Annotated in this window: 53 protein-coding genes, 1 tRNA gene and 1 other RNA gene (2 of these 55 cut by a window edge); 25 read left to right on the top strand and 30 right to left on the bottom strand. The window is 59.3% G+C overall.

All coding sequences use genetic code 11. The features are described from left to right. The 3 genes in view from nqrC to GTF44_RS09015 are tightly spaced (each overlapping or abutting the next) and all read right to left on the bottom strand, a layout consistent with a single transcriptional unit that may run on beyond the window. Positions 1 to 288, bottom strand: the 5' portion of a protein-coding gene (gene nqrC / locus GTF44_RS09025) for an NADH:ubiquinone reductase (Na(+)-transporting) subunit C (RefSeq protein WP_171560851.1). It extends 513 nt beyond the left edge of the window; the window shows 288 of its 801 coding nt (coding positions 1-288); the start codon lies at positions 286 to 288; its stop codon lies beyond the left edge, outside the window. After that, positions 281 to 1078, bottom strand: coding sequence for an RnfABCDGE type electron transport complex subunit D (locus GTF44_RS09020; RefSeq protein WP_171560854.1), 798 nt, complete (start codon positions 1076 to 1078; stop codon positions 281 to 283). The genes nqrC and GTF44_RS09020 overlap by 8 nt, the downstream gene beginning before the upstream one ends. Continuing rightward, positions 1075 to 2244, bottom strand: coding sequence for a hypothetical protein (locus GTF44_RS09015; protein ID WP_171560857.1), 1170 nt, complete (start codon positions 2242 to 2244; stop codon positions 1075 to 1077). Before GTF44_RS09015 ends, GTF44_RS09020 begins: the two co-directional genes overlap by 4 nt. 164 nt (positions 2245 to 2408) lie before the next feature. On the opposite strand from GTF44_RS09015, the gene GTF44_RS09010 reads away from it, so the two are divergent. After that, positions 2409 to 3497, top strand: coding sequence for a polyheme membrane-associated cytochrome C (locus GTF44_RS09010; protein ID WP_216365013.1), 1089 nt, complete (start codon positions 2409 to 2411; stop codon positions 3495 to 3497). Positions 3498 to 3571: 74 nt separating this feature from the next. Here GTF44_RS09010 and GTF44_RS09005 read toward each other — a convergent pair whose 3' ends face one another. From GTF44_RS09005 to GTF44_RS08965, 9 genes are all read right to left on the bottom strand, one after another. After that, positions 3572 to 3772: an acyl carrier protein gene (locus GTF44_RS09005; RefSeq protein WP_171560859.1), complete on the bottom strand. Its 201-nt coding sequence runs from the start codon at positions 3770 to 3772 to the stop codon at positions 3572 to 3574. After that, on the bottom strand, positions 3769 to 5004 hold the full coding sequence (locus GTF44_RS09000) for a dihydrolipoamide acetyltransferase family protein (protein ID WP_171560862.1): 1236 nt from the start codon (positions 5002 to 5004) through the stop codon (positions 3769 to 3771). Before GTF44_RS09000 ends, GTF44_RS09005 begins: the two co-directional genes overlap by 4 nt. A 1-nt stretch (position 5005) precedes the next feature. Further along, the gene (gene pdhA / locus GTF44_RS08995) at positions 5006 to 7000 is read right to left on the bottom strand and encodes a pyruvate dehydrogenase (acetyl-transferring) E1 component subunit alpha (protein ID WP_171560865.1); all 1995 of its coding nucleotides are present in this window, start codon (positions 6998 to 7000) and stop codon (positions 5006 to 5008) included. Beyond that, positions 6997 to 8688, bottom strand: a complete 1692-nt coding sequence (acsA, locus tag GTF44_RS08990; protein WP_171560867.1) for an acetate--CoA ligase — start codon at positions 8686 to 8688, stop codon at positions 6997 to 6999. The genes pdhA and acsA overlap by 4 nt, the downstream gene beginning before the upstream one ends. Positions 8689 to 8830: 142 nt before the next feature. After that, entirely contained in the window at positions 8831 to 9268 is a 438-nt protein-coding gene (locus GTF44_RS08985) for a host attachment protein (RefSeq protein ID WP_171560870.1), read from the bottom strand. A gap of 294 nt (positions 9269 to 9562) precedes the next feature. Then, positions 9563 to 10570 carry a GTP 3',8-cyclase MoaA gene (gene moaA / locus GTF44_RS08980; protein ID WP_171560873.1) on the bottom strand — a complete coding sequence of 336 codons (1008 nt, stop codon included), beginning with the start codon at positions 10568 to 10570 and terminating at the stop codon, positions 9563 to 9565. Beyond that, positions 10560 to 11087: a DUF2478 domain-containing protein gene (locus tag GTF44_RS08975; protein WP_171560875.1), complete on the bottom strand. Its 528-nt coding sequence runs from the start codon at positions 11085 to 11087 to the stop codon at positions 10560 to 10562. The genes moaA and GTF44_RS08975 overlap by 11 nt, the downstream gene beginning before the upstream one ends. Next, a complete protein-coding gene (gene glp, locus GTF44_RS08970; RefSeq protein ID WP_253261265.1) occupies positions 11084 to 12289 on the bottom strand; it encodes a gephyrin-like molybdotransferase Glp in 1206 nt (401 codons plus the stop codon). The genes GTF44_RS08975 and glp overlap by 4 nt, the downstream gene beginning before the upstream one ends. Before the next feature lie 157 nt (positions 12290 to 12446). Beyond that, positions 12447 to 15128, bottom strand: coding sequence for a molybdopterin-dependent oxidoreductase (locus tag GTF44_RS08965; RefSeq protein WP_171560877.1), 2682 nt, complete (start codon positions 15126 to 15128; stop codon positions 12447 to 12449). Positions 15129 to 15248: 120 nt separating this feature from the next. On the opposite strand from GTF44_RS08965, the gene GTF44_RS08960 reads away from it, so the two are divergent. Then, positions 15249 to 15959: a response regulator gene (locus tag GTF44_RS08960; protein WP_171560878.1), complete on the top strand. Its 711-nt coding sequence runs from the start codon at positions 15249 to 15251 to the stop codon at positions 15957 to 15959. On the opposite strand, the gene GTF44_RS08955 is transcribed toward GTF44_RS08960, so the two are convergent. After that, positions 15929 to 18727, bottom strand: coding sequence for an ATP-binding protein (locus tag GTF44_RS08955; protein ID WP_171560879.1), 2799 nt, complete (start codon positions 18725 to 18727; stop codon positions 15929 to 15931). The two genes, GTF44_RS08960 and GTF44_RS08955, sit on opposite strands and share 31 nt — an antisense overlap. A 4-nt stretch (positions 18728 to 18731) precedes the next feature. Here GTF44_RS08955 and torT point away from each other — a divergent pair, with 4 nt between their 5' ends. Continuing rightward, complete coding sequence (gene torT / locus GTF44_RS08950) at positions 18732 to 19727, top strand: TMAO reductase system periplasmic protein TorT (RefSeq protein ID WP_367383393.1); 996 nt, start codon at positions 18732 to 18734, stop codon at positions 19725 to 19727. A gap of 198 nt (positions 19728 to 19925) precedes the next feature. On the opposite strand, the gene GTF44_RS08945 is transcribed toward torT, so the two are convergent. Beyond that, positions 19926 to 21359, bottom strand: coding sequence for a carnitine 3-dehydrogenase (locus tag GTF44_RS08945; RefSeq protein ID WP_171560880.1), 1434 nt, complete (start codon positions 21357 to 21359; stop codon positions 19926 to 19928). A 73-nt stretch (positions 21360 to 21432) separates the two neighbouring features. Between GTF44_RS08945 and GTF44_RS08940 the strand changes: the two genes are divergently transcribed. Then, a complete protein-coding gene (locus GTF44_RS08940) occupies positions 21433 to 21903 on the top strand; it encodes a DUF1203 domain-containing protein (protein ID WP_171560881.1) in 471 nt (156 codons plus the stop codon). Here GTF44_RS08940 and GTF44_RS08935 read toward each other — a convergent pair. Together GTF44_RS08935 and GTF44_RS08930 are read right to left on the bottom strand one after the other, a co-directional pair. Further along, a complete protein-coding gene (locus GTF44_RS08935; protein WP_171560882.1) occupies positions 21898 to 22812 on the bottom strand; it encodes a 3-keto-5-aminohexanoate cleavage protein in 915 nt (304 codons plus the stop codon). The two genes, GTF44_RS08940 and GTF44_RS08935, sit on opposite strands and share 6 nt — an antisense overlap. A gap of 402 nt (positions 22813 to 23214) precedes the next feature. Further along, entirely contained in the window at positions 23215 to 23727 is a 513-nt protein-coding gene (locus tag GTF44_RS08930; RefSeq protein WP_171560884.1) for a transcription termination/antitermination protein NusG, read from the bottom strand. 675 nt (positions 23728 to 24402) lie between these two features. On the opposite strand from GTF44_RS08930, the gene GTF44_RS08925 reads away from it, so the two are divergent. The 12 genes from GTF44_RS08925 (at position 24403) to GTF44_RS08870 (ending at position 37160) form a co-directional block, all read left to right on the top strand. Then, positions 24403 to 24771, top strand: coding sequence for a MarR family EPS-associated transcriptional regulator (locus GTF44_RS08925; protein ID WP_171560886.1), 369 nt, complete (start codon positions 24403 to 24405; stop codon positions 24769 to 24771). An 80-nt stretch (positions 24772 to 24851) separates the two neighbouring features. Next, positions 24852 to 25706 (top strand): methyltransferase domain-containing protein, encoded by an 855-nt coding sequence (locus GTF44_RS08920; protein ID WP_171560887.1) that lies wholly within the window; start codon positions 24852 to 24854, stop codon positions 25704 to 25706. A 2-nt stretch (positions 25707 to 25708) separates the two neighbouring features. After that, the gene (locus tag GTF44_RS08915) at positions 25709 to 26461 is read left to right on the top strand and encodes a class I SAM-dependent methyltransferase (RefSeq protein WP_171560889.1); all 753 of its coding nucleotides are present in this window, start codon (positions 25709 to 25711) and stop codon (positions 26459 to 26461) included. Position 26462: 1 nt separating this feature from the next. Then, on the top strand, positions 26463 to 27404 hold the full coding sequence (locus tag GTF44_RS08910) for a glycosyltransferase (RefSeq protein ID WP_171560891.1): 942 nt from the start codon (positions 26463 to 26465) through the stop codon (positions 27402 to 27404). Next, entirely contained in the window at positions 27401 to 28006 is a 606-nt protein-coding gene (locus GTF44_RS08905; protein ID WP_171560893.1) for a hypothetical protein, read from the top strand. Before GTF44_RS08910 ends, GTF44_RS08905 begins: the two co-directional genes overlap by 4 nt. A gap of 10 nt (positions 28007 to 28016) precedes the next feature. Continuing rightward, complete coding sequence (locus GTF44_RS08900; RefSeq protein WP_171560895.1) at positions 28017 to 28901, top strand: hypothetical protein; 885 nt, start codon at positions 28017 to 28019, stop codon at positions 28899 to 28901. A 93-nt stretch (positions 28902 to 28994) separates the two neighbouring features. Then, positions 28995 to 30155, top strand: a complete 1161-nt coding sequence (locus tag GTF44_RS08895; protein ID WP_171560896.1) for a hypothetical protein — start codon at positions 28995 to 28997, stop codon at positions 30153 to 30155. A gap of 100 nt (positions 30156 to 30255) precedes the next feature. Next, positions 30256 to 31524: a hypothetical protein gene (locus GTF44_RS08890; protein ID WP_171560898.1), complete on the top strand. Its 1269-nt coding sequence runs from the start codon at positions 30256 to 30258 to the stop codon at positions 31522 to 31524. Between the two features lie 125 nt (positions 31525 to 31649). Next, on the top strand, positions 31650 to 32666 hold the full coding sequence (locus tag GTF44_RS08885) for a glycosyltransferase (RefSeq protein WP_171560900.1): 1017 nt from the start codon (positions 31650 to 31652) through the stop codon (positions 32664 to 32666). A gap of 429 nt (positions 32667 to 33095) precedes the next feature. Continuing rightward, entirely contained in the window at positions 33096 to 34073 is a 978-nt protein-coding gene (locus GTF44_RS08880; RefSeq protein ID WP_171560903.1) for an NAD-dependent epimerase/dehydratase family protein, read from the top strand. A gap of 19 nt (positions 34074 to 34092) precedes the next feature. Next, a complete protein-coding gene (locus GTF44_RS08875; protein WP_171583801.1) occupies positions 34093 to 35358 on the top strand; it encodes a glycosyltransferase family 4 protein in 1266 nt (421 codons plus the stop codon). A gap of 353 nt (positions 35359 to 35711) precedes the next feature. Continuing rightward, complete coding sequence (locus GTF44_RS08870) at positions 35712 to 37160, top strand: mannose-1-phosphate guanylyltransferase/mannose-6-phosphate isomerase (protein WP_171560909.1); 1449 nt, start codon at positions 35712 to 35714, stop codon at positions 37158 to 37160. Positions 37161 to 37957: 797 nt separating this feature from the next. Here GTF44_RS08870 and GTF44_RS08865 read toward each other — a convergent pair. After that, positions 37958 to 38047, bottom strand: a tRNA-Ser gene (locus GTF44_RS08865). A gap of 353 nt (positions 38048 to 38400) precedes the next feature. On the opposite strand from GTF44_RS08865, the gene GTF44_RS08860 reads away from it, so the two are divergent. Further along, positions 38401 to 39540 carry a winged helix-turn-helix domain-containing protein gene (locus GTF44_RS08860; protein ID WP_171560912.1) on the top strand — a complete coding sequence of 380 codons (1140 nt, stop codon included), beginning with the start codon at positions 38401 to 38403 and terminating at the stop codon, positions 39538 to 39540. Here GTF44_RS08860 and GTF44_RS08855 read toward each other — a convergent pair. The 12 genes from GTF44_RS08855 to GTF44_RS08800 form a co-directional block, all read right to left on the bottom strand. Next, positions 39537 to 40256: an alanyl-tRNA editing protein gene (locus GTF44_RS08855; protein ID WP_171560915.1), complete on the bottom strand. Its 720-nt coding sequence runs from the start codon at positions 40254 to 40256 to the stop codon at positions 39537 to 39539. The genes GTF44_RS08860 and GTF44_RS08855 overlap by 4 nt on opposite strands. Then, entirely contained in the window at positions 40253 to 42655 is a 2403-nt protein-coding gene (locus GTF44_RS08850) for a DUF3772 domain-containing protein (protein WP_171560917.1), read from the bottom strand. Before GTF44_RS08850 ends, GTF44_RS08855 begins: the two co-directional genes overlap by 4 nt. Beyond that, positions 42652 to 43680 carry a cysteine synthase A gene (locus GTF44_RS08845; RefSeq protein ID WP_171560920.1) on the bottom strand — a complete coding sequence of 343 codons (1029 nt, stop codon included), beginning with the start codon at positions 43678 to 43680 and terminating at the stop codon, positions 42652 to 42654. The genes GTF44_RS08850 and GTF44_RS08845 overlap by 4 nt, the downstream gene beginning before the upstream one ends. 62 nt (positions 43681 to 43742) lie before the next feature. Next, positions 43743 to 44873 carry a gamma-glutamylcyclotransferase gene (locus GTF44_RS08840; protein WP_171560923.1) on the bottom strand — a complete coding sequence of 377 codons (1131 nt, stop codon included), beginning with the start codon at positions 44871 to 44873 and terminating at the stop codon, positions 43743 to 43745. A gap of 10 nt (positions 44874 to 44883) precedes the next feature. Then, positions 44884 to 45324 carry a TrgA family protein gene (locus GTF44_RS08835; RefSeq protein WP_171560925.1) on the bottom strand — a complete coding sequence of 147 codons (441 nt, stop codon included), beginning with the start codon at positions 45322 to 45324 and terminating at the stop codon, positions 44884 to 44886. Between the two features lies 1 nt (position 45325). After that, positions 45326 to 46537: a cyclopropane-fatty-acyl-phospholipid synthase family protein gene (locus tag GTF44_RS08830; protein WP_171560927.1), complete on the bottom strand. Its 1212-nt coding sequence runs from the start codon at positions 46535 to 46537 to the stop codon at positions 45326 to 45328. A gap of 85 nt (positions 46538 to 46622) precedes the next feature. Next, complete coding sequence (locus GTF44_RS08825) at positions 46623 to 48029, bottom strand: deoxyribodipyrimidine photo-lyase (protein WP_171560930.1); 1407 nt, start codon at positions 48027 to 48029, stop codon at positions 46623 to 46625. A 93-nt stretch (positions 48030 to 48122) separates the two neighbouring features. Next, the gene (gene acuI, locus GTF44_RS08820; protein WP_171560933.1) at positions 48123 to 49112 is read right to left on the bottom strand and encodes an acryloyl-CoA reductase; all 990 of its coding nucleotides are present in this window, start codon (positions 49110 to 49112) and stop codon (positions 48123 to 48125) included. 15 nt (positions 49113 to 49127) lie between these two features. Next, the gene (locus tag GTF44_RS08815; protein ID WP_171560936.1) at positions 49128 to 50231 is read right to left on the bottom strand and encodes a dimethylsulfoniopropionate demethylase; all 1104 of its coding nucleotides are present in this window, start codon (positions 50229 to 50231) and stop codon (positions 49128 to 49130) included. Continuing rightward, the gene (locus GTF44_RS08810) at positions 50222 to 50755 is read right to left on the bottom strand and encodes a DinB family protein (protein ID WP_171560939.1); all 534 of its coding nucleotides are present in this window, start codon (positions 50753 to 50755) and stop codon (positions 50222 to 50224) included. The genes GTF44_RS08815 and GTF44_RS08810 overlap by 10 nt, the downstream gene beginning before the upstream one ends. Then, positions 50752 to 51399 (bottom strand): DUF1326 domain-containing protein, encoded by a 648-nt coding sequence (locus tag GTF44_RS08805; RefSeq protein ID WP_171560941.1) that lies wholly within the window; start codon positions 51397 to 51399, stop codon positions 50752 to 50754. Before GTF44_RS08805 ends, GTF44_RS08810 begins: the two co-directional genes overlap by 4 nt. An 18-nt stretch (positions 51400 to 51417) precedes the next feature. Beyond that, on the bottom strand, positions 51418 to 52176 hold the full coding sequence (locus GTF44_RS08800) for a DUF2182 domain-containing protein (protein WP_367383392.1): 759 nt from the start codon (positions 52174 to 52176) through the stop codon (positions 51418 to 51420). A 59-nt stretch (positions 52177 to 52235) separates the two neighbouring features. Between GTF44_RS08800 and GTF44_RS08795 the strand changes: the two genes are divergently transcribed. After that, positions 52236 to 52991: a FadR/GntR family transcriptional regulator gene (locus GTF44_RS08795; protein WP_171560944.1), complete on the top strand. Its 756-nt coding sequence runs from the start codon at positions 52236 to 52238 to the stop codon at positions 52989 to 52991. Between the two features lie 81 nt (positions 52992 to 53072). Next, positions 53073 to 54116: an ABC transporter substrate-binding protein gene (locus GTF44_RS08790; protein WP_171560947.1), complete on the top strand. Its 1044-nt coding sequence runs from the start codon at positions 53073 to 53075 to the stop codon at positions 54114 to 54116. 56 nt (positions 54117 to 54172) lie between these two features. On the opposite strand, the gene GTF44_RS08785 is transcribed toward GTF44_RS08790, so the two are convergent. Beyond that, a complete protein-coding gene (locus GTF44_RS08785) occupies positions 54173 to 55075 on the bottom strand; it encodes a LysR substrate-binding domain-containing protein (RefSeq protein ID WP_367383462.1) in 903 nt (300 codons plus the stop codon). 148 nt (positions 55076 to 55223) lie between these two features. On the opposite strand from GTF44_RS08785, the gene GTF44_RS08780 reads away from it, so the two are divergent. The 6 genes from GTF44_RS08780 to fumC all read left to right on the top strand — a co-directional run. Further along, positions 55224 to 55385, top strand: coding sequence for a hypothetical protein (locus GTF44_RS08780; RefSeq protein WP_171560949.1), 162 nt, complete (start codon positions 55224 to 55226; stop codon positions 55383 to 55385). A gap of 99 nt (positions 55386 to 55484) precedes the next feature. Further along, positions 55485 to 55839: a transfer-messenger RNA gene (ssrA, locus tag GTF44_RS08775) on the top strand. A 128-nt stretch (positions 55840 to 55967) separates the two neighbouring features. Beyond that, positions 55968 to 56336: a DUF4345 family protein gene (locus GTF44_RS08770; protein ID WP_171560952.1), complete on the top strand. Its 369-nt coding sequence runs from the start codon at positions 55968 to 55970 to the stop codon at positions 56334 to 56336. A gap of 76 nt (positions 56337 to 56412) precedes the next feature. Further along, positions 56413 to 56907, top strand: coding sequence for an SspB family protein (locus GTF44_RS08765; protein WP_145209178.1), 495 nt, complete (start codon positions 56413 to 56415; stop codon positions 56905 to 56907). A gap of 94 nt (positions 56908 to 57001) precedes the next feature. After that, positions 57002 to 57580 carry a class I SAM-dependent methyltransferase gene (locus tag GTF44_RS08760; protein WP_171560955.1) on the top strand — a complete coding sequence of 193 codons (579 nt, stop codon included), beginning with the start codon at positions 57002 to 57004 and terminating at the stop codon, positions 57578 to 57580. Between the two features lie 82 nt (positions 57581 to 57662). Next, positions 57663 to 57671: the beginning of a class II fumarate hydratase gene (gene fumC, locus GTF44_RS08755; RefSeq protein WP_171560958.1), read on the top strand. 1383 nt of this gene lie beyond the right edge of the window; the window shows 9 of its 1392 coding nt (coding positions 1-9); its start codon is at positions 57663 to 57665; its stop codon lies beyond the right edge, outside the window.

Here is a 57671-nt window from a genome sequence, read left to right as displayed (position 1 = left end):
GGGCACAATCTGACCACTGGCCAGATCGACCAGATAGGTCGTCAGGCCATCCGCCCCGGTCTCGGTCAAAAGCTCCCCCATGCCGGGCAGCGTGTCCAACATGGCCGCCATTCGGGCGGCGCGTTCGGCCTCAAGATGAGCTTGCTGTCGCGGTTCCAGCAGGGTCGCGGCACTGGCAACCAAAACCGCACAGATCACGGCCGTGAGGCTCGCAACCCCTACGATCTTGACCGGATCGTCATTGTCACGCGCCAGAAAGCGCCAGCGGGAGAGGGTTGGATCAGCCATGGTGCCTTTGCCTTCTCCAAGCACTGAAACTCAGCACGATATGGTCGATCAGCGGTGCCATGAGGCTCGCCATCAGCGCCGCAAAGACCAAGGCGCCGGCCCCGGGCGGTCCGTCGCCGAGGCCCGCGAAGACCCAGGCGAGACCACCGGCCAAGGCACCATGCAGCACACGGCCCCAGGATGTGACAGCGGCGGAGGTCGGATCGCAGATCAGAAACACCAGCGCGACGCTGCTAGTGGTCAGCAGGATGATGGCCGTCTCGAAACTGCTCACCCCGAGGACCAGGATCATCACGACCAAAAAAGACAGAGCAATGCGCAAGCTCAACAGCCCCGTCGCCAAAAGCAACGCTGCCCCCGGCAGGCAGGCCAGGGCCAGCGCCGAGCTTGGTGGGACAAGGGTCAGATCGGGGAGCGACAAGAGCGCGAGTGCCAGGGCGACCGTCGCCGGCGACAGAAAGGCAAAGCCGCGCCCACCAAAGATTCGCTCCCCGATGACGCAACCAAGCGACAGAACGACGACCAGATGCCACAGCGGCATGTCGGCGGGCACGAAAAGCGTGAAGATCGCGGCGGTGGTGAGACCATGAGGCTCAAAGCGGCGATGGCGCAAAGCGGCAAAAGCATAATCCCAGATCAGGACAACCAGAAGCGCGGCGAGCAGAATGCCAAGGGTCGCGGCGCCACCGTGCCAGAGGCTCACCCCAAGGGGCGGCAAGAGCGCGAGGCTTTGAATCGCGACGAGCCCGCCAGCCCCCCGACCGTGCATGAGCAACGCAAACCGGGTCATGCGGCGTCCTTCTGCAACTGATCCAACACGTCGCGCAGGCAGCGTTCGTAATTGGTGCCGCTGGCGCAGAGCGCCGTCAGCGGCACTACATCCTCTTCCAGCAAATCGAGGCAGCCGAGGCGTGCGCAGGCCTCCAAATCACCAATGCTAAGGGCGCGCATCAAGGGCACGGCTTGTACATGGGCCGGAAGAGCGCGGTCGAGCCCGGTCAGCGGGATCAAGGGCTGCGGCCCCGTTGGTCTCCGCGATGTGCTCACATCGGCAAGCGCCGCATCAAGATGGTGTCGCCCCAGATAGGCCGCAGGATGGCTATAGCCGTGCGGGCCAGACCTCGGTTCCAAATCAGGAGAAAGGGCACCATCCGCCGCGAACAGCGTCCGCAAATCCGCCCCAAGCGGCGCTTGCATTATCTGTGCCCGCGCGCGTCCTTCGGGTTGCAAAGAAATCGTTCGGATCGGGTCATAAATACCGGTGCGCCGTATCGATCCAATCGCGACGACGTCCTGATAGCCAATGGTCCAAACCTGCCCCAATGGGCCGACGGGATTGAGCCGTGCGACCTGCCCACCCGGCCGATGCCAGTCGCGCGCGAACCGCTTGCGATGCGCTTTGATACGCGGATTTGCCGGGATCGGGACCGTCGATTGAGCCGCCAGGCAGAGGTGAACTGGCCCTTCCGTTAGTTCGGTCAAGGCGTTCATGCCGTCGGCGAAGTCGCTCTGCCGGTCAGACAAGATGGCTTGCGGGTCAAGCGCGCTGCCACATGCCGGAACGGCGGAGACGATGATGGCGTCCGGGCCGGCCTCCGGGTCGGGCGGACCGCCATAGGGGCGCGTCACAAAAGCGGGCCAGAGACCGCGAGACAACAGATATCTGCGCAGATCGCCCCCCTCAGGTAACATGTTGGCGGGGCCGGCCGGGCCGCCCTTTGCCGGTTCGATAACAATCGCCGAAAGGGTGCGCCGTGGCCCAAAACCTATGCTCGCCACACGGCCCCGAATCGGAGAGACAAACTCAATCTCCGGTCGCTTCACATCGTGAAAGAGCACCTGCCCCGGGGCTACAACCTCGCCCTCTGCCACAACCGCACGCGGCCGCAAACCCGGGTAATCCCGGCCCAGAAGGGCAACGGGTACAGGGGAAGGCGGCAAAGGGTCGGACATCATCGATACGCCTGTTCTTGGCCCTGATGGGCAGCAAACTCCGCCCACCTTCTCGGAGCTTGGTCCGGCGCACATTGATCTTGGTCAATTACCCGGTTCGCAATTTGTGGCCGGATAGGCGCAGACCCATAGCCCGCCCCGCCGCCAGCCCATTTGGAGGACATCCCATGTTCATTCGCCCCCTCGCCACATTCGCGTTGGCCGTCGCGCTGCTCTTGCCAGCGGCCGTATTGGCCCAAGATCGCGGCCCCACTCTGACGGAGATCACCGAAGCCTGGCTGGCGTCGCCCCATGCGGACCGCTCTGCCGGGGCCTTTACCCATTGGGACGAAGACGGCGAAATTCCGGGCCGCTGCGCCGTCTGCCACTCCTCAACCGGCCTGTTGGATTATCTGCAAGGACCGATGGAAACGGTAGGCGCCATAGACCATCCCGTCGGGATCGGCACCGTGGTGAGCTGCGCGACCTGCCACAGTTCTGCGGCGGTGAATCTCGACAGCGTGCCCTTTCCCTCGGGCGTTCATGTGACGCTTGAGCGTGGCTCTGCCGTCTGCGCGGTCTGCCATCAGGGTCGGGCCGCAACCGGCACCGTGAATACCGCGATCGGGTCTGGCGAACCCGACACCGTGTCGGCCGATCTGGGCTTCATCAACTCGCATTACGCGCTGTCGAGTGCCGCCCAACAAGGCAGCGCGGTGCATGGCGGTTACGAGTATCCAGGCCGCCGATATGCCGGGCCATACGCCCATGTTCCCGAGTTCAACACCTGCGTCTCGTGCCATAGGCCGCACAGCCTTGAGGTCAACTTGGCCAGTTGCACAAGCTGTCACGAAAACGCCGATAGCTTCGCCGCAATCCGCACGTCACCGCTGGATTATGACGGCGACGGTGACACGAGCGAAGGCATCACCGCGCCAATCGCGACGCTGCATGCGCAACTTGGTGAGGCCATCGCGCTTTATGCCGCCGAAGTCGCGGGTACACCGATTGTCTATAGCACAGGGTCTTTCCCGTATTTCTTCATCGATACCGATGGGGATGGGGCGGTGTCCGAAGGCGAAGACGCCTATCCAAACCGGTATCAGAGCTGGACGCCGCGCTTGCTGCGCGCCGCGTATAACTACCAGTTCGTCGCGCAAGATGGCGGCGCATCTTACTCGCACAACCCGCATTACGCGCTGCAACTGCTCTATGATTCCCTTGCCGATCTGAGCGAAAGCGTCGCGGTTGACCTTTCGATGCTGACCCGACCTTGAGCGATCGTACGACCAACAAAGCGCCCCGATCACCACCATCGGGGCGTTCTTCCTTTCTGGTTGGATGAAGAAAGCTACCCCATCCGCGCAGCAAGGAACGGCACTGCAGAGGCCAGCGTCGCGATTTTGGGATAGTCCGGTTCCGCCACATCGATACCGAAACGGACATGAAGCGCCGTGACGAGGTTCAAGATATCCATCGAATCCAGGTCCAGATCGGGAGCGACGCTGGTCAGTTCTTTCAGAAAAGCAACGCGGATTTCGTCTTCGGTCATAAGGCCTCCGGAGATGTCAGATGGGAGTCGAATGCAGTCAGGAAACGAGACGCTTGGCGCCCGTCATTGACCCTGTGATCGACGGAGAGGGTCAGGTGAATCACCTGGCGCGGCTGAAGCGCCCCATCGACCACCCACGGTCGAAGCTGCGGCGCGCCCAGCCCGACCAGCGCCACCTGCGGCGGGAAGATGACGCCGCCCATCGTTTCCGCCCCGCTGTCGCCAAGGCTCGACAAGGTCAGTGTGCCAGCGGTCATCTCGGTTCCGCGCAAACGCCCGGCTCGGGCACGGGCGACTAAATCGCGCATCGCCATCATGGTCTCATCAAGCGTCAGCGTGTCAGCCTGCATCACCGCAGGTGCAACCAACCCGCCCCCGCGAAGCGCAATTGCAAGACCCACATTAACATCGGACGCGGGCTGGAAATCGCTGCCCTCGTAGTGGCCGTTCATCGTTGGGCAGGCCCGCGCGGCCAGGGCCGTCGCCCGTACCAAGAGCGCGCCGAGCAACAGCCGCTCCGCCGGCGGGCGGTTGGTATTTAGCGTTGCCAGGTGGTCCAACGCCGGTTGCACATCAATGGTTTGCGATAGGTAGAAATGCGGAATGGTTTGTTTGGACCGTGCCATGGCCGCAGCAATGGCTTTACGCATTTCGGCTTTCGGGTCTTTCTTTGTCGGCGCGGTGGCTTGCGGTGGGGGCACGGCACCCTGGCCGCGCGCGACATCGCCCAGAACAATCACCCCATCTGGTCCGGTGCCCGAGATCCCACTCAGGTCGACGCCGATTTCCTGCGCTCGCAATCGGGCCGCAGGCGTGGCGCGTGGCTGATCCGAGGTGGACGGAATAGTGGAACCGGCCGCGCCATCAGCACGTGGCGGCCTTGCCGGTGGAGCCGCGGCGGGCGGAACTGGCCGCTCTGGGCTTGGTGCTGGCGGCGCGTCCGGTTGGGCCTGCGGCGCGGCGGCAGGCATGGGTTCCGGCGCCGGTTCTGGCACGTCTCCCTCGCCGATCACAGCCAAGGGTGCACCAACCGGCACCACCTGGCCCACCGGGACGAGCAGTTTCGAGACTGGTCCGACCTCGAAACACTCGATCTCGATTGCGCCTTTTTGGGTTTCGACAACAGCCACCACATCGCCGCGCGCGACGGTGTCGCCCTCGGCAATCATCCATTCGACAAGAGTACCATCTTCCATATCCGCCCCGAGTGAGGGCATCGCAAACACACCCATCTTAGCGCCCGAACAGCGATTTGGCCGCGGTGACAATGCTGTCGATCTGAGGGATCGCTGCCTCTTCCAGATGTTTGGGATAGGGGATCGGCACCTCAACCGAGCAAACCCGGCCCACCGGCGCATCAAGCGACCAAAGCGCCTGCTCCATAATTCGGGCGGAGATTTCGGCGGCGAGCGACCCGCTGCGCCAACCTTCATCGACGATCACGGCACGGCGGGTTTTGCCCACCGAAGCCAGGATGGTGGCATCATCCAACGGTCTTAGGCTGCGCAGGTCGATCACCTCGGCCTCGATCCCGTCTTTGGCCAGTGCCTCCGCCGCATCAAGCGTTTTGAACAGCGATCCACCATAGGTGATCAGGCTCAGATCGGCGCCCTCGCGGCGTATAGCGGCCTTGGAGATATCGACCGCGCCTGCGGCTTCATCAATCCGGCCCGAACGGTTATAAAGCATCACATTTTCGAAGATCAGCACCGGATCAGGGTCTTCGAGCGCCGTCCAGAGCATCCCGCGCGCATCCTCGAGCGTGGCTGGCACCAAGACTTTCAGTCCGGGGATGTGGGCATACCAGCCTTCCAAACTATGCGAATGCTGCGCAGCGAGCTGCTTGCCTGCGCCGGTCGCCATGCGGATCACCAGCGGCACGCCGAATTGCCCGCCCGACATATGCCGCAGCGTCGCCGCCGTGTTCAGAATCTGATCCAGCGCCAACATCGAGAAGTTTACCGTCATCAGTTCCACGATAGGCCGCATACCTGCGACGGCGGCCCCGATCCCGGCCCCGGTGAAGCCAGACTCTGACAGCGGCGTATCGCGGATGCGCGCCTCACCAAACTCGTCCATCAAGCCTTTCGAGACCGCGTAGCAGCCGCCATAGGCCCCCACATCCTCGCCCATCAGAAACACCCGATCATCACGCAGCATCGCATCAAGGATGCCTTGCTTGACGGCCTCGCGATAGGTGGTCTCCACGGTTGTGCCAGAAGGTGTCGCCGCCGCTCGTGGTGCCGGTTGCGGCCCAAGAACATGCTCGGTGAGTGCCGCCACGGGCTCCCATGTTCCAGCTTCGGCGAAGGCGACGGCCTCAGCAATCTCGGCATCGGCGGCGTCTTCGATCGCCTGCACGTCCTCTTTGTGGACCAAATTGTTGTCGAGCAGCCAGGATCGGAAGCGGACAATCGGGCCTTTTTGTCGCCAGGCGGCGACCTCATCCTTGTCGCGGTAAAGCTGCGGGTCGAACATCGAATGGGCCCGGAACCGATAGGTCTGACATTCCAGAAGCATCGGTGCGCTGGTCTCGCGGATCTGCGCGATGGCGCGCCGCGCGGCGGCCTCCACCGCGACGACATCCATGCCGTCGACCTGCTCCGCCGCCATGCCGTAACCTGCGGCCTTCTTTGCCACCTCAACCTGCGCCTCGGTCCGCTCGATGGCCGACCCCATGGCGTAGCCGTTGTTTTCGCAGACAAACAGCACCGGCAGGCCCCAAAGCTGTGCCAGGTTCATCGCCTCGTGAAACTCGCCCTCGGCCACCGCCCCTTCGCCAAAGAAACAGGCAGTCACATTTTGGGTGCCGTTCATCCGGTCGGCCAGGGCCCGACCCGTGGCCAGCGGCAAACCGCCGCCGACAATTGCGTTCCCGCCCAAGAAATTCGTCTCGGCATCGAACAGATGCATGGAGCCGCCGCGCCCACCGGAGCAGCCCTCGGCCTTGCCATACATCTCGGCCATGATCGTGGTCATTGGCACGCCGCGCACCAGCGCGTGGCCATGTTCTCGGTAGGTCGCGACAACCGCGTCGTCGGGACCAAGAACAGGAATGATCCCCGCGGCCACGGCCTCCTCGCCGTCATAGAGATGCAGGAACCCCCGGATCTTCTGCTGCGTATAAAGCTCGGCGCATTTGTCTTCGAACCGGCGGATGCGGATCATTTCGCGCAGAAGCGCCAGCACATGTGCCCGGTCGAGGCGCGGTTTGTCGATCACAGTCATGTCTCGTCAATCTCCAATGTGGAAATATCGCCCTCGGGCAGGCCCAGTTCGCGCGCCTTCAGAAGCCGTCGCATGATTTTGCCGGAGCGGGTCTTGGGCAGGGTTTGGCGGAACACGACCTCGCGCGGGGCGACGGCGGGGCCGAGTTTCTTGCGGGCATGGCCCCGGATATCGCGTTCCAACTCGGCAGAAGGCTCAACGCCGGGGTTCAAGGTGACATAGGCTTTCACCACTTCGCCCGCCGTCTCATCCGGCAAGCCGATGACACCGGCCTCGGCCACGGCTTCATGTTCGATCAAGGCGCTTTCCACCTCGAACGGTCCGATCAGATGGCCAGAGGTTTTGATCAGATCGTCGGCCCGGCCCACGAACCAGAAATACCCCTCCGCATCGCGGAGTGCGAGATCACCGGACAGGTACCAGCCATCGACGAAACACTTATCGTAACGCGCCTGTTCGTGCAGATAGGTGCGCATCATTGACGGCCAGCCGGGCCGCAGCGCCAACTCGCCAATCTCCCCAACCGGCATCTCGGTCAGGCCGGTGTCGCCACGCTCGACAATCCCGGCGGTGATCCCCGGCAAGGGGCGCCCCATGGAGCCGGGCTTGACGGTCTCGCCTGGGCAATTGGCGATCATGATGCCGCCGGTCTCGGTCTGCCACCAATTGTCGTGGAACGGCTGGCCGAACACCTCTTCGCTCCAGACCACCGCCTCGGGGTTCAGCGGTTCACCGACACTGGCCAGAAACCGTAGCTTGGAGAAATCATAAGGTTTCGCCGCCTCAGCCCCGGCACGCATCATCATACGGATCGCCGTGGGCGCCGAATACCAAACCTCGACGCGTTCCCGCTCGACGATGCCGTACCAGCGGTCAAGATCGAACTCCGCCTCATCCACGATCATCGTGACCCGGTTCACCAGGGGGGCAATGATCCCGTAAGACGTGCCGGTGACCCAGCCAGGATCGGCGGTGCACCAATAGATCGTACCAGGCTTCAAATCGAGCGCGACGCGCCCGGAATAGGCATGATAGACGACAGCGCCATGGACATGGACCGCCCCCTTGGGCTTGCCGGTGGTGCCAGAGGTGAAATGGATCAACGCGGGGTCTTCAGGTGCGGTACGCACCGTCTCGAACACTGGGCCAGCCGCCGCCAGCGCCGGGCGAAGGGCGATACACCCGTCTGGCGCGTCATCGCCCAGGATCATCACCAGTTTCAGCGAGGGGAGCTCATCCCGCCATTTCGCGATCTTGCGTTGATAGATCTTCGCCGTCGTGACCAGGACTTTGGCCGATCCGATTTCCATCCGCGTTTGAATCGGCTCCGGCCCGAAGGCCGAGAAAAGCGGCGTGAACACCAACCCAGCCTTCAGCGTGCCGATTGCCGTGGCATAAAGCTCGGGCACCCGGCCCATCAACGCAAAGAGGCTATCCCCTGGCACGCAGCCATGGGCGTGCAGCACATTGGCAAATCGCGCCGACATCGCCGCCAACTCGGTATAGGAAATCTCGCGCCGCTCATCCGCTTTGCCCAGCCAAAGGATGGCGGTGTCATCGCCGTGGCCTTGCTGCACATGCCGGTCCACCGCCTCATGGGCGATGTTCATCCCCCCATTGAGCCCACTGACATCGGCTGTTTCGGTGAAAATGGACGCGGCGGCAGTCTTCGAACCTGTTTCGATCATGGTCTCCTCCTCATCGGAAAGAGTGGCAGACCATCCGCAGGCGTCATTAATCTCGGTCAATCGGACAGTGCGGGACCGGTCAAGATGTTTGCCGAGCAATGACCGATCCCAAAGGCACTTAAGCGCCAGCCCTCATGCGGGTTCAACTGGCAAGTATATCGGCGAGATGCTCGGGCAGATCGGCAAGCGCGACCTCGGTCAAGGTCTTGTCCAACTCGCCCAAAAGTGCCGCTCGCACGGGCGGGCTCAACGCCTCTCTCAAATCGCCCAACATCTGCGGCCCGGCCACAAGCACCAGGCGCGCGAAATGTCCGGCGCGTTGAGCCTCGGCGAGATCATCGGCAAGCCTCTTGGCAAAGGCCTTGGCTGCTGCCGCTTTCGGATCGCGCCGTGTCATCGCCGCGCGGCCCGGCCCATGGCTGCTTTGCCCCTGCCCCGGCGTGTCGGCGTACTCTGTCGGCGGCGCAGCTTTGAACTGCTTGCCGGGCACGTCAGAAAACCCTTTCCCCGGCCCCGCATTCATCACGATCCGCGCGGATTGCGCATCCGCGAGAAGGACCCAAGTGATTGTCGGTTTCATGCTCCGTCTCCTCTTCTCCAACAATGATGGCTCCGCGATTTTTGAGACATCTCGCAAGGCCGCATGATCTCACGCAAGCGCATGGCGCTATCCCACGCAGCCGGGATGAACGGCGGCCTCCGACGACGCACTCGCAGCGGATTCCGAAAGCTCGTAGATACCCGAGAAACGGCCCATGGCCGCAGGTTAACCTGGCGATCCGATCGAGGGATTGACGCGCATCAATACGCGTCTTTGAAACAACCGCCCTCATCCAGACGATGGCGCGACCCGTCCCAAATCGATACCAATAGACTAACCCCCAAGCGCCGACATATGACGCGCCAAGGTCGGGCTGTTCATAGCCGTAGCATCGAACCGATGGCGTTGCGGCTTGTGCTCCAACGCCTCTCGGATCGCGGCAAACACAGCTTGGTCCGAGATGCGGAGCGGTGCGCGCAAATCGACCGCACCTTCGTCGCCCATGCAAGGATAAAGCTGTCCCGTGCAACTGACCCGCACCCGATTACACAGCGCACAGAAGCTACACGACATTGGAGATATGAACCCAAGCCGTCCGCCGGTTTCGCGGAGACGCACAAACCGGGCCGGCCCGCCTGTTGTGGCACGCAGCGGCTCCAGCGTCCAACGCTGCGCCAGATCGCGCTGCACATCTGCCAGAGACAGCGCCCGATCCGCCCGATCCGACCCTGTGTCGCCTGCCGGCATCTCTTCGATCAGCGTCAAATCCATGCCACGGCCATGGGCGAACAGGATCAGATCATCAAGCTCCGCTTGGAAGGCGCCGCGGCTGGCAACCGCGTTAAGTTTCACGGAAAGACCCGCCGCCAAGGCCGCATCGATGCCGGCCAACACCGTCGCAAGCGTGCCAAGCCGGGTCACAGCGCGAAACCGCGCCGGGTCGAGCGTATCAAGCGAGACATTCACCCGCCGCACGCCCGCCGCCGCCAGCGCGTCGGCATGGCGGACGAGTTGCGTCCCGTTCGTGGTCAGCGTCACCTCATCCAGATCGCCCCGCCGCACGTCCCGCCCGAGATCGCGAAACAGATCGAGCACATCGCGACGCACCAGCGGCTCACCGCCCGTAATCCGCAGTTTGCGGACGCCGTGGCGGACAAAAACACGCGATAGACGTGCCAGTTCCTCCAGGCTCAAGAGATCGCGTTTGGGCAAGAACACCATCTTCTCCGCCATGCAATAGGTACAGCGGAGATCGCACCGGTCGGTCACCGACAGCCGAAGATAGGTCACACGACGCCCAAACCGGTCGATCAGCGGCATTGGTGTACTATCAAGCGGCATGACGTACCGCCATGGCGCGATGCGCCCAGTCACAAACGGCCCCAAGATGGACCGGTAAGTCTGTCGTCGCCCCTCCGCCGAAGGCGGCCCAAGCATCGGCATAGGTTGGGCGCACCGCGGTCAAAACTGGCACGCCACGCGCCAAAGCCGTAAAGATCAAGTCGCGGAAGCCGCGCCCTTCGCTTTCGCCACGGCCAAAGCGATTGAGGATCAACAGATCGGCACCTGCAGCCAGTTCGGCTTCAAGATGGGCCGAACATTCAGCCAAAGCCCCGGGGTCGAGGCGGCAGCCGCGCGAGCCGTTGCCAAGCGGTTGGGAAATCCGAAACACCTGCCCGGTGCCGATGCTGGTCAAATCCATATCGGCGCAATGGCAGTCGCCGCTGACCTCACCCCGGCTCTGCAAGACCCCGCGCACCGCAAGACGCTCGGCGGTCAACGCGGCGGCCACATCGCTGAGCAGCGCGTCGACATCATCGGTTTCGAACCGGATCGCGGCCAGTTGAATATCGGTCATTGGATATCTCCTTGGGAAAACGGCTGCCAGCGCAGCGCGTCGCCTGAGCGCAGATCGCATGTCTCTGCCGGAACCATCGCCAAACCATCTGCGCCGCTCAGCGGCAGAAGCGTGCCCGAGACGCTGCGGCCAAGCCGCTCCAACACGGGCAGGCCAGTTTCATCATAACGCAGGAGGCGTACGGGGAAGACCTCGGCCCGGCTCGCTTTGCGGGTCCAATCGAAACCTGCGCGCGCCGGGACGGTTGCGAAAGCCCGAGGCGCGGTGCCGGATAAGCGGGCGATCTGCGGCGCGACGAAAAGGTGAAAGCCCACATGCACCGCGAATGGGTTGCCCGGCAGACCGGTATAAGCCGCCTCCCCGATGCGTCCGAAAAGCACCGGCTTGCCGGGCTTTATGGCGACGCGCCATCCACGAACCGCACCCCCTGCCGCATCCAAGGCGGCGCGCAGATGGTCTTTGCCGCCCATCGAGACCGCGCCCGACGTCACGATCAGGTCCACATTCGGCGCGACACGGGCCAAGGCCTCGGCGCTCGCCGCAAGATCATCGGGGATGACACCGGCATCCACCGCCTCGGCCCCGGCGGCGCGGATCAAGGCCAGAAGCATGGGCCGATTGGCGTCGTTGATCTGGCCCCCTGCACAAGCGCCTTCGGTCAGTTCATCGCCGGTCGAGAAGACCGCGATCCGTGGTTTCCGCCGGAGAGCGACCTCAGTCACGCCATTGGCGGCCAACAGACCGATATGATGCGGCGTGAGCCGGGTTCCGGCCTCGATAAGGGATTGGCCCGGCGCTTGATCGCTGCCCATGGGCCGGATGTTGTCCCCCGGCGCGGGCGGGTGATCGATATGCACATGGTCGTCGGAAATCCGGCAGCGCTCAATCATCACCACCGCATCGGCACCGTGCGGCACCGGTGCGCCGGTGAAAATCTGCATCGCCCGCCCGGCGGGCAAATCCGACGGGCCATCTCCGGCGGCAATGGTGCCTGCCAATGGCAGGTCGGAGGCTTGCGCGAGATCAGCCGTGCGGAGCGCGACGCCGTCCATCGCCGCGCTGTCAAAACGGGGCAACGGCCCCGGCGCGTCGATCCGGTCGACCGTCACGCGCCCGAGGGCGTCGCCCAGAGATCGAAGCGCGCGGCCCGCCACCGGGGCAATGTCGCAAAGCGCCAATGCAACGGCGTCCGCCACTGACATGAGGCTTGCTCTTGTCTTCGCCGGGGCATCGTCACAGCACCCGCAAGAAACAAACGTGCCATCCATGAAAAAACTCCGAAAACCAAAGGTGGATGGGAAGAGAAGATGGGCCGGGCAACCCAAGAAGAGGATCGCCCGGCCCGGAGATGTCGCCGCCTTAGTTCGGCGCGTCGGAGGCGTGGCGCATCAGATAGTCGGTGACCATTGCGGCCTCTTCCTCATCCAGACCCGCCCGTGGGAACATCGAGGGCGTGATACCGCGCCATTGGAGCTGCGTGAAGTGGTGGGGCTCACGCGGCCCGTGGCAGACCGTACACCGCTCGTAGAACAGACGTTCCGCAGGCTCCATATCGGCATAGAGCGCGTCGGTCAGATCATAGAGGCGGTCGAGACCCAGATCATCGTAGTCCGGCGCGGCGAAGGCCACTTCATCCATCTCGATGATATCGGGCTTCTCATAGGCCATGTTCGGCCCCTCGGGATCCTCGCAACGCCGCAGCGAGGCGAGCACCGTGTTGGCCGAGTTGGCTTGGCTGAGACCCGAGGCGCGTTGCGTCGAGGTGATGAAGTTCACCAGCCCCGAGTTACACCGGCCTTGACCATCGAGCTGCGGCCAGCAACCCTCGTAGATCGACACAACCCCCGGCATGATCTCATCACTGAGGACTGCCCCGGCGATGACCGTGCCACGGTCGTTATAGAGCTCGACCAAGTCACCGTCGGCAATGCCGCGTTCTTCGGCATCCTGCCGGTTGATCCGCACCGGTTCCCGGCCTTGGACCTTATAAAGGTCGCGCAAGCTCTCGGATTGGTCCATCTGGCTGTGCAGCCGGAACCATGGGTGTGGCGACACGACGTGGAGTTGCCCAGGCTCGGCATTGCCGAGATATTCGTGCTTCTCCATCCACATCGGCATGCCCGGGCAATCGCCGATCTCCATCGCGGCGATGTCTTCGCAATACATCTCGATCCGGCCCGAGGTCGTGTGCAGCGGGTTGCCTTCCGGGTCGTCGATAAAGGCGCTGTGCCGCACCCAAGCGCGGGCTTCGTCCGGCACTTCCATCCGGGCATAGCCCTTTTCCCAGAACTCTTCGAACGGGATTTCGTCCGCAGCGGAGGACCGTTCATAGGCTGCCCGAATATGGGTCATGAACTCTTCGCCATCGGTGAACTGCGCCCAAAGGCCCAGCTTGTCGGCGAGACCCTCGAATATCTCGTAATCCGAACGGCTTTCGCCCACCGGCTCGATGACCTTCTTCATCGCATAGACCCGGTCATTGGAATAGGTTCCGCCCGAGGTGATGTCATCACGTTCCAGCGAAGACGACGCGGGCAGCACGATATCGGCCCACCGGGTCGCCGCCGTCCACCAGACATCGACGCTGACAATCGTGTCGACGGTTTCCAGCGCCCGGATCAGCCTGTTGGTGTCCTGCTGGTGCGACATGAAGTTGTTGCCGGCGTTGAAGATCATGTGAACCTCGGGATAAACGCCCGGGTTGCCGTTATAGGTGAACTCCATGCCGGGATTTTCCAGCATGTCGGTGATCCGACCGGCCGGACAGGTGCCGCGCACAAAGTTTCGGCCCTGGCTCAGCCCTGTTGGCGTGGCTTGGCCCGATTGCGGCATGCCGCCATTGCCATAGTGCCAGCTAAAGCCGACACCACTGCCCGGCCGCCCGATTTGCCCCGTGAGTGCGGAGAAGTTGACGATGGCCCAGTGGGTCATCTCGCCATGCTGTGCCCGTTGCAGCGACCAGGCGCCAGCAATCGAGGTGGTTGAGGTTGCCAGAAGCTCGGCCAGCGCCCGGATCTCATCGGCGTCGATGCCGGTGATCGCGGCAGCCCATTCCGGGGTTTTCGGCGTTGCGTCTTCGCCCTCACCCTGGACATAGGCGATCCAGCGATCCGCGCCGACGGTGTAACGGTCCATATACGCGCGGTCTTCGAGACCTTGATCGAGCACGTGATAGGCCATCGCCAGGAACAACGCGACATCGGTGTTGGGGATGATGCGCATCCATTCAGCATTCAGATAGTCATCGGTCGCCGTGCGCTGCGGGTTGATCGAGATGAAGCGGACGCCTGCATCGCGGATCATTTCCCAAGGTGCATACATGCCGTGATCGGCCACGCGGAATTCGACGCGGTTGTTCTTGATCGGGTCACAGCCGACAAGCAGGAACACCTCGGTATTGTCGCGGATCGTCTCCCAAGCAGATTGCGGAGAGTACACTTCCATATCGCCGATGACCCGTGGCAGGGCGATTTGCGAGGCCCCGGCGGACCAGTCGCCTTGCGTGTTGGTGCAGCCGCCCATGAGGTTCAGAAGCCGCCCTTGCAGCACATTGGGGCGCATGACGCCCGCATGGCTCCAGCCACCATAGGAGGAGCTGAAGATCGCCTCATTGCCATAGTTGGTTGCGGTGTCGAGCAAGGCCTTTGCGGTAAGATCGAGCGCCGTGTCCCAATCGACCCGAACATAAGGCTCTTCGCCCCGCAATTCAGGACGGGTCTCGCCGGTTTGCCAGTTTTCCAGGTAGGATTTCCGGACCATCGGATAGTCGATGCGGCTCCGATCATAGGTCCGATCCAGGACGCCTTGGGTCAGCATCTCGGTCGGACGGGCGTCCAGCTCCATCATCGTGTTGATGCCGATAAGCCGACCGTCACGCACCACGGCCTCGAACGGGCCATAGTGGGTGGCGTGGAATGTGCGGTTGCTAAATGAGTTTGGGTCGATCGATGCCAGCGCGGTTGAGTTCATCAACGTCGCGGCACCGAAGGCCGCTGCCCCTCCCTGCATAAACCCGCGGCGGGTAGGACGATGGAATGACATGGGAGAAGCCTCCTTAGCTCTTTCTGATATTTTCTGCCCGATTTTACCGCCGCAGCGCCTGTCACCCTGTTGATGCACGTCAAGGCGGCCTGTACGAAGATGTGAAGAATTGTAAACACCATGACGCCCCTGCCCCATATCCTTGTCGTCGAAGACGACCGCACCACCCGGATGCGCCTCGTCGCCTATCTCAGCGGCCAGGGCTACCGCGTCAGCGATGCCGCAAACGCGGAGGAGATGGAGGCCGTCTTGGCCCGCGACCCGGCAGAACTGTTGCTGGTGGATATCAATCTCGGCGGCAAAGATGGGCTGACGATCACGCGCGAACAGCGCGCGGCCTCCCGGGTTGGGATCATCCTGCTAACCGCGCGCGATGATCAGGTCGACAAGATCGTCGGCCTGGAAATGGGCGCCGATGACTATGTCACCAAGCCTTTCGACAAACGCGAATTGGCCGCGCGGGTGAAGAACCTTCTGGCGCGCATCGCGGATATCGGCCAAGCCCCGGAAGGTCCGCCGCCGGTGGATGTGTTCGGCCCTTGGCGCTTTGACCGTATTCGACGCCGGCTGGTTTCGGTCAGCCGCGTCGAAACGCTGACGCAGCAGGAGTTTGAGGTGCTCGCGGCCCTCACGGACCACCCCGGGCAAACGCTGAGCCGTGGGCGGCTCTCGGAGATGCTCGGGCGTGATCCGGACCGACCCAATGACCGGATGATCGATGTCGTTGTCGGGCGGCTCCGCAAAAAGCTGGAAGAGGACGCGACCACACCAGACTGGCTTCTCACCGTGCACGGCCAGGGCTATCGGTTCGTCGACCCGGCCACAACGTGAAGGCCGGACTGGGTTGCTGCCTCGGACAATTGACGCGCCGCAGCCTCCGCCGCGGTGGTGAGTTGCGCGTCGGAAACCTCGTCGCCCGCCTCAATCCGCAGCATCAAATCGCATAAGGCGTCCAATCGGAAATTCGATGCCGCGCCCTTTAGCCGATGTGCCGCCGCGCGTCGGGCAGCGGCCAGATCGTCAGATGATCCCCCATCATCAGCGCCGGCGTCGCGAATGCGGTCAATGGCGTTTGGCAGATCGGTTAGAAACTCCGCCACGATGCGAGCGGTCGTCTCCTCACCCAGATCAACCCTATCACTGAGCAGGGTTTCGAGGACCGGGTCGGAAGATACTGTCTCGCGTGGCTGGTCCGCATGCGTGGTCAGATCATCAGACAGACAATCGGCCAGCGCACGCGGGGAAATCGGTTTTGCCAGAATGCGGGACACGCCCAATCGAGTCCGCTCCATCTCGGTATCCTCGATCAGATGCGCGGTCAGAGCCACCAAACGCCCGGCCTGAGGCTGATCGGAAAGCCCTTCGGCCACCGACTGCCCCGACATGTCGGGCAAGTCGAGATCAATCAGGACCAGATCGAAAGGCCCATCCTGCACAGCGGCGAGCCCTGCCCGCCCGGTGGCCACCTCAACCACATCGCACCCCATCTTTTCCAGATAACCACGGGCGACCAGACGGTTGACGGCATGATCGTCAATAATCAACACTCGGCGCGGATCTGCAAACGCTGCCTCATCAAGATCAACCTCCCTGACGATCAGATCCGGGTCTCCGAGGCCAAGCGGCACCGATAAGGTGAACCGACTGCCGACGCCGGGCGCGCTTTGCACGTCAAGCGCACCGCCAAGCGCCGTTGTGAGCGACCGCGAAATGGCAAGGCCAAGACCGATCCCCTCAATCCCGGACTGCCGGGCAGCAGTGGCGCGCGCATAAGCATCGAAGGCCTCGGCCAGCGCCGCTTCAGACATGCCAACTCCGGTATCGGCGACGGTGATCGATAAAACGATCTGCCCATCCGCTTCCGAAATCCCATGATCGATCAGAACCGAGACACGCCCGGCATCGGTGTATTTGACCGCGTTCGAAATCAGGTTGGAGAGGATTTGGCGGATTTTGACCACATCGCCCACCAGCACATGCGGCGCAGGCTCGATCAGTTCTATCGTTGCCTCCAACCCTTTTGGCGCCGCCAGAGTTCGCAACTGAAGCTCCAACTGCCCAACCAAATCCCGGAGCAAGAAATGAACGTCGCGGGGGCCATTCTCGGCATCATCGCTGGCGGCGAAGTTGAGCAACTCATTGCTGATATCCAAAAGATCGCGGGCCGAGCGATGCGCGATCTGCACGCGCTTGGCTTGCTCCTCATCTTGGGTTTCGGCGGCCAGCAACCCGAGCATTCCGACTATCCCATTCAGGGGGGTCCGGATTTCGTGGCTCATGAGCGCCAGAAGCTCCGTTTTGCTGCGCGCGATGGCTTCGGCATCGGCCCGCGCGGTATCGGAGGCCTGCATCTCGCGCACCAGATCGCCGGTACGCGCGATCACGGCCTCCTCAAGGCTGGCCTGCAAACGTGTCGCCTCGGCGGACCGGCGGCGCAGGATGTTGAGGGCCTTTTCCATCCGCCCAATCTCGTCACGCCCAGTGATCGGCACCGGTTGGTCGTGAGTCCCACGCGCCACAGCAACGATTTGACGAGAGACATCGCCAAGCCGCGAGACGAGGCGGCGCCGCGCGTAGATCCACAACACCCCGGCCAGCCCAACCGCAAGCGCAACCCCGACTATCAGGGCCGTGGTCAGCAGAGCCGCGCGCTGGTTTACCGCCTCGACCCGCGCCAGGCTGGCCGTTTGAGAAATGGTCTGTGCCACGCGGGCGCGGTTGGACAAAGCCGTTATGCGCCGGTTTAGCAATCGGCTTTCCGCAACGAAGCGATCGGCCAGGAGCACGCGCTCTCGCTGCAACGCGACCAACCCGCCGGGTGCCAGCGCCGCGCGATATGCTGCCAAATGCTGCGCCGCCGCCCCACGCGCCGTGTCAGATAACAGGAAACCGAGGCGCTGTTCGGCATCTGCCACTTGCACCACCAGCGCCCGATGCGTCTCTTCGAGCCGCGCCGATGTCATCATTGCAGGAAGCGATTGCGTTTTGAGCCGCATGCCGTCGACCAATCGGCCCAACTCAGTCAGCCGCTCGAACGCGAAGAAATACTCGTCGGCCAAATCGTCCAGCACTGGGCGGAGGTCGCCATCAACCCCGGTATAGAGCCCGACAATGGTCGCTGTAACCCTCAGGCGCGCAAGCCCGATCTCTTCTCCAACAAGCGCGGTAAAAGCCGCGCCCTCGCGGTCAAGCGCCTCGTGTTCTGCTCTGACCCGCGCAGAGAGCTCTAACGATTGCCGCCCGACCGTCGCGATGCGGTCCAAAATTTCGGCTGCACTATCTTCGGTTGGCAAATCTGCCGGATCGTCCGCACCTTCCCCGTCTTCCAACAGACGGACGCCCGCCTCGATCCGATCCACCGCGTCGCCCAACCGCGCGACCATTCGATCGAGATCGGCCCGGGTGTCCGCCCGCACAAACGCCGTCGACACCGTCCCAACAAATTCAACATCCGCGCCGATTTCGCTGGCCAGTTGTATTCGCGGCAAATTGCTTTGGATCAAGGTGTCATGGCTTTGGATCACATAGCGATTGACCACCACGGCGGCCACGCCCACCATCACGGCCAAAAGGCCCATGGCAGACAGGATCAGGATCAAACGCGTGTCAAAACGGCTCTGGAACACGGCGGAACAGTATGGCGCGCAATGGGGACGTGCAATGATTGGGGCGGGTTTGGCGATGGGTCTGTGGGCATCTGCCGCATCCGCTACGCCGCTCTTCTGCGTCTTGGTCCCGCATTTCAAGGATGAGTACTGGCTCAGCGTCGGTTTTGGGTTGGAACAAGAGGCCGATCGTCAAGCGGTGGACCTGATCATGATGGAGGCCGGCGGCTATAACGCGCGGGCCGCACAGATCGCGCAACTGAGCGATTGCGTCGCGCGCGACGCCAACGCCATTTTGATCGGCGCGGTCAGTGCCGATCATCCCGTCCTGCTGCGGGCAATTGCGACCGCAGCGCATGAAGTTCCGGTCTATGCGCTGGTCAATGAATTGCATTCCCCCGCGCTGAGTGGCCGTGTTGGGGTCGATTGGTATGATATGGGCCTGGATCTCGGCCGCCACATGGCGGACCTGCACCCGGTCGGATCGGGCGAGCTCAGCGCCACCCTGATCACCGGACCGCCAGAGTCGGGCTGGACCACCCCCTTGCTGGACGGGTTGCGAGCCGGGCTGGCCGATAGTGCCGTCACGATCAGCACCATTTACGGCGCTGATACCGGTGTGCCGGAGCAATTGGCGCTGGTTTATGAGGCGCTCTCTGACGCGCCGGACACAGATATCTTGATTGGCAGCGCTCCGGCCATCGAAGCCGCCGTTGGGCTGATCGCCGTTGGTGACGGTCCAACGCCGCTTCTCTATGCAACCTATGCCAATCACTCCGTCCTAAGGGGGCTGATGAATGGCCGGATCGGCGCCGCCCCTTTCGACGACCCGGCGGCGCAAGGTGAACTGGCGATCCGACAAGCGCTTGGGCGCGACGGCACCGGCGATCCGAACCGGCTTTTCGGACCAGAAATTGTCGTGCTGACACCACAGAGCGACGCTCTGAACGCGGTTACGCTCTCCCCGCCGGATTATTTCCCGGATCTCGACTAGACACCTGGCGGCCCAGCTTTTCTGCGCCACCTGACGAACCGCATACATGACCCGACGCTTCTCGCCGCTGTGGCGCGGTCAGTTCATTCGCTGATGTTTGCGTGGGTATGGCAGCGGAAGTCAGAAGCAATTCGGCCCGGGTGATCAGACAGTCTCCTGAGCCGCATTGCGGGCATCGCACCCATTGCCGTCACAAGCTCATTGTGCAGCCCGTTGCCCGACAAACCGCCCGGCCCCATCCGGCATCGCCAAGTCTCGATGCGCGGCGGCGTATTGCGCCAGCGCCTCCGCGACGGCCCCTTGGGGCGCGACGCTCTTACGAGCCTGCAAATCCATATGCAGAAGCAAGGTTTCCATTGTCGCCGCCAAAGTGCCGTCTCCGCGGGTCATGCTGTGAAACAGATGCAGCTTCTTCCCTTTGGTTGCCAGCACTTGCGTGGTGATCTTCAACTCGTCTCCTGCATGAACCTCCGCCAGATATCGGACGTGGTTTTCAACAGTAAAATAGCTCAGCCCGCTGGCGATGTAAGCTGCATCGGCGCCGATCATTTCCATGAATCGATCACTGGCTTGTGCGCCGGCCTCCAGATAATGGGCCTCGTTCATATGGCCGTTATAATCCGTCCATGTTTCTGGCACCTGCCGCAAAACCGTCACCGGCAAGTCCTCCTCCATCACCGACGGCAAGCTGGCCTCATGATCCACAATCACCCCGCCTGCCCCGCTCTTGGTTCGCCGCAAGCTGCGCAGAATGCCGACCAGATTGTCATCGCGCAGACGCTCCAAGGCGCGGATCGATAGATGACCCGACTGCGCATCCGACTGCCCCGCGATCAGGTCAACCAGTTCGGGCGTGAAGTCCGGCACATCCATCAGCTTGGTCCAGGGCCATTCCAGCGCTGGGCCGAACTGCGCCATGAAATGCTTCATCCCCGCTTCGCCGCCCGCCACGCGATAGGTCTCAAACAGGCCCATCTGCGCCCATCGGAGGCCGAAGCCCATACGGATCGCCTCGTCAATCTCTTCGGTTGTGGCAATCCCGTCTTTGACCAGCCACAGCGCCTCGCGCCAGACCGCCTCCAGAAGCCGGTCCGCGATATGGGCGTCAATCTCCTTGCGGACGATCAAGGGATACATGCCGACACTACGCAGGATCGCCGCCGCGTCCGCGCATTGCCCCACCTCGCCGACCAGTTCGACAAGCGGCAACAGATAGACCGGATTGAACGGGTGTGCGACGATGACCCGCGCACCTTGCGCGGTCAGTTCCGAGGGTTTGAAACCGGATGTGGACGAGCCAATGATCGCATTCGGCGGCGCAAGAGCCGTCAGATCCGTATGAATCTGATGCTTTAGCTCCAACCGCTCCGGCACGCTTTCTTGAACCCAGGCGGCCCCATCTAATGCCTCCCCAAGGTCACTTTGGAACGTCAGGCGCCCCTCTTCTGGCAGTGCTCTGTCGTAGAGCGCTGGCAAGCTTCGGCGCGCATTCTGCAGGACCTCTTGGATCTTACGCTCTGCCTCCGGATCGGGATCGTAGACCGCCACATCCCATCCGTTCAGCAGGAATCGTGCCACCCATCCGCCGCCAATGACCCCACCCCCGATGACTGCCGCTTTGCGCTCCGTCATTGCTCCGTTCCCGCATGTTCCGGGTCGGCCCCACGCCGCATTCGCGCAACAAACGCCGCAAAGGAGACCCGATATGGATATTGAATTTCTAGCTCTACCGACCGAAACCGTCGCCCAAATTCGCGACCTGGGACGCGACGACTATGACTTGCCGGTCGAGCGTCGTGTGTCTGGCGGCGATGGCTATCCCTGCCGTCATTGTCTGGAGGAAACGCCATTGGGGCAAGACTATCTGGTCCTGGCACACAAACCGTTTGAAACCACAAACCCCTATGCGGAAACCGGCCCGATATTCCTCTGCGCGGAGCCCTGCGCCCGCGCAGAGCCATCGGACAAGACGCCCGCCATTCTTCGCGCGCCTGAATACCTGATACGGGGTTACTCCGCCGGTGAACGGATCGTCTATGGCACCGGCAAAGTGGTGCCGACAGATCAGATCGCCGCATATGCGCGCGCGTTATTCGAACGCAAAGACATCGCGTTTGTCGATATCCGCAGCGCCGCGAACAACTGCTATCAATGCCGAATCCGGCGCACCTCATGAGATCGGCGCTCGCTTGGTCAGGCCCAGTTTGGCGCGGACCGCCTCCGGCCCGATCACGCGGGCGCCCATCGTCTCGATCAGCGTTACGGCCCGCGCGACCAGTTGCGCATTGGTAGCCAGCACGCCCTTCTCCAAGAACAGATTATCCTCCAACCCGACCCGGACATTGCCACCTGCCAGAACCGCAGCAGCGACAAAGGGCATCTGATCCCGGCCCAAACTGAAGGCCGACCAATGCCAATCGGCGGGCACGTTATTGACCATCGCGAGATAGGTATTGAGGTCATTCGGCGCACCCCAAGGCACCCCCATACAAAGCTGCACAAGCGCTGGCGCGGTCAGAATGCCCTCGGCCACCAACTGCTTGGCAAACCAGAGATGACCAGTGTCAAACGCCTCGATCTCCGGCTTCACACCCAGATCGGTCATCATCTGCCCCATCGCCCGCAACATGCCGGGCGTGTTGGTCATCACATAATCCGCCTCCGCGAAATTCATCGTGCCGCAATCGAGCGTACAAATCTCCGGCTGACATTCCGCAATATGCGCCATCCGCTCGGTCGCGCCCGCCATGTCGGTCCCGGCCGCTTTGAGCGGCAAAGGTGCCTCGGTCGAGCCAAACACCATATCGCCCCCCATCCCGGCGGTCAGATTCAAGACCACATCCGTGTCAGAGGCGCGAATCCGGTCCGTCACCTCGCGATAGAGGCCGAGATCGCGCGACGGGGCGCCGATCCGCGGGTCGCGCACATGGCAATGTACAATCGCCGCCCCCGCCTTCGCGGCCGCGATCGCGCTGTCGGCAATCTCCGCCGGCGACCGCGGCACATGGGGCGATTTCTCCTGCGTTCCACCCGATCCTGTCACAGCACAGGTAATGAAAACCTCGCGGTTCATGGTCAACGGCATTCCGATCGTCCTTCTTCAGCTCCACCGAACGGGATCATGGGCGGCGTGACGTGTAAAGAACGAACGATGTCTAACATTCCTGAGCATCCTTCAAACTATGGGCTACTGAGCAGGCGATGTTGAGCGTTCAAAACAAAATGAGATGATTGATCATCGCACCGATGGCACCACGAGCGCATGGCCCTCTAGAAGCGTTGCGGATCATGCGCTGCGAGAGGGGCTGCGATCGACAACAAACTGTCTCTCGTGCAAGTGTAGGCTCTTGCGTGAAGCTCGCGAAAACCACCTATTCTTTACGCAATTGGAAGTTTCGGCAGTCGCTGCAGCTAGACCTCTTAGAGCGCAGAGAAGAGCTCAAGCCCGAGAATAGACCAGTTTATCTTGAAAAGGAGCCTGCTTGGATCAAATTGAGCGGACCTGCCCGGCATCGATGGTAGCGCGGGTTTTTCCGCCCATGATGTTGAGCAGAATCCAGATACGGTGGTCGGGTTCGATCTGTTCGACTTCGGCCACGAAGTTCGCAAAGGGGCCGTGGGTCATAACAACTCGATCACCCGACGAAAGCAGCTTCGAGGGCATTAGTTCGCCTAAAGCGTCACAGCGAAGTATCAGACCGGAGACAATGTCGGGCGGCACCGGCGCTGGATCTCTGCCGAAACTGACTAACCGGGTGATACCGTTCGTCGAGTTAATCGCGCGCCAACCGCCTACGGAGATATCAAACGACACAAAGATATAACCGGGAAACACTGGGCGTTTGGTGGTCAAGAATCTCGACTTCGCGCGTTTGGTCACCTCTTCCACCGGTAGGAAGGTCCGGAAACCTTGCCGCTCTAGATTGCGCTCGGCGATCTTGACGCTGTTGGGCTTCAACTGGGCCAGAAACCAAGTTGCGCCGCGGTCGTGGAAACTCATCACCTACATCCCCATCGTTTGCCAACACCTATCGCTCAACTATGAGCAAAGGCAAGGGACGGGCACACCAAAGGTAACGGTAGGCGGTCGGCTGCCTCGGCAAGGCACTGAGTCTTCCGAACAACCACAGACTTCGACCGTGGTCACCACGCGCACCCTCACAAACGTCCAACTCGAATTAGAAACTTTGAACGGATGAGTTGGACAGCATTAGCGTGGAACTTAAGAAGGCACGATATGTGCGTATGTCGACGGAGCATCAGCGGTGTTCCATGCTCAATCGGTCCGACACGACTCGCTCACTCGCCTTCCGCGACTACATCGCGAACGTACCATCGAAATCAAGGAACAGTTCGACTTGTTGCTCGACACGGTCAGCATTGAGGAGGCAATAGAACGTGCCGACAGCGACGACGCTGCTGCACCGCGCCTTCCATAGGAATAGAGCGGCGGCCCTCGTCGTGGGCTCCTATACCCGGCGGTGCCAGCTTCCATCGACACGACATGCACGAGTCAAGCACGCGCGAGTTTGACGCTCTTTCTCTATATGGTCTTTTCGCAAGCACAGAAAACTGCTAATCGCTCAAGTATGAGCGGAATACTTGATTCCAACCGAACTTTCTCACCAAGGTGCCCTGGGCAGTCCTTGTGCGGTAGCCATAAACCAACCTGAACATGGCTGGCCAGCAAAGCAAACTCCAGGACGATGTGCGATTTCGCATTCTCCGGTTGCTTGAACAGAACCCGGAAATGTCTCAGCGCGACTTAGCGCAAGCAGTCGGCATCAGCACGGGCAGTGCCCACTACCTGCTCAAAGCACTCGTCGAGAAAGGTCTGATCAAGCTGGGCAATTTCACCGCCAGTGAAGACAAGCGGCGCTATGCCTACTTGCTGACGCCCAAGGGGGTTTCGGAAAAGGCCGCGCTGACCAAACGCTTTCTAATCCGCAAGATGGCCGAGTATGAGATGCTGAAGACCGAAATCGAAGAGGTTCAAGGTGATCTTGCCGAGGCTGAACTGGCGCAACTAAAAAGATCCATGTGAGCAGAAGCCTCATTTGCCAAAGGCAGACAGCCAACCCTTTGACTCTGCCAAGGTGACGCCGCCTAAGGAGAACGAACACTGTGAGCGACAACATTGAGAAAACCCTGGAAGATCTTTGGCGCGAGAACCTCCAGAATTTTCCTTTCAAAGGCTATATAAATCCGGCACGCAAATCCGCCTATTGCGCAATGCCAGCGATGTTGTATTCGCACGTGACCAAAGACGCCAAGATATTGGATTTTGGCTGTGGGCCTTTGGACAAAACTTTTATGTTCAAAAGCCTGACTAAGAATCTATACGCCTTCGATACCTTGAAAGATACATGGCACACCGTAGATAACAACGATGAAAAAATTAAGAGCTATGGCCGCCAATCTGGAATCCACTTTATCGATACATTTGAAGAAATCGGAGCGCATGAATACGACGTGATCATGCTGCATGATGTGATTGAACACTTCCACGATTCTCCACGCACCCTGCTCAACACTTTGACTAGCTATCTTAAGCCTGGCGGACTATTGGTTCTGACGGTTCCAAACGCTGGAAACATCAGAAAGCGTATCCATCTTCTTTTGGGCAAGACAAACTACCCAAGATATGGGTACTTTTATTGGTATCCCGGAAAGTGGGACGGACATGTTCGCGAATATGTGCGCGGCGACCTGGACGCCTTGGTGAGTTATCTGGGGTTGTACAAGAAGGATTTACGCACCTTCCACATCCACCTCGATATCCTGCCGCCCTCCGTCCGCTCGCTCTGGCGTTTTGTGTCGACTTTCATGCCCAATACCCGCGACAGCTTCTATTTAATCGCAGAAAAACCCAAAGGTTGGGAGCCACGCCTTAAGCCGACAGATGAAGAGTTTTCCAGCTCGTTCGGTAGACAGTACTTTAGCAAGTTCTTGGATATCCGGCAGATTGATTGGACTTGAGCATGGACGCGCGACAATGCATTATCTTGAACTTAGGCTGCGGGCTTAAGACGAGTGATCGACCAGAAGTTCAAAACATTGATTGGTCACCTTATTTGTGGCTCTCTCGCAGTAGGCTTGTTCGAGCACTTGCACCTATTTTTCTCGATGAAGCCCGCCTTCAACGCCTGCGGGCAGTTCCCAAAAACATTCTGGTATATAATCTTGCAAAGGGCATTCCCTACGCAGATCAATCTGTAGATGTGGTCTATCACTCCCATGTTCTGGAACATCTCGACCGACCAATTGCACAGCAGTTTCTGGCTGAGACTCACAGAGTGCTGAAGCCTGGGGGCATTCTAAGAATAGTTGTGCCCGATTTTGAGCTGTTGGCTCGTGCTTATCTCGAACATATTGAGCTGTGCGAGGCAGATCCGAAGCTGATCACAAACCACTCGGACTATATCGCGCCGCTGATTGAGCAATCCGTTCGGCGTGAAGCCGACGGAACCGCCCGCCAGAAGGGCATAAGGCGCATTGTCGAGAACCTCGTTTTGGGTGACGCTCGGAAGCGGGGTGAAACCCACCAATGGATGTATGATCGGTTCAGCCTTCAAGCCTCAATGAACGCGGCGGGCTTTCATGAAACAACTGTTTGGTCATATGACCAGAGTTGGATACCCAACTGGAACGACAGAATAGGGCTTGATGCTAAGGCTGATGGTTCACCCTACAAACAGAGTTCGTTGTACTTTGAGGGCAGGAAGTCTCACTAGTATGGGTAAACTCCGTATCTTGTTGGTCGGCGACCCATGTGGGCGAGATGATGAGGGTATGAAGCGGGTAAATAACCACCTGAAACAAGCCTTAGTCAGTATGGGCCACGATTGCATAATCGACACCGGCCTGAACAAAAAATCCAATTTGTGCTCTTGGAACAAAATTGTGTTCACTGGTGGACCGGCGAATAGTACTCTGCAAAAAATCGCCGCGATGCGCCTATTTCACTGGAGGGCGGAATTCATCTTATGTGGTCTTATGCCAAGCATATCTGCGGAGAAACGCAGAATCTTGAGATGGTGTGTGAACAAAGTCATCTCTGAGAATCCGGTGATGGGTCAACTGGCAGAACTCAATGGCCTTCGGCATATAAGTCAGCCAGCGGCGACGTTTTCATACCAAGCGTTTTTGCGGGGCAGAGATCGGAGTAAGCCAGAACGCTCGGCAGGCCCGCTTCGTGTTCTACATGTTGGACACTTGAACGAACGGCGAAACGTTTTCGAATTGGCATGCCTATGTAAAGATCTGGGCTTCCCGCTCACCTTTTTGGTGAGCAGCACGGAGAAAGAAGATCAAAACGAGCGTGCGCGGCTCGAACACCTCGGCGCCACAATTATTTCGGAATATCAAAACGACCTCTTTGCCTTCTACCGCCAGTTTGACCTCTATGCGTTCCCAGTGAAACGGCCCGATGCAGCAATCGCTATGCCGCTCAGCGTCATTGAGGCGCTGCTTTCCGGCCTGAACGTGCTTTCGACCGATTTTGGTGAGGTGTCCGCATACTTCGGCGAAGTAGACAACGTTATGATTACCAACGAGTTGCTGGGTCTTACTGCTGAGCAGCTTGAGGTGTTGGCAAACCGTCCCATGATGGAAATCGTAGAATTGGAGAAGTTCGATACGCTGCAATTCGCCAAGGCCATTGCTGGGACAACATGATCATCACACTTAACGGCGCGGACGGAAGCGGAAAAAGTACGATCATCAACGCGGTCGCAGAAGTCACCGACAATAGGTTTGTGCATTTTCATTCGCGGCCAGGTAATCTTGCACCCAAGAGCAACACCGAGAAGCAGCGTCGTTACGTCGATCGGCCCGGCGAAGTACCTAAACGGAAAGTATATTTGCAGGTTGCAAAAATAGGGTTGTTTCTGGCAGAGTTCTACTCCTTTGCCATCTGGCACAAGCTGATGGCAGGACCGACAGTGGTAATCTTGGAACGAAGCCTTGCGGATGTGTATGTTCACCCAGATCGCTATGGATTGGACCATTGGCTTGTTGAACGGCTTCGGGGCCTTCTGAGGGATTGGTACGCCGACCTAAACATCGTTCTGACCGGGGACGCTGAGACGATGGCAAACCGCAAGCAAGAACTCCCGGCGTCCGAAATCGATGCACTGAACCGTCGGTATGCGGCTGCGCTTGCTCGGGCCAAGGAAAAGGTTTTGACCATCGACACAACTCGCGACTCCGTCAACCAAAGCCAAGCTCGCATAGCAAGCCGGATCGGCCAAATCACCAGCTGCCATACCGGGCTGTGAGCGCCCTCAGATGACACCGAGTACATTTCTTGAGTCTCACGTGACCCACCTTTCGGATTTGCAAGTGAACTACGCCTTCTTAAGAAACTCTGAGGGCTATCCCGAGACACTGACAGGCGACATTGATCTTTTGATTAAGCAATCCGACCTGCACACGATCTATCACTACTATAGGGCCATCCGCCGCGACGATGTCTGGGTGATACAGATTATTCCTAAGCGGCGGGATCTCTATGTAATGCTATATTTTCCGGGGGGGGGCGACCGAAAGTTCCTGGTTCTTGAGTATTTCACGGGCATCATCTTTCGTGGGCAGGTCATTGTCGAAGGCGAGCGACTACTCGATACCTGCGAAGTCGACGGCATTTGGCGACGCCTGCCGGATCGCGTGTCAATCTCATACACGTTTTTTCACTACGCAGCTTACAAGGGGCATCTTCCAGTCAGATATCAACCAGATTTAGATCGGCACGGGCTGGACCCTTCCGTCGTGGCCGATGTCTTGGACTTCCTCGGAGTAACCTTGCCTCAGGCGCAAACCGTACCGTTTTGGACGGATACCGAAGAGCTGCGCAGCAAGATAACACAACGCATTTCGCGACGAAAGACGATGTGGAACTACGCAAGCCAGTTGATACGAATGCGCCCAGAGAGCGTTGGATGCACGCTGAACGTACACCCATCAGACACTCAGGCGGTCATTGATTTTGCCAACAAGTACCACCTCTATCGACCGACGCATCGCTACGTCGTCCATGGAAGCTTCACATGGGCTGCACTGAAAAAACTGCTGATCGTTGCCCTGGGCGGTCTCGCAGTTGTTCCCAAAACTGGTGTTGCGAGTCCTGGCTCAGTCAGTGACTATTTTGTCGAGAAGATTGAAAAAGGGCGTTGAGCGATTGGTTTAGCTCTTATGAACTCAGCCAATAAGCAAGCTCTCACAACTAAGTTGGGCGCCCTCCGGAAGACCTTGCAGATAGACCGGTTGATGCGCGCCGATGGCGCGATCGTTGACACCGCTTTTGCTAGCGCGCTGAACTTCTTGTCAGCCTTTGTGATCGGTGTTCTCTATGGCGTCTCGACTTTAGGCGAGTTCTCCCTGATTTTGATTTACTCGTCTTTTGTGTATCTCTTCGCGTACAATTTCATAATCGTGCCAGCGACCAGCAAGCCTTGGTCTATCTCAGATTATCGCTTTGCTCAGAAGGTGATGGTCATATCGCTCTTCTCCTTCGTTCCGCTGGCTTGTTCTATTCTAGCGTTTGATCATATCGTTTTGAACTTTTCGAACCAATCTATGTTTCTGAGTTTTGTCTACATTGTCTCCCACAATGCCTTTTTAACGTTACGACGGGTTGTCTTGCATCTAGGGCTCGCGAAGTACCCAACGTTAATCCCCCTAGTGGTATTGGTAGCAGTATCGATACCAGCCGCCATCGGTGTCGTTTCTTACACCGCTTTCTTGCTTACCTATTCACTTTCCTTTTTTGTAGCCATTGCGCACACCGTCTTTCGCCGTCCTGAGCGCACGCTTCTTCCGGATATAGCTCTTGCTGTCGACTTCTTGCGATTTTCCCGATGGATGACGTTCGGGATATGGTTCCAGTGGCTTTCCGGCAATTTGGTTCAACTCTTGGTCCAGCATCATTCCGGTGCCGAGGCGCTGGGCACCCTGCGAGTTTTGCTGTCGTCGTTCGGGTTTCTCAGCATCTACTTCCAATATCAGGAGATCGTTCTGGCCCGCGCTCATCGCGGCGAAACAAATCCCCGCTTCACTCTGTCATCTGCACTAGACTTGGAGTCATACGTCCTGCCAAGCATGTTGATCTTGCTATGCTTGCCGATTTATCTTGTGTACTGCCACATGGTCGGCACGACGCCGTTGTGGACGGCTGCAATAATCTACTCAGTATATCAGTTTCTGGTTTTTGCCTCAATTATCATGCGGGTTTACTTGCGGTTGATGGGTGATTTGCAATTTGCCATGTTTGGCTACATAGGCATGGTGATCACCGTTGTTAGCGTCGAGCTGATGAACGCCCATGCGCTGGATTTAATGAATGCCACAATCATGTATCTGGCAAGCATGAGCGTCATGGTTATGGTGCTGGCAGTTGGCTTGCTTAAAACTGCGAAACGACGGGCTTAGGCAATGCACCTCGAATTGCGATATAGCCTTCAACCGGACCTTTCAATAGAGTATCTCTCGTTTCCGCTGATCGTCATTGACGCTATGGAAGACTAATTCAATGAGCGTAATACAACTCCTTATCCTAACCACCTTGTTATGGGTATTGATTTCCATTGCAAATAAGACTTCTCTATCCCGCAATGCAAAGTTCACGCCGATGTCTAATTTTGTGGTCATCTTTATTCTCTTTAACCTTGCCGCTTCACAGTTTTATTACTGGTCCGACATTGGCGATTTTCACAGATATCCATATATCGATAATAGGTTTTCCGACGAAATTCTAGGGACCTTCAACTCGAACTTGGTTTGGTTATGCTACATCGCTCTAGGCCATATTATATTTTCTGCATCATACAATGCCGCCCCAAAAATCAAATTTACTAGAGGTGGCTACAGCCAACGCACCAGAAGGATTAACACCGACCTAATTTCGGTCATTGTTGTTTTGATTGCGTTACTCTTTGCACTCTACTATCAAGATGCGCTAATCTCCCGTCAATCATACATTATAGAAGGAGAAAACACACAAATCAGAACCCTTCTAATGCTATTGGTTGTAATATCCGCCTTTCTGACAGGTGTTGTCGCAAGAGACAGGCCGACATTAGGTTTAGTCCTCTTAATAATCATCATTGTCCTCTTGCTCGCTCACGGTTCTAGGCGAGCAGCAGTAGCACCCGCCCTATTCTTCTTGGGAAAGTACCTATCGGATACACCAAGTGTCAAAAACTATGTTAGCTTGACCGTCACCTCCGGCTGTTTGTTGGCTTTCTCGTTGCTCATGAGGAACATGGATCAACAGGGCTTAGCGCATTTTTTTAATGTTTTCAATTTTGATAACCTTGACGCTCTTCCAATCTCCAATCTTTTTCAATATGTCCTCAACAACTTGTTTATGGGATTTCCCATGGCTCACTATGCGAAGAGCAATATCGCCATAGATTCCCATATAATATTCGCCTCGCTCAACCCGCTCCCGGGTGCACTTGTCTGGAGGCATGAATATACAGACTTATTGAGAGTGGGAACTTTTTTTCCGGTAAACGCTATTGGAACACTTAATGGTGCAGAACATATGGCTGGTGCATTTGCGGCGACTTTTTTTGGATTTCTTCTTTCCATAGTGAATCTACAGTACCTGCAGGCAGTAGCTCGGCAACAGCGCGTGGTTATGATCGCGATTCTGGGGCTAAGTTTGTTAGCATCAATCTTTTTTGTTCAGTACGGATTAAGACATGCGGTAAGACCACTGTATTATGCGATTTTCATTGGGTTGGCAGTGAATTCATTCAGGTCACTTTTACCTCGGGATCAGACCAAAACTTGACGTCGAAACATGTAAAGAAGGATCGGGTCGCGCGACAGCTTGAGACAATAAACTTTGCTGTTTTTTCGTGCGAGTTTACAACAGAGAATGGACAGGCAGTCGTTACGCGAAGGGTCGTTAACCACGTGCTGCCGGATGTCGGTGAAAGCGTGCCATGCGTCTTTCCCAGTGGAGGCGCTGCGAAAAGCATTTTGGCTTGGTTGCTGGCTTGTTTTCGACTGTTTTGGGCATTGTGCACGTCGCGTGTTGGAGCGGTCTATGTGGTTTGCTCCCGCACCACCCCGGGTTTTTTCCGCGACCTGCCTGGTTTGTTGACAGTTTATCTCGGCAAGCGGGTCATTGTTCATTGCCACGGGTCTGATTTTGAGTCCTTGTTATCCAGCGGACCGCTATCAGGCCTAGCGCGGCGAATTTATCGTAACTGCGAGGTCATCTTCCCAAGCCATCACCTTAGTGAGCGGATGAAGGACCGAGTGAAGATCGCGCATCTGTGTGAGAATTTCTTTGTCGCTGCAGAAGCCGCTCAATCAGCCGCAAACCAAGACCCGTCCAGCCTTCAGGTTGTTTGGAATTCAAATGTGATGGCAAGTAAAGGCTTCTTCGACGTCGTGTCTGCGGTCGAAGTGCTTGTCCGCCAGGGCCACCAGATCGACTTATTGTGCTTCGGCAAAGTGCAAAGCGATCACGAAATGCTTGAAGTCGATGTTCGCAGCAAGATGCGACAATACGAAGGGTGTGACTGGTTCTCTTATCTCGGAATGGTGCCGCATGCTTGCGCCGTGGGCGCAATACGAGACGGTGACGTCGTTGCGCTGCCCTCGCGCTACACCTCTGAAATGCAGCCGCTCGCGGTTATTGAAGCGATGTGTTCTGGAAAGCGGGTCATCGTCTCCGACCGAGCCAGCTTACGCGAAACCGTAGGCGATTACCCCGCCGATATCGTACCGATCAATAACGTACCGGAAATTGCTAAGGATATCGAGAGACTATACCATGAAAAAAGGTCCGATCCTTCAAAATTCAAAAACAAGAACATCGATGCTGCAATCGCTTCCAATAAGCGTTTCTCAGCCGAGGTTTTTGACCTGAAAATGAAGGATATTCTTTTGCGTGGAAAGTTAGATAGATCAAGCGAAACGTGAGTTATTCAGCTTATTGAATGCAACGTCTGCTGAGAATCATACCCCATAACTCTTCTGCTTGAGGCTCGCCCAACCACATGATTCGAGATCCTGAACAGAGGGAGTATGATGAGCGAGCATTTCTGGCCTGGCTGACGGACGGCAGATGCAGGAGCTAGAGCCGTTCTTTCCAAGTCCAGGATCGAGCTGCGATTGGATCAGGTAGATGCGGCGAGTTGCTCATCTCCGCTGGCTGCATCGCAACAGCCGACCTGTTCTGGCTACGAGTTCTGATCCAAGAAACCGCGCTTTTGTTAGGTGCTGAAGCAAGCCCAAACCATGGGCTTTCTAAGCAAGCAGAAGCGGGATACATCACGACAAACGAAGTCGCAGCGTGCCATACGGTACGCTATGAAAACTAAACTTGCCCGCCCTCAAAGGAGAAAACACATGGCAAAGATGGCACTTATCTTGGGCGCGGGTGGCTTTATCGGAGGCCATCTTGTCACCCGCCTTAAGAAAGAGGGGTTTTGGGTCCGGGGCGTTGATCTAGAGTTCAACAAATTTCACGAAAGCGACGCTGACGATTTCGTCATAGGCGATTTGCGAGATCAAAGCTTAGTCGCGCACGTGGTGGACAGAAAATTCGATGAAGTTTATCAGCTTGCGGCCGATATGGGTGGCGCTGGGTACATTTTTACTGGCGAGAACGACGCCGACATCATGCACAACTCGGCAACAATCAATTTGAATGTGCTCAATGCTTGTCATAAGCGCAGCATCAAACGCGTGTTCTATTCGTCGTCTGCCTGCATGTATCCTGCCTACAACCAGGAAGACCCAGACAATCCAAACTGTGCGGAGGACTCAGCCTACCCTGCGAATCCAGATAGCGAATATGGTTGGGAGAAACTGTTTTCCGAAAGACTGTACCTAGCCTACAATCGAAACTTCGGGATGGAATGCCGAGTCGCTAGGTATCATAACATCTTTGGCCCAAAGGGGACGTGGGAAGGCGGCAAGGAAAAAGCGCCTGCAGCAATCTGTCGAAAGGTTGCTTCGGCCCGAGATGGGGGCGCAATAGAGATTTGGGGGGATGGCCTGCAGACGCGGTCCTTCCTTTTCATTGACGAGTGCATTGAAGGATCGATTCGTTTGCTCCGCTCGAAATTTGAAGGCCCAGTTAATATCGGGTCTGATGAGATGATTTCGATTAACGCGCTTGCGCAAATGGTCATCGATATCTCTGGGAAGGATCTAAGCATCCGGAACATCTCCGGGCCAGAGGGCGTACGGGGTCGGAACTCCGACAATCGGTTGATTTTGGAAAGGCTCAACTGGCGGCCAACTCAGACGCTGCGCGCCGGAATCAATGAGACCTACGATTGGATTAGCGCCCAAGTAAGTCGGCGCCACAACCGAGTTTAAACTGGGTGGATATAGCCAGATGCGAAATGATAAGGCGAACCCCTTTACGACACGACTTGGAGAGCGGAAGCCCCGAATAACGATACTATATCATTACATGTATCCAGATGATGTGGTTAGCGCGCGTCATCTAGATGGCTTCGCAGAAGACCTGGCGGCTAGGGGGTGGGATGTCGAAGCTCTACCATGCAACCGTGGCTGCCGTGATGAGCGGCATACCTACGGGCCTTCGGATGTTCACAACGGGGTTCAATATAACCGTATCTGGCGGCCTCGGTTTCAACAAAGGTCATTCTCCGGGCGGTTGCTGAACTCGGCTTGGATGATCGTCGCCTGGTCAAAGCTAGGGCTTCGCAGGAAATCGAGACGACCAGATGTTATTGTTATCGGCACGGATCCAATGTTTGCTGTTGCAGCAGCAGTGCCGCTCAAGTTCTTCTCGCCAAGAACGCCTATCGTTCACTGGTGTTTTGACCTACATCCTGAGGCCGCAGTCGTAAGCGGCATGGTGTTGGAGACAAGCGTCGCAACTCGGATTGTGAAGAAGATAATGCTTGCAGGCTATAAGCGTTGTAGCATGATTGCAGATCTTGGGCCTTGTATGCGTTTTCTCTTACGCCGCTACGACCACGGTGCTGCTGAAACTGAGCTCATCCCGTGGGCCTTGGTTGAACCTCAGAAGAGGGTCGAGCCTGATCTACGAACTAGGCAGGAACTGTTTGGAAATGCGGCCCTTTCTGTGCTGTACTCTGGAAATTTTGGCGAAGCTCACAGCTACAGCGAGTTTTTGACACTTGCCAGATCACTACGGGACGTGCCCGAAATCCATTTTTGTTTTGCCGTACGGGGTAATAGGGTCGATGAACTGAAGGCTGCAGTGCTTGAAGAAGATACAAATATTAGCTTTGCTAGCTTTGCGTCGATAGAAGAGCTAGAAAAGCGTCTGGGCGCAGCAGATATCCATTTGGCCTCGCTGCGTGATGAATGGGCTGGAATTGCTGTTCCGTCAAAATTCTTTGGAAGTTTGGCGATTGGACGGCCAGTTCTTTATTCGGGCCCAAAGAATAGTGCGATTGGCTATTGGATAGAGAGATTTAACATCGGCTGGGTTTTGAACTCTGGTAGTTCGGAAAGTATTGCCCTTGAGTTGCGCCGGTTGTCGAAAGAACCGTCTGCACTCATCAAACTTCAAGAGCATTCTCATGCTGTTTATCAGAAAAATTTCTCTCGAGAGTCGGTGACGGATCAGTGGCATGACGAGCTTTCAAGGCTTGTAACGCAATAAGCTCGCTGGTCCTGTAGAACGGAGTTTGCCATCAGCTATCTTTGGAATAGTCATTGGGTTTCCATGCGTAGTCAAGCGCCGGTTGGAACTGAACTCAGCGTCAAGCAAACCTCTTCCCTCGGAAGCCAGTTGCGCAAACACCTAGAACTCGCCCTAGTAGTCGCCAGCCCCTCGGATTGCGCGGACCAGATCATAACCAACCTCAGCAAGCCCGGTGACACGCAACGCAAACAGATGAATGTAAGTCGGCTCACCCCCCCTTGGTCGGCAGGCAGTACCCCAGAAGATAACTACTCTGATAACTACCCCTGGTTTTTGGAGAATGCCCACAGTTTTGGAGCAAAATGACCTAGATGACCCAGCAGATCCACCCGGTACTCCTTTGCGGCGGCTCGGGCACGCGCCTTTGGCCTCTCTCGCGAAAATCCTACCCGAAACAATTCGTAAAACTGACCAGCGATGAGAGCCTTTTTCAGGCGTCGGCGAAACGGCTAACTGGTCCCGAATTCGCGCCGCCAATGATCGTAACCGGTGGTGACTTTCGCTTCATTGTAATTGAGCAACTGGCTGCGTTGGAAATGGTGGCGTCAGATATCTTAATCGAGCCAGCGGCCAAAAACACGGCGCCCGCGATCTGCGCTGCAGCCCTTGCGCTTGAGGCCAAGGATTCGGGCGCATTGATGCTCGTCGCCCCGTCTGATCACGTAATCCCCGACGGCAAAGCGTTCCACGACACCGTCCAGACCGCAACGACCGCAGCTTTGGATGGTCGGCTTGTCACGTTCGGCATCCGCCCAGACAGGGCGGAAACAGGATATGGCTGGCTTGAACTCACAGAGCGGCCCCTAGCCGACTTCTCGCCGATTCCTCAGCCACTCAAAAGCTTTGTCGAAAAACCCGATCAAGCCAAAGCCGACACATTGTTGGCTGGCGGGATGCACCTTTGGAACGCAGGCATCTTTCTCTTCACCAACACGGCAATCCTAAAGGCCTTTGCTGAAAATGCGCCAGAGGTCCTATCCGCCTGTCGCGCCGCTCAAGAAGGCGCCGAAAAGGACTTGTCCTTCACTCGTTTGAAGGTCGAGCCTTGGGATGCGTTGCCCGATATCTCCATCGACTACGCCGTGATGGAACGCGCCGAAAATCTCACAGTTGTCCCCTATGGCGGTGCCTGGTCGGACTTGGGAGATTGGGATGCGGTCTGGCGCGAAGGAGATGCGGACGACAAGACCGTTGTCACGACCGGCCCAGCGACGGCGCTTGATTGCGATGCCACGCTCCTCCATGCCACCAGCGAAGCACAACAGCTAGTCGGGATCGGTTTGACCAACATCGTAGCGGTGGCCATGCCCGATGCGGTACTGGTCGCACACAAAGACCGTGCACAGGACGTGAAAAAGACGGTTGCTGCGCTTAAGGCGAAAGGCGTTTCTCAGGCCACGACGCTACCGCGCGACTATCGCCCTTGGGGTTGGTACGAGAGCATCGTCACGGGCTCCCGGTTCCAAGTTAAACGCATCGTGGTCCATCCGGGCGCCAGCCTCAGCCTCCAAAGCCACCACCACCGCGCCGAGCACTGGATTGTGGTGGAGGGTACGGCCAAGGTAACAGTTGATGATGAGGTGAAGCTCGTGACCGAAAACCAAAGCGTCTACATTCCCCTCGGCGCGCTCCACCGCATGGAGAATCCTGGCAAAGTGCCCCTCACCCTCATTGAGGTGCAAACCGGCAGCTATCTCGGTGAAGATGACATCATCCGCTATGAAGATGTTTATGCTAGAAGACAGGGGGCAAAAGGTTAGCTGATCTTCACGCCGCAGACGGAGCTATAGTCAACGGCGAAGTAGCCATCCGCGACCCTGAAATACCTCTATTCTCGACAGTATTGTCCCATGTCAGCGACACCAAGGCCCTGTAGCAAGAGTGCAATCGCCTATAAGATATTTGCGCTGCGGATCTTACCGCGCGATCCGCACGTCTTGGTCATGCGGCTCACCACGAAACATCGACCCATCCACGTCGCGGCGTTAACCTTGTCGAACAGCGTCGCGCCCAACAAGTACACCCGTCAACCGGCACAACGAACCTGTTGTTCGCGACAGCGAAGGATGCCCTGATCGTTGTAGTCGGCGTTGATAATACCGATCCTTTCCTAGTCCAGATGCCGATGTAGTTGCCATAGTTCATATAGGTTTTGAAACGCGGCAACTGAAGCTGGTCGACGACCCCGGTGGCGTTGTCGATGGTGAGCCCAACCAAATAAGTGCTGCGACTGGCCGAGGCTGCAATACGGAAGAGATAAGAGAGCCTCGCGTCTGTGCTGTAGGAAATAGATGTTTCGACAACAGTTCCGTTTGGCATTCATGTGGCCGCCCCATACCGACCAAAGCCGCAATGAGAAGCGCCCTTTGAATTTCATATACTTATAGCCATTCACCGAAACCCTCACTGTCATCGTGTCAGGAAACAACCGGCCCCGATGGAATGCTTCCAGTCCTCCTGGGACATAGGTCGGTACTCAACCCTTCCCACATAATCCTCGCAAACAACGAAAAATCCCGCCGCAGTCGGATAGGGAGAACGCCATCTCGAGGGTAAGTGGCGGAGCGACAGGGATTCGAACCCTGGAGACGGTCTCCCGCCTACACACTTTCCAGGCGTGCGCCTTCGACCACTCGGCCACCGCTCCGACAGGGCGCACTTAGACGAGAATTGGGAGCGCTGGCAAGAGGGTGCGACGAGATTAACGGCGGCGTTGCCTCGGCACAGTGAAGCGGCCGCGCATCAGCACACAATCGCGTGAACCTACGGTTTTCCTGCATCGGCAGCGGGGCAAAGCTCGTCTAAGCTCCGCGATGATGCTTCAGGTCGGTTTCTTCGCCCTCGGGCGCGTTTGATCCTTTGCAACATCTTTTCATCTAAAGCCATTTCTAATCTTACATGTCTGACCCGCTCAAAATCCTACCTGGCACCTTGCTTATCGGTGCGTGGCGCTTCGACCCGCGACGCCGTCTGTTGAGTTGTGGAGATCGCGCTGTTGCAATGACGCCGAAAGCAGCAACGTTGTTAATCACATTGGCGGAGGCCGCGCCCGAGCCGCTCACTCGCGATGTTTTGTTTGCCAAGGTTTGGCGCGATGTCACAGTCAGTGACGAGTCGTTAACTCAAGGCATTTCGCAGCTCCGCCGGGCGTTTGGGCAGACGGGTCGGAATGAGGGCCCGATCGAGACAATCGCAAAATCGGGATACCGGCTCGCTTGGCCCGTCTCGCGGGTTGCTGAAAGACCGATGGCGCAGCGCCGTTCCAACCACCCAAATGCGGCATTGGGATCGATTGATGCCCATTTGGCAACCGCCGAAGCACGGCAAATTCGAGAACGCAACGGAAAGGGCGCTCCCGCGCAAGCGCTTGAGCTGTGCCGCAACGCCACAGAGATGGCGCCCGATTACGCGCCAGTGCTTGCCGAATACGCCATGGCCGCCGCCGATTGCTATCTGTTCTCGCCCGAGGGACACGATCAGATGCCACACGCGATCGAGATGGCGACGCGAGCAACGGAACTTCGGCCTGACCTGGCCGCAGGGCATATGGCGCTTGGCATGGTCTTGGATGCAATGGGAGCCACGGCGCATGCATTGGCAAGCTTTGCCACGGCGCTGCATCACGATGGGCAGGATGCGGAATGCCATTACAGCTTGGCACGCACGTTCTACACCTCTGGCGATATGGCCCGCGCCGCGCGGATGGCCTTGGTGGCGGCGGATCTGCGGCGGGATGATTTTCGCCCGCTCTATCTTGCGTCCGGCGCTCTCGCCGGGCTGGGCGATCAGGCGGGGAGCCGGATGGCCGCCGAACAGGGGCTTTTTCGACTGTGTGCCTTGGGGCCACGAGATCCGCGAGATCAACGGGCCCAGAACATCCTCGCGTCACTTCTGGCCCGTGCTGGCCGGACCGATGACGCGATGGCCGAGCTTGAGCGATACGAGGCCGAAGATGGGCTTCTGACCTACTATACCGCGGCCACGCTTGGCTGGTGTGGGGCGGTCGACATGGCGCTTGATCGGCTTGAAGAGACGGTAGAGGCCGGGTATCGGGATTTTCGGTGGGCCCGGAACGACCCGGCGCTGGCCATGCTGAGAAGAGAGCGCCGCTTTCAACGGCTGACCTCAACCGCCGCTTAATCGGCGAGAACGACGGTCACCCGCCGGTTCTGACGGCCTTTGTTTTCGATCTTGCCGATGGTCACTGTCCCGATCTCGCCCGTACGCACCACATGGGTGCCGCCGCAGGGTTGCAGATCGACCTGGCTCTCCCCTTCGCCGATCCGGACCAAGCGGACGCGCCCTGCCCCCTTCGGTGGTTGAACCGACATGGTTTTCACCAGGCTCGGATTGGCCGCCAGCTCCCCATCGGTGATCCAGGTCTCGCCCACCGACAAATCGCGATCGATGAGACTGTTGAGTTTGCCTTGCAGCACCATCTTGTCCTCGGGCGCCTCCGGCATGTCGAAATCCAATCGGCCTTTCTCGGCCCCGATTGCGCCGCCGGTCACCGGCAACGGGATCACCACCGACAACAGATGCAGCGCGGTGTGCACCCGCATATGCCCATAGCGCCGGTCCCAATCGAGCTGTTGTTCAACCTCTGCCCCGACAGGCGGCATCGCAGTGGGTTCCGCCGGGACCAGCACGATCTTCGCCCCCTCGCCTTTCACAGCCGTTGCGATGGGAATGCGTCCGCCCTCCCAATGCAGCATACCGCTGTCGCCGGGCTGCCCGCCGCCGCGGGCGTAGAACAGCGAAGCGTCCAGGATGATGCCGCCTTCGCCTGTCACACCGGTGACCACCCCTGGCGCGGTTTTGCGATAGGGGTCTGTCAGAAACAGCGGCTCGGTCATGTCTCGGGCTCTCCGTCTGCGCCGTCTGTGTCAAAATCGGACGGGTCGTGATTGGGTAAGGGTGTTTTGGGCGGGCCTGACGCGGTGGTCGCGACGTCTCCACGCAGGGTTTCGGGATTTCTGAGCCAGATATCGCGTTGTGCGAAGGGAATTTCGATCCCTTCCTCGACAAAGCGTGCGGCAATCGCGTGATTCAAGTCGCTTTTCACGCTTAGGACCCAATTCACATCCCGCAGGATTGCGCGGATCTCGAAATCCAGGCTGTCCGCCCCAAACCCCCGGAAGAAGATCGAAGGCGGCGGGTTCAACAACACCATCGGATGGGCTTCGGCCACCTCACGCAGGATGCCTTCTACGCGTTTGGTATCCGTCCCATAGGCCACGCCAACCGGCACAATCGCCCGCCCGGTGTTGTTGTGATGGGTCATATTGGTGACCACACCCGAGATCAGATCGGCATTGGGCACAATCACATCGGAGCGGTCGAAGGTCTCGATCCGGGTTGAGCGGACCGAGATATCGCGGACATAACCCATCACCCCGTTCACCTCGATCCAATCGCCCTGTTTGATCGGGCGTTCGATCAGCAAGATGATGCCGGAGACGAAATTCGAGACGATGGTTTGCAGGCCAAAGCCGATCCCAACGGAAAGCGCGCCGGCGACAATCGCCAAGGAGCTGAGGTCGATCCCGGCGGCGGTGATGGCAATGACGGCCGCCAGGAAGATGCCGATATATCCGGTACCAGACAGGACCGCATTGCTGCCGCCTGCATCCAGCCGCGTTTTGGGCAAGACCGAGCTGCGCAATGTGGCCTGCACCAGCCGCGTCGCTGTGTAACCGGCGGCAAAGACCAGCGCGAAGACCAGGAAGTTGCGCGGGCTGATCGTGACGCCGCCAAGAGAAAATCCTTGGATCACCTGTTGCCACAGATCAACAAGCTGCGCCGCGCGCACGCCCCATATCATCGCAAAGAGCGGGAGCGAGAGAATTGCCAGAACGAAGCCGATCAGGGTTGGCGTCAGCGCCTCATCCAACCCTTCTCGCCGCCCGGTGAGCGTGCCGTAGAGGTTCGTCACAAGTCGCTGCAAAATCCGCACCAACGCAAGAAGCGCGAGGCTCATCGTCGTCGGCAACAAAAAGCTGATCCCGGCGGTGTAATAGCCAATCGCCGCCAAGGTCGGGCCGCTCACGCCAAGGATCATCGCGCTCCACCCCACCACACGGATGATCTGGTTTGGAACGCTTAGATCAGCGTCTTCTGTTGTCTCATGGCGGACATGGTTGATCAAAAGCTGCCCAAGTCGGAACAACAGCAGGCCCAAGGTGATCACGATCGGGAAGAACAGCGTCAATCGCGCCGCATCGGTGAAGGCGCCACTATCGGCGATCTCACCAATCAGGGTGCCGATGCCGAGCGCGATGCCGAATGTGATCGCGATCCAACGGCCTTGGCGACGCTCGCCGACGGTCAGGTTCAAGGGGCGGACGGCGGTCTCCCGCACCGGAAAGACCTGCCGGCCCAGCCAGACGGAGACCATCAGGAAAATGGTGATCGCGGCGATCTGATCCGTCAGCGCGCTAGCGCGCAGCCCCACGAAGCCCGTGGCCTCCATCGCGGCGACAATGGCCGCCACACCGACAACGGGGCCCAAGACCTGCAACAGAGACAAGAAGAACAGGCTCAGCCGCGCGCCGGGCGACGTCTCCTCCCGGGCAATAGCACGGGCCATCAGATGGCCGGTCCAGCGCCAGCCGCGCGCCAGAAGCACCAACGCAATCAAAAGATAGACCACGATCAGCGGCGCGTTTTGATGCAGTTCCGCCCGGCGCAAGTCTGACGCGACCAGCCGTTCGGTCTCCGACACCATCGCGCCGATCCACCCCGTCAAAGCTTCCACCGCTTCGGGCCAATTCGCCGGGTTTAGCGGCGAGGGACCAAGTGAGAGCAACTCTCCGGTCAAGCGTTGGGCGATCAACGCATCGATCTCGCCGATCAACCCCTGTGCCCGCTGAAACTCGGCCACAGCGCGGCGTGCGGGCGCCTCCTCCTCAGCCAACCGGGCGTTCAGCTCCGCCCGCTGTGCGGCGATATCGGCGGGTTCTGTCGCGCCCTCTTCCGGCGGCGGCCCAAGCGCGTCGATCTGGGCACGGGTGGTATCGATCCGGGCGCTGTTGATCTGTTGCGCTTGCTGAAACTCGCTGCGCCAGGTGACAAGCCGGGCGCGCAAAACCTCCAATGCCGCGTCCGAGGCCCGTTGCCCGTCGATCACCTGCTCCGCCCGGTCGGCGACGCCGATCCAGATCTCATAATCAGGCGTCTCCTGCGCCCAGCCAGGCAACGCCATGGCCAGGATCAACAGCCATAAGGCCAAGAGATGCCGCAGCAATGCGATCATTCAAAAACGCTCGGTAAATCCTGGTTTTCCGCGTCGAGCCAGGGCGGGATCGGCAAGCCCTTCTCGCGCAAGAAAGCCGGGTTGAAGAGTTTCGACTGATAGCGCGTGCCATAATCGCAGAGGATCGTCACAATCGTATGGCCGGGGCCCATCGCCCGGGCCATCCGCGCGGCCCCGGCCGCATTGATGCCCGACGACCCGCCGAGGCAAAGCCCCTCTTCGGCCAGCAAATCAAAAACGACCGGCAGTGCTTCGGTATCAGGAATTTTGAAACTGTGATCCGGTTTGAAGCCCTTGAGGTTGGCAGTTTCCCGCCCCTGCCCGATGCCTTCGGTGATTGAGCCACCCTCGGCCTTGAATTCACCCGTCGTATAGAAGCTGTGGATCGCAGAGCCTTCTGGGTCGGCCAGCCCGATCTTCACGCCTTTCGGTTGCAAAGCCATGCCGACGCCTGCCAGCGTGCCGCCGGTGCCCACGGCGCAGATGAACCCATCCACCTTGCCATCGGTCTGCGCCCAAATCTCTGGCCCCGTCATCTCAATATGCGCTTGCCGGTTGGCGACATTATCAAACTGATTGGCCCAGATCGCACCGTTCGGCGCGGATTTCGCCAGCTCAGCCGCCAGACGTTCGGAATAGTGCACATAGTTGTTGGGGTTTTTGTACGGTGCCGCAGGTACTTGGACCAAGTCAGCGCCGGCGAGCCGCAACATGTCCTTCTTTTCCTGGCTTTGCGTCTCGGGGATCACGATGACGGTTTTGAACCCCATCGACGCGCCGACCAAGGCCAACCCGATCCCAGTATTACCCGCCGTGCCTTCCACAATCGTGCCACCCGGTTTCAGGTCGCCGCGCGCGATCGCATCGCGAATGATATAGAGCGCCGCGCGGTCTTTCACCGACTGACCCGGGTTCATGAACTCGGCCTTACCCAGAATCTCGCAACCTGTCTCATCGCTGAGCTTGTTGAGACGGATCAACGGCGTGTTGCCGATTGTCTCGGCCAGATCCTTATGGATGGTCATCTGATGCGCGCTCCCCGCCTCGTGGAATGATGTCAAAGGGATAGGCGCGCGGGGCGGCAAACTCAAGCGGTCAAACTCTCGGCGCGCAGCCGCTCGCGATGCGCCGCCAGCCATTGCAGCGTGATGATCAGCGGGGCCACGGCCAGCTCGCCGCTGTCCAACATCTGCATCGCTTCGCCAAAGCTGACCACATGAGAACGGATGTCTTCGCCTTCAGTAGCCAAACCACCCAAGCCGGACGCGCCGTGATCCAAATCGGCGATCCCAAGATAAGAGATCAGGACCTGCGCCACACCGCCAGGTGATGGATAATATCGTCCGGCATGGTGCAATGCACCCAGGGTGAGCCCAGCCTCTTCCGCCGTCTCGCGCCGCGCGGTTGCTTCCGGCGTCTCTCCGGCATCAATGATCCCCGCGATGGGTTCCAGCAACCAAGGGGCCGTGTCGCCATGGGCATAGGCCCCGAGGCGAAGCTGCTCGATCATTAAAACCCGATCCGCAACCGGATCATAAGGCAACACCGTGACCGCATCGGCGGCACGAAACACCGCCCGATTGACCGGCGCAGAGAGCGCGCCGTCAAACAGCCGATGGCGCGCGCGATATTCTTCGAGCGTGAAGAACGCCCGATACGGCGTCTCAAGCCGATCTATTGTGACATCTGCTCGGGAGAAATCCGCTCCAATACTGCGCGGACGCTGCCAGGACGCCGTCTGCACACGGGATTGCGCGCGGGAGCGGATCATATCGAACCGCTTTGCAATGCTGTCTGCCGGTTCCCGCTCATAAAGCGCCATGACTTCAGCGGCGGCTTCCAAGGTCAAAGCGCCCCAATCCCGAACCCAGTCGTCGAGCGACCAAACGGACCCCGGGGTCCACAGGCCGGGATCCGGCAGATAAACCTCGGCAAGTGTCGACCCGTCAGCAGTCTCGACCTCACGATGAACCAGCTGATAGCCGAAAGCGCCCTCATAAAAATCCAGCCTCGCGCGATCTTCGGCGGTGATGTCCCGCGCTACTAGGCCGGTTGCAATCCCACCGACCTCCTCTTGGATCATCGGGAAGGGTTCATCGGCGACCCATCTGACTTGATGGTCCCGCAAAACACCGTCGACGCTGACCACATCGCGGCCCAGCACCAATTGAAGCAGCGGCGCGTGCCGCAGCGTGCCATAGAAGAACAGAGCAGACATCGGAGCGGCTTTACCTCCAGGCGCGCGCGGCGGATTCCGTCAACCACCCGGCAACGATGCCGCCGACGGCCAACGCGGTCAGCACGGGCACGGTCTGCATCTGCCAGAAATACTCCAGAAAGAGTTCCAACGCCGCGATCACAGCCTCGCCCGGCCCGTCATAGCGCAGATTGGCGGAACGCAGGAACATCTCGCGCAGCGCATAGAGCACCAGCCCGAAGAAGGCGATTTGGATTGAGGTCCGAAACCCATTGCCGAACGCAGCGTAATGCCCGTTGCCAGCCCGTGCGCCCATCACATACCAGCCCTGCCAGAGGCCGATGGCGGCGATGGAGGCCGGGAAATAGGTGGCGATCTGCCCCTCCGGAAACGTGTCCATCACAAGAAAGGCCGCCAGATATCCAACCCCCGCAAAGAGCAACGCGCCGACGAGTTTGGCCGCCGTAAACATCTTACCGCGGCCGTGTCACGGTGATCTGCGTGACGTCGCAATTGCCAAAATGGAAGGTCGCCGCACAAGAGGTGAGGTAGAAATTCCACATCCGGCGAAACCTGTCATCAAAGCCCAAGGCTTGGACCTCCTCCCAACGATCATTGAACACGTCATACCATCTGCGCAGCGTCTGGGAATAGCTTTCGCCAAATTCGATTGAGCCTGTGACCTCCAAGCCCGCTTTGACCACCTCTTCGCGAAGCACGGTTGGCGAGGGCAGCATGCCGCCCGGGAAGATGTATTTCTGGATGAAATCAACGCCTCTGCGGTAGATCTCCCACCGTCGGTCTTGCACGGTGATGATTTGCAAAGTCGCGTGTTTTCCGGGTTTAAGATTGTCCCTTAACGCCTTGAAATAAGTTGGCCAATACTTCTCACCAACGGCCTCGAACATCTCAATCGAGGCGATGCCATCATAACTGCCGCGTTCATCGCGATAGTCCTGCATCTTGATCTCAACCCGGTCTGACAGGCCAAGCCGCTCCATCCGCGCGACGGCGAAATCATGCTGTTCTTGTGAGATCGTCAAACCTGTGACCTTCAGGCCTCGCTCCTTGGCGGCATATTCCGCAAACCCGCCCCAGCCACAGCCGATCTCAAGCACATGATCGCCGGGCTTGGCCCCCATTTCATCGACCATCGACGCGTATTTCTGAATCTGAGCGGTCTCCAGTGGCTCTTGCCCCGTCCGGAACAGCGCCGAGGAATAGGTCATCGTGTCGTCGAGCCAGAGTCCGTAAAAATCATTCCCCAAATCATAATGATGCGAGATGTTCTTCTTCGCCTGGCGTTTGGAATTCGACTGCATCCAGAACCGGAGCCGCTCATAGGCACGGACGAGTTTCAGGCCCAGAAACCCGTCATAAATCTCATCATTGTCCGCGTGGATCAAATCCATGAACCCCTGTAGGTCCGGCGTCGACCACCAGCCATCCAGATAGGCTTCGCAAAAACCCAGATCGCCTTCGCGGATCAACCGGGCAAAGACATCGGGGTTGTCGATATGCAGTTCCGCCACCGGGCCAGGCTTCGCGCCATCAGCCCGAAACACCCGCCCATCCGGTAGGTGCATGTCGAGCCGACCATTGGCCATGCCTTGGGCCTGTTCAAAGACAGCGCCGAAATAGCGTGGCAGGTCCGTCTCGCCTTTGATGCTTGTTTTTATTGTCATTTCATTCCCTCACGTCCGGCCAGTTTGATCCGATCCGGCGCTCTGTCTCAAGCGAAATTCCACCGTCTTGCCGCGAAAACCGGGCTCAAAAGTCGCGCGCCTGATAGGCCGCTAGGGCCCGCGCGCGTCCATCGGCCAGTCCGACAATCGGCTCAGACGGATACGGGTCCGATGGCGACATGGACCAGTTTCGCGGGATCGCATTGAAATAGGCGCGTGCCTCGGCTCCGGGATTGTCACTGATCTCGGCCAGCCATTTTCGGCGATACCGCCCATCGGGATCGAATTTCTCCGCCTGCGTCGACGGGTTGAAAATCCGAAAATATGGCGCGGCATCGGGGCCGGAACCGGCCGTCCATTGCCAGCCCATCGCGTTTGAGGCCGGGTCCCAATCGACGAGGCACTCTGCGAACCAGTCCAGCCCGACCTTCCAATGGGTCATCAGGTGTTTGGTCAGATATGAGGCCACCAACATCCGCGCGCGATTGTGCATCCGCCCGGTGACGTAAAGCTCCCGCATCGCGGCATCGATCACTGGCAGGCCGGTGCGCCCGCGCCGCCAGGCTTCCGCGTCGGCATTGTCCTCGCGCCAAGGAAAACTGTCCCACCCCTCACGCCAGTTCGCGCGGGTGATATGCGGGGTATGAAACACCAAATGCGTCGCAAAATCGCGCCAGATCAGCTCTTTCAGGAAGTGCTCCGCACCCGCGGCCCCGGCCTCCATCGCAGCCCAACCGGCCCGCCAACAGGCGCGCGCGCTGATCTCGCCATAGGCCAGCGGCTCGCTCAATCCCGAGGTTGCGTCTTGGTCGAGAAAGTCCCGTTTTGACTTATAAGCGCCGATTTTCTTCGTCACGAAGTGATCCAACCGGGCCCGCGCCGCCGTCTCGCCAAGCGTCAGATAGGGCCGGACAATTTGCGCCCCACGTTGCATCGCCGCGCCCATCTGCCATCCCGACAGTGCATCGCTTTCGGGCCAGCTCTCCGGCGCAGTCAAGCGCGGCGAGGCGAGGGCTGCGCCGACATCTTTTTCGCGTACAGCACGCCAGAAGGGCGAATAGACTCGGTAGAACCCGCCGCCGCCCGTTTCGACGGTCCAGGGCTCGTGCAGCACATGGCCCGCGTGACTGACCGCTCGGATACCGTCGGATTTCAGCGCGGCTTTCACGCCTTCGTCGCGCGCCCAGCTGTCCGGATCATAGAGCCGGGTCCAATGCACCTCATCGGCGCCGGTTTCCGCGATCAATGCCCGCAAAACATCGAGCGCCCGCCCGCGCCGCAGGATCAGACGGCTGCCCTGCGCGGCCAAAGACTCCGCAAAGGTTTCGACGGCCAAGCCCAAGCGCCATTTCGGCGCGGTGCCATGGGTTTCAACAACCTCGTCGAGAATGAAAACCGGAATGACCGGGCGGCCCGACGCGCAGGCGGCCACGAGCGCCGGATTGTCGGCCAGCCGGAAATCCCGGCGCATCCAGTAAATGATGGGTGACATCTGTGCCTTTGCCGCGTGAGGGTCTGTCTGCCCCAAACTAGCTCGCAACGGGGCGGGTCAACCACCCTGCCCCGTCTTCATCTTCCAAACGGGTCAGGCCGTCACATCCACCACAACGCGGCCCCGCACACCGCCCTTCAAGATCGCCGCACCAAGTTCGGGCAAATCAGCCAGACCGGCCGGATGGATCATCGCCTCAAGCTTCTCCATCGGCAGATCGCGGGCGATCCGCTCCCAGGCGCGGAGCCGATTATCATAGGGCTGCATGACGGAATCGATCCCCAAGAGGTTCACGCCGCGCAGCAAGAATGGGATCACGGTCGCGGGCAATCCGGCCCCGCCCGCCAGACCAACGGCGGCAACAGACCCGCCATATTTCACCTGTCCCAAGACCCGCGCCAACATCGCGCCGCCAACCGCATCGACGCAGCCCGCCCAGGTCTCGGCCTCAAGCGGGCGTTTCACCGTCTCATTGATCTCATCGCGCGCCACAATCCGCGCCGCGCCGAGCGATTTGAGGTAATCTTCCTGCTCCGGCCGTCCGGTCACCCCGGCCACTTGATACCCCAGATTGGCCAGGATCGCGGTGGCCACCGAGCCAACACCGCCAGCCGCCCCCGTGACCAAAACTTCGCCTTTCTCGGGTGTTAACCCGTGATCTTCAAGCGCCATCACCGCCAACATCGCGGTAAACCCGGCGGTCCCGACAGCCATCGCTTGGCGCGTCGTCAAACCGTCCGGCAGGGGCACCAGCCAATCGGCCTTCACCCGGGCCTTTTCGGCATAGCCGCCCCAATGCACCTCGCCCACACGCCAGCCGGTGAGCACAACCTTGTCGCCGGGCTTGTAGCGCGGGTCATCGGAGGCCTCGACAGTGCCCGCGAAATCGATCCCCGGCACATGCGGATAGGTGCGGACCAAGCCGCCCCCCGGCCCAATGCACAGCCCGTCTTTGTAGTTCAGGGTCGAGAACTCCACCGCGACGGTCACATCGCCCTCAGGCAAGCGGCTCTCGTCGACCTCCTGCACCGCAGCACTGGTCTTACCGCTCTCTTCGTCCTTCTCCACGATCAATGCCCGCATCGGGTCTCTCCTTGTTCAAATCCAGAAATTCTCGCGCACCACCGCCGCGCGGGGTCCGTCTTGGGTCACAACGCTCAATTCGGTGCCCGGATCCCAATGGGTCATCCGAACCATCCCGATAGCCACGCCTTCGCCGAAATCGGGCGATTGCGCGGCGGAGGTCACCTGCCCCACGCGCTTGTCGCCAGCCATCAGCGGCCAAGGCCGGTCGCAGGCCGGCAAGGCGTCACCCGCGATTGCAATCGGGCGGATCTGCTGCACCGGGCCTTCGCGCGCCACCCGCAGCAACGCATCCCGGCCAATGCATCCGACCGCCGTCAGTGTATCGCAGAACCGGCCAAGCCCGCATTCATGGGGGGTGTTGGCCGCTGTCATGTCGTTGCCATAGCTGAAGAGACCGCCCTCGATCCGCTCGATCGTGTTGGGGCAGCCTGCGCGCACATCCAAATCGCGCCCGGCCTCCATCAGCGCATTCCAAAGCGGCATGCCGATATCGTCGCCCTCGACATAGATCTCGAACCCGCCCTGTTTCGAGTAGCCGGAGCGCGCGACAACCAAGTCCCGCCCCTGAAACGCAAAATAGCCGAAGCGGAAGAACCGGATATCCCGGACGCCATCGCCAAAGACCCGCGCCGCCAGATCGTCCGCCAGCGGCCCTTGAATGGCCAGCGGCGAGACGTCCGGCTCATCAACCAGCACATCCAGCCGGAACCCTTGCGCCACGCCTTTGACCCAAAGCAAGAGGTCGCTATCAGCGATGGAAATCCACCAGCGATCCTCGGCCAGCTTCACCGCCACGGGGTCGTTCAGCATCCCGCCTGTTTCGTCGACAATCGGCACGTAATAGCACTGCCCGGGCAACATCCCCCGCAGATCGCGCGGGGTCAGCATCTGCATCAGCCGGGCCGCATCCGGGCCGCGGAGTTCCACCTGCCGCTCGCAGGCCACATCCCAGACCTGTACCGCCTGTTTCAAATGGCGATAATCTTCCTCGGGGCTTTCAAAAACCGAGGGCAGAAGCATCCGGTTATAGACCGAATAGGCTTTCACGCCGGCTGCTTCGACCCCATCGGAAAACGGCGTCCGGCGGATGCGGCGGGAGGGGGAGATCAGTGCCATTCCGGTATGTCCTCCGGCATGAAGGGCAAGTCGGTAACGCTGGTTTTGGCGCCTGCGGCGGTCAGCATCGCATGGACTTGGCCCCGGTGGTGGGTCTGATGGTTGAACATCTGCATCACGCAGAGCGCCCGGGGCCGCGTGAGGGGCTCCGGGCTGGCGCTGGAGGCCCAGGTAAATGCACCCTCGAGATCACTCTGGTCGATGGACCATGTCCAAGCCGCGATCCGCGCATCCAATTGCGGCCGCTCGGCCATCATTTCGGGCCAGTCAAAGAGCGCCGACCAATCAATGGCCCCGCTGCTGTCCGCCTTCGGCGGGTTCGGGCCTGGGCCGCCGTCAAACCGGGCGATCCATAGATGGTCCCCCCACATGAGATGGGCGAGTGTGCCATGGATGCTGCCGAAGAACGCACCCCGGTCGCGCCGCCGCTCCTCTTCAGATAACGCGTCGGCGGCCTGGAACATCCACTGGTTCTGCCAGGCGTTGTAACGCGCCATGGTCTGACACCAGCCCGGCGTGATCATGCCTTGCCCTGCGGCCCGACCCAATCGATCTGGCAAATCTCGGCAGAGCGACCGTCGAAATCCCAAACCCGGCCAAAGGCGCGAACCCGGCCTTTGGTGGCGGTGGCCACGGTAATATCGGGGCCCATCCAATATTCGGTATTGGTCACCACGATATCCTCACCCGGCTCCTTGCCGCCAACCGGCACCACTTCGCCTTGGATCTTCTTACCGACCATCAGACGCCGCGCTTTGCCTTCGGTCTCAAAGATCACCGGGGCGCGCTCGGCCCCGAGAAACTCGGACACCAGGACCTTGAAGAGTCCGGTTGTGCCCCGCGCCGCGCCCGAGAAAATATTGACCAACCCGTCATAGGCCGCCTCATTGGCGCGCTCGTCGATATAGGCCGCCGCTTTCCAGCCACCGCGCGCCATCAGACCGGGAATCTCCAGCAGCAGGCCGACATTCAGCCCACCAATATCTTCATCACCATAGAAGCCTTCATCGATCCGGATGCCGGACCAGGCTTGGCAATAGCCTTCCGTCGGCGCGTGTTTGCCAAGCGACACCACGCAGGGGCAAAACACCGTGCAATTGCAGTTCAGGATCAACTCGCCCTTGATCGCCCAAGGAACCGTTCCGATCGCTCCGCCATCCAATGCCATTTCCATCTCTCCCTTTTCTCAACCCAAACCAAGCGCCAGCCAGGCCGACGCCGCAAGCAATGCCAAGCCAAGCGGCTTGGTGATCCAGCGGCCCAGATCGGGCAGCTTTTCGACAACCATGATGATCGTGGCGAGCCCCATGAACGCGAGGTTCATCACGCCACCGACAAACCCAAGCAGCATCAGCGCCCAACAACAGCCAAGGCAAACCGCGCCGAGGCGCAGACCGTTGCGGAACGCGCCCTCCTCCCAATGCGCCATGAAGAAGCTGAGCGGTTGGCGGCATTTCGACAGGCAGGCCTCTTTGAGGGGTGTAAACTGATACGCCCCCGCCATCGCGAGAAGCACCGCCGAAAGTGCCGTCGAGCGGCTGTCGCCGAAAGCGCTCACCAAATCGCTCTGATACAGCGCGAATTGCAGCCCCGCCGCGCCAAGCGAGAAGCCCAGCCAAATCGTCAGATAGCCGCCAACCAAAGCGGCAAAATCGGTCTCGGCACTGTGGCTCAGATCGTCATAGGTCGCGAAGGCTGGCAGAGCGGTCGGCGCCATCATCGCCGCCGACATCAACATCCACATTGCGGTGATCCGCAGAAACCCGGCTGCATCCGGCGTCAGCGTGCAAAGCGCCGCCCAAAACTCCGCGCCATAAATCCGGCTCGTCGCGCGCAGTTCCTCCGGCAATGCCATCGCGTAAAGCGCGCCCCAAGCCAACAGGATCACCGCAAACAGCGCCAACCAATGCGCCGCCCCAATGGCTCTGATCCGGGATGAAATCACTGTGCCCTCCTCGACTCAGGGATTGCGTTTTAAATGTCAGACTTTTAAATGTCTGACAAATGAAAATTGATCCAAGCAGCTCCGCCGATCTTTCGGCCCAGATCGCCAAAGCGATCCGCGACGCAATTATCGCTGGCGATCTGATCGTCGATGCACGCCTACCGTCCGAGGCCGAATTGGCCGAGCAGTTCGATGTCTCGCGACCCACCGTGCGCGAGGCCCTCAAGCGGCTGGCGGCGCAGTCGCTGATCCGAACCCAACGCGGCGCGTTTGGCGGCGCCTTTGTCAACAGGCTCTCCTTTGAGGATGCCTATAGCCAGCAGATCACCACCTCGACCCTGCTGCTCAGCATGAATTCCGTGAGCTTTGACACGGCGTGCGAGGCGCGGTTTGCTTTGGAACGCGCCTGCGCGCCCCTGTCAGCTGAGCGCCGCAGTGCCGACCATTTGGCGACCATGCGGGCAGAGATTCACCGTCAATCGCAGCCCGGCCTGACGGATGAGGCGTTCTGCGCCTCCGATGTGGCGTTTCACCGGGCGCTTGTCGACGGCGCGGGTAACCCGGTGCTGAGCTATCAACTGGCCGGTGCGGTTGAGGCAATGCAGCCATTGATGAACATGATCACCTTCACCGCCCGCTCCCGCGAGGCGATCGTGGCGCTGCACACGCAGATCACCGATGCGATCGAAAACCAGAAGGGCGCAATGGCGGCGGAGGGCCTGACCGAACTGGAAGCCTATACCAAGGACCTCGCGCAATCGGTCCTTGCGGCGCGCGCGCGCCATGCAAATGCAGCGCCCCAAGCGCCGCAATAATTTGTCTTGCCGCGACCGGATCGCTTTCTTAACGTCGCATCTGCTTTTCCACCCTCTTACATCTGATGAGGACCCGACATCATGACCCAACGCTTTCTGCTTGGCACCGCAATCGCGCTGACCATTGCCCTGCCCGCCTTTGCCCAAGACGACGACCTGCTCGTCTTCGACTATTCCGGCTTTGAAGACCCCGCCTTCCACCAACCTTATGTCGACACCCATGGCGAAAGCCCGTCTTTCGTGTTTTTCGGCGATGAGGACGAAGCGTTTCAGCGTCTGGTTTCGGGGTTCCAAACCGATGTGACCCATATCTGCGCCGGGTCCGCGCCGCGCTGGCAGGCGTCGGGCATTATCGAGCCTTGGAACACCGATCAGATCACGGCATTTGGTGATCTCGATGGTAGCCTCGTGGGCGAAGACATCATGGCGGGATCGGCTGATCTCTACTTCTTGCCGACCGACTATGGCTCCACCGCCGTCACCTACAACACCGAGCAAGTGACCGCCGAGCAGGTCGCCTCGCTTCAGGTCTTCACCGATCCGGCCTTTGCCGGGCGCCTGTCGATCCCGGACAATGTCGATGATGCCTATGCCCTTGCCTATCTGGCCACCGGTGTGACCGATTGGTCCGACGTCAGCGACGCCGAGTTTGAAGCCGCCACAGATTGGCTCCGGTCGATCCATGAGAACCTGCGGACCTATTGGGTCGACCCCGGCGAGTTGGGGCAGTTGATGGGCTCGGGCGAAGTGCTCGTGGCCTGGGCCTGGAATGAGGTCCCGGTGGCCTTGGCCGATGAGGGCTTCCCTGTCGGGTTTGAGCGCAACACCGCCGAGGGTACGAGCGTCTGGCTCTGCGGCTATGTCAACATGACCGACGCACCGGGCGTCGAAGCGAAAGCCTACGACTATGTCAACGCGCTTCTCGCCGTGGACTCCGCGCAGCCGCTCATCGAAGGCGGGTTCGGCTCGGCCAACACGGTGGCGCTCGCCTCCCTCGGTGCCGAGACCCTCGAAGCGAACGGGCTTGGCGCGGTCACCGTTCCAGTCCTGGCGCAATTGCCGATCTCGAACGAGCAACGCCAGCGTCAAGCCGAGGCCTTTGAGCGCATTAAAGCAGGCTTCTAAGAAGCTAATAAAATTGACAAAAGAGCGCTCCTCTTGGAGCGCTCTTTTTCTGCGCTTCACGTCGCTTCGCGGTGAGATGACTCAGAAAGACCAGCCGCAGTTCTCTCATTATCGGCGGCGGCTTCGGCCAAAATCCATCGCCGAAACGCTCTTATCTTTGGCACGTTGCGCCGGGCCCGTGGGTAGATCAGCCAATAGCCTTTGCCGTCGCTGGCGACCAAGTCGAAGGGCTGCACCAACCGACCCGTCTCAAACTCATAGCGGAAGAATCGCGGCGTCAACATCGTTACGCCCTGCCCGGCCATCGCCGCCCGCGCCTCTGTGACTTGCGACCCAAGCTGGCTGCCCACACGACACGACAAATCTGGTGCTGATACGCCGGCCTGCCGCAGCCATTCGGCCAAAAACGGATCCGTCGGATCGATGAGCGGCCAATTCGGCAAATCCGCAGGCGACAGCTCTGGCCCAACCCGCTCCAACAATTCCGGGCTCAACATCGGGGTAAATTCCGACGGCATCAGAAGATCCGCGGAGAGGCCTGGCCAAGCACCATCACCATAGCGGATCGCTAGATCGATCTCAGACTGCGCAAAATCGATATTCGACGGGTCGGACTCCACCCGGACGGCAAGATCGGGATGCGCCATCTGAAACTGACCAATGCGCGGTGCCAACCAGTTGCTGGCAAAAGACGGCAGCGTGCTGATCGAGAGGGTCCGGCCAAGCGTATCTTGCCCCGCCCCATAGGCCGCGCGCAGCTTGTCGAAGGCCTCGATTGTCGGCGCGGCCAATTGGCGACCAATCTCGGTCAACGCCACCTTGCGTGGTTGCCGCAAAAACAACGGCGCGCCCATGCGCTCTTCGAGCACCTTGATCTGATAGCTGACCGACGCCTGCGTCATGCCAAGCTCTGCCGCAGCCCGGGTGAAGTTCTCGTGCCGGGCACAGGCTTCGAACACACGGATCGCCGCCAAAGGGGGGATTTGATGAGGCTTAGCTATAGACACAACTTATGTATACCCTTTGTCTCTTTGTTTGTAATAAAGGCCCAAGAAGCGCATCTCTGCTCAGGAACATCAGCCTTCTTTATATAAAAGGAGATTTAATATGTCTCGCCAAGATGTCACAAAGACGCTGACCCGCCTGGCGCGCCGTGTCCGTGGATCGGTGAATAGTTTACTCGCCCAAGGCCGGGGGCCCGAGATGTCGAACCTGTCCGACCACATCCGCCGCGACATTGGTTATGACGGATCGTATTGTCGACGTTAGGCACCGTTTTCTTGAAAGAAAACGGACCGGAAAACCCCGTTTTCCAAGCCGGATTTTTCGCAAAAATCCACTCCCGGTGGGACGGCTGCGGTGGGGCATCGGCTTGAAAACCGCACCATTGCCGCATATGTTCTCAGTGTTCCGGCAACGGGACTATGGACATAAACGCGCTCGTCATAAGCGGATCGGACCCGGGGGCGGTACCCGGCGGCTCCACCAAAACTCCGTCATTTGCGGATCATGGGGCCGAAATAGGATCGACGAACGTCTAAAGGGGTTAGCTTTGTCCCGGTGAGGTACCACCGTTATCGGTCCGAATCGTACAGTTGCAAATGACAACCGTGCTCCGGCAATGGCTCTGGCAGCGTAAGCTGCTTAAGTCGCCGACTTTAAGCCCTTACGCCTAGCCGCGTAAGGCGGGGTTCGCAGGCACCTGGCAACAGAAGCCTGCACTTCACCCCTTCACATTTTCAGTGACCGGTATGTCACACCGCCAAAGCGCCTGAAAATAATTCATCGGCAAGTGATCCAAGCCTCCGCACCACACGTTTAAGGGGAAACTTCACGCCGCTGGAGGGCTTCATGCTGGGCGCCGCAACCGCAGTAGATTTTGTGAACATGGCCGTGGCCATCCTGACCATTGGTCTGGGCCTGATGGGCTGGCTCGCGCCGCGCTGGACGATGGATCAGCTCGACATGCGCTCGGGGCCCACCAACATGGCTTATACAGAGGTTTCGGCGGCCTCGGGATGCCTTTTCGTCGGCCTCGCTGGCGGCGCGCTTTTGCTCAATGAACCGCTCGGCTGGCTGGTGATGGGATTTGCCTATGCCGGCGCCGCGATTGGTCGGATCACCTCGATTTTCCGCGACGATGCCGCCTCTCGGCAAAGCTGGACCTTCTTTGGTTGCGAGGCCGCTTTGGCCTCCTGGCTAGTCCTGGCCAACATCTGACGCGGCCCCGCCTCACCCGCTTTCATTCCCAAACGAATCTTCTATGGTGTGGGCACTGCCGTCCACCGGGGAAGACATGTCAGACACACCGCCGGAGTCGATTGCCTATGGCCGCCTGATGCATCGCGCGATGCGCGGGCTGATCCAAACGGTATTGCAGGATGTGGCCGATCACGGTTTGCCGGGTGAGCACCATTTTTTCATCACCTTCGACACACAACATCCAGATGCCGATTTGGCCGCCTGGTTGATGGAGCGCTATCCCGAGGAAATGACCATCGTCATCCAACATTGGTATGACGGCCTCCAGGTGGATGATGACGGGTTCTCGATCACGCTCAATTTCGGTGACAATCCCGAATCCATGCGCGTGCCCTTCGATGCGATCCTCACCTTTGTCGATCCCTCGGTCGAGTTCGGGTTACGTTTTGAAACCAATGCGAAAAATGACGGGCCGGAAGATGATCCAACCCCGCCGGACGGGTCCGAAGAGAGCGACGACGGCGAGGACTCCGGCGCGGCGCAAGACGCAGAAGTTGTGAGCTTGGATCGGTTCCGGAAAACCCATTGACGCGTCGCAGGACGCAGCATGACTTTGAATTGACCAGGACAGGGCGTCATAGCCCCCGATATCCAAGGGCTTTAGCACCAAGGACCAGCATACCATGGCAAGCGATTTCCGACTGTTCATGACCCAGCTTCTGAAACGCCCGCATCAGGTTGTGGCGCTGGCCCCCTCTTCCGAAGGTCTGGCCCGAGAGATGGCCGCGCGGGTCGATCCAGCCGCCGGGCCGGTGATCGAACTAGGGGCCGGGACCGGCAAAATCACACAAGCGATTTTGGATCGGGGCTTGCCGCCTGAGCACCTGCATTCAATCGAAATGAACCCGGTGTTTTGTGATCGGCTTCAGGCGGCGTTTCCGGGGCTGAATGTCCATCAAATGTCGGCGGGTGATATTGGCGATCTGCCTCTCGAAAACGCGCAAGCTGTGATCTCTGGCCTGCCGCTGTTGTCGATGCCCGTCGCCTTGCAGCGATCGATCCTGACCGGCACCGTCGCAAAACTCCGGCCGGGCCAAGACTATGTGCAATTCACCTATGGCCCGAAACCGCCCGTCACCCCGGTGGTACGGGAAGAGTTGGGATTGAGTTGGGAGGTCAGCCGCAAAATCTGGTGGAATATGCCGCCCGCGCGAGTTTACCGCTTTCGCCAAGCTGAGGCCGCCACCCGCGCGGCGGAGTGACCGGCTGCGCCATTCTGGCCGTTGCACCCGGCCCGTCCGCCGCGCTATTCCCTCGCTCAACCAAGACCTTATGGAGGCCAAGATGACCGCA

Source organism: Roseobacter sp. HKCCD6576-2, from assembly GCF_013179285.1.
Classification (GTDB): Bacteria; Pseudomonadota; Alphaproteobacteria; order Rhodobacterales; family Rhodobacteraceae; genus Rhodophyticola; species Rhodophyticola oceani.
Note: the sequence above shows the minus strand (reverse complement) of the source record. Positions and strands in the feature narration are given on the sequence as shown.

Excerpts from the sequence above, each read along its gene's own strand:
- GTF44_RS08925 (WP_171560886.1), top strand. The coding sequence starts at position 24,403 with ATGGCTGGCCAGCAAAGCAAACTCCAGGACGATGTGCGATTTCGCATT.
- GTF44_RS08845 (WP_171560920.1), bottom strand. The coding sequence starts at position 43,680 with ATGACCATCCATAAGGATCTGGCCGAGACAATCGGCAACACGCCGTTG.
- GTF44_RS08765 (WP_145209178.1), top strand. The coding sequence starts at position 56,413 with ATGTCAGACACACCGCCGGAGTCGATTGCCTATGGCCGCCTGATGCAT.
- GTF44_RS09000 (WP_171560862.1), bottom strand. The coding sequence starts at position 5,004 with ATGGGTGTGTTTGCGATGCCCTCACTCGGGGCGGATATGGAAGATGGT.
- GTF44_RS08780 (WP_171560949.1), top strand. The coding sequence starts at position 55,224 with ATGTCTCGCCAAGATGTCACAAAGACGCTGACCCGCCTGGCGCGCCGT.
- GTF44_RS08910 (WP_171560891.1), top strand. The coding sequence starts at position 26,463 with ATGGGTAAACTCCGTATCTTGTTGGTCGGCGACCCATGTGGGCGAGAT.
- GTF44_RS09005 (WP_171560859.1), bottom strand. The coding sequence starts at position 3,772 with ATGACCGAAGACGAAATCCGCGTTGCTTTTCTGAAAGAACTGACCAGC.
- GTF44_RS08795 (WP_171560944.1), top strand. The coding sequence starts at position 52,236 with ATGAAAATTGATCCAAGCAGCTCCGCCGATCTTTCGGCCCAGATCGCC.
- GTF44_RS08945 (WP_171560880.1), bottom strand. The coding sequence starts at position 21,359 with ATGACGGAGCGCAAAGCGGCAGTCATCGGGGGTGGGGTCATTGGCGGC.
- GTF44_RS08760 (WP_171560955.1), top strand. The coding sequence starts at position 57,002 with ATGGCAAGCGATTTCCGACTGTTCATGACCCAGCTTCTGAAACGCCCG.
- GTF44_RS08900 (WP_171560895.1), top strand. The coding sequence starts at position 28,017 with ATGACACCGAGTACATTTCTTGAGTCTCACGTGACCCACCTTTCGGAT.
- moaA (WP_171560873.1), bottom strand. The coding sequence starts at position 10,570 with ATGCCGCTTGATAGTACACCAATGCCGCTGATCGACCGGTTTGGGCGT.
- GTF44_RS08875 (WP_171583801.1), top strand. The coding sequence starts at position 34,093 with ATGCGAAATGATAAGGCGAACCCCTTTACGACACGACTTGGAGAGCGG.
- GTF44_RS08835 (WP_171560925.1), bottom strand. The coding sequence starts at position 45,324 with ATGTTTACGGCGGCCAAACTCGTCGGCGCGTTGCTCTTTGCGGGGGTT.
- GTF44_RS08830 (WP_171560927.1), bottom strand. The coding sequence starts at position 46,537 with ATGACAATAAAAACAAGCATCAAAGGCGAGACGGACCTGCCACGCTAT.
- GTF44_RS09010 (WP_216365013.1), top strand. The coding sequence starts at position 2,409 with ATGTTCATTCGCCCCCTCGCCACATTCGCGTTGGCCGTCGCGCTGCTC.
- GTF44_RS08815 (WP_171560936.1), bottom strand. The coding sequence starts at position 50,231 with ATGGCACTGATCTCCCCCTCCCGCCGCATCCGCCGGACGCCGTTTTCC.
- acsA (WP_171560867.1), bottom strand. The coding sequence starts at position 8,688 with ATGATCGAAACAGGTTCGAAGACTGCCGCCGCGTCCATTTTCACCGAA.
- GTF44_RS08940 (WP_171560881.1), top strand. The coding sequence starts at position 21,433 with ATGGATATTGAATTTCTAGCTCTACCGACCGAAACCGTCGCCCAAATT.
- GTF44_RS08770 (WP_171560952.1), top strand. The coding sequence starts at position 55,968 with ATGCTGGGCGCCGCAACCGCAGTAGATTTTGTGAACATGGCCGTGGCC.
- pdhA (WP_171560865.1), bottom strand. The coding sequence starts at position 7,000 with ATGACTGTGATCGACAAACCGCGCCTCGACCGGGCACATGTGCTGGCG.
- GTF44_RS08805 (WP_171560941.1), bottom strand. The coding sequence starts at position 51,399 with ATGGCATTGGATGGCGGAGCGATCGGAACGGTTCCTTGGGCGATCAAG.
- GTF44_RS08860 (WP_171560912.1), top strand. The coding sequence starts at position 38,401 with ATGACGCCGAAAGCAGCAACGTTGTTAATCACATTGGCGGAGGCCGCG.
- GTF44_RS08930 (WP_171560884.1), bottom strand. The coding sequence starts at position 23,727 with ATGAGTTTCCACGACCGCGGCGCAACTTGGTTTCTGGCCCAGTTGAAG.
- GTF44_RS08810 (WP_171560939.1), bottom strand. The coding sequence starts at position 50,755 with ATGATCACGCCGGGCTGGTGTCAGACCATGGCGCGTTACAACGCCTGG.
- acuI (WP_171560933.1), bottom strand. The coding sequence starts at position 49,112 with ATGCGGGCATTGATCGTGGAGAAGGACGAAGAGAGCGGTAAGACCAGT.
- GTF44_RS08935 (WP_171560882.1), bottom strand. The coding sequence starts at position 22,812 with ATGCCGTTGACCATGAACCGCGAGGTTTTCATTACCTGTGCTGTGACA.
- GTF44_RS08880 (WP_171560903.1), top strand. The coding sequence starts at position 33,096 with ATGGCAAAGATGGCACTTATCTTGGGCGCGGGTGGCTTTATCGGAGGC.
- GTF44_RS08870 (WP_171560909.1), top strand. The coding sequence starts at position 35,712 with ATGACCCAGCAGATCCACCCGGTACTCCTTTGCGGCGGCTCGGGCACG.
- GTF44_RS08855 (WP_171560915.1), bottom strand. The coding sequence starts at position 40,256 with ATGACCGAGCCGCTGTTTCTGACAGACCCCTATCGCAAAACCGCGCCA.
- GTF44_RS08960 (WP_171560878.1), top strand. The coding sequence starts at position 15,249 with ATGACGCCCCTGCCCCATATCCTTGTCGTCGAAGACGACCGCACCACC.
- GTF44_RS08840 (WP_171560923.1), bottom strand. The coding sequence starts at position 44,873 with ATGTCTGCTCTGTTCTTCTATGGCACGCTGCGGCACGCGCCGCTGCTT.
- GTF44_RS08915 (WP_171560889.1), top strand. The coding sequence starts at position 25,709 with ATGGACGCGCGACAATGCATTATCTTGAACTTAGGCTGCGGGCTTAAG.
- glp (WP_253261265.1), bottom strand. The coding sequence starts at position 12,289 with ATGTCAGTGGCGGACGCCGTTGCATTGGCGCTTTGCGACATTGCCCCG.
- GTF44_RS08790 (WP_171560947.1), top strand. The coding sequence starts at position 53,073 with ATGACCCAACGCTTTCTGCTTGGCACCGCAATCGCGCTGACCATTGCC.
- GTF44_RS09020 (WP_171560854.1), bottom strand. The coding sequence starts at position 1,078 with ATGACCCGGTTTGCGTTGCTCATGCACGGTCGGGGGGCTGGCGGGCTC.
- GTF44_RS09015 (WP_171560857.1), bottom strand. The coding sequence starts at position 2,244 with ATGATGTCCGACCCTTTGCCGCCTTCCCCTGTACCCGTTGCCCTTCTG.
- GTF44_RS08890 (WP_171560898.1), top strand. The coding sequence starts at position 30,256 with ATGAGCGTAATACAACTCCTTATCCTAACCACCTTGTTATGGGTATTG.
- GTF44_RS08850 (WP_171560917.1), bottom strand. The coding sequence starts at position 42,655 with ATGATCGCATTGCTGCGGCATCTCTTGGCCTTATGGCTGTTGATCCTG.
- GTF44_RS08825 (WP_171560930.1), bottom strand. The coding sequence starts at position 48,029 with ATGTCACCCATCATTTACTGGATGCGCCGGGATTTCCGGCTGGCCGAC.
- GTF44_RS08985 (WP_171560870.1), bottom strand. The coding sequence starts at position 9,268 with ATGAAACCGACAATCACTTGGGTCCTTCTCGCGGATGCGCAATCCGCG.
- GTF44_RS08975 (WP_171560875.1), bottom strand. The coding sequence starts at position 11,087 with ATGACCGATATTCAACTGGCCGCGATCCGGTTCGAAACCGATGATGTC.
- GTF44_RS08895 (WP_171560896.1), top strand. The coding sequence starts at position 28,995 with ATGCGCGCCGATGGCGCGATCGTTGACACCGCTTTTGCTAGCGCGCTG.
- GTF44_RS08965 (WP_171560877.1), bottom strand. The coding sequence starts at position 15,128 with ATGTCATTCCATCGTCCTACCCGCCGCGGGTTTATGCAGGGAGGGGCA.
- GTF44_RS08905 (WP_171560893.1), top strand. The coding sequence starts at position 27,401 with ATGATCATCACACTTAACGGCGCGGACGGAAGCGGAAAAAGTACGATC.